Source organism: Plantibacter sp. ME-Dv--P-095, assembly GCF_030209365.1.
Taxonomy (GTDB): Bacteria; Actinomycetota; Actinomycetes; order Actinomycetales; family Microbacteriaceae; genus Plantibacter.
Genome location: NZ_JARVSB010000004.1, coordinates 284,197 through 341,509 on the forward strand (window position 1 = coordinate 284,197; position 57,313 = coordinate 341,509).

Genomic DNA, 57,313 nt, shown 5'->3' on the forward strand with positions numbered 1-57,313 from the left:
ACGAGATCCCCGGTGTCGCGGTCGACGAGGGCGACCTCCCACTCGAGGCCGACGGTCGAACGCTCGGAGCTGGCGAACTCGATGGGCATTGGCGTCGACCTCCCGCAGGGCACGGCCGGGTGCCGTGCGCCAGCCCATCCTTCCACGCGGTACGCCGGTCCTTCCGCCCCCGTGTCGCAGGATTACCCAGATCGGCCGATGTCTGGCAGAATAGAGAGTTGAGTCTGCGCGGAGTTCGACCCTCTATCCGACGCCCGCAGCAACCACAGTTTTCGCGTCGAGCGTGTGGCCCCACCTTTCGGCAGCGAGCACATCAAACATCACATCATTCAGGAGAATCGTGGCTGTCAAAATCCGTCTCAAGCGTCTCGGCAAGATCCGCGCGCCGTTCTACCGCATCGTCGTCGCCGACTCGCGCACGAAGCGCGACGGCCGTGTCATCGAGGAGATCGGCAAGTACCACCCCACCGAGGAGCCCTCGTTCATCGAGGTCGACTCCGAGCGCGCACAGTACTGGCTGAGCGTCGGCGCGCAGCCGACCGAGCAGGTCGCAGCGCTCCTCAAGCTCACGGGCGACTGGGGCAAGTTCAAGGGCGACAAGGACGCGGTCAGCACCGTCCGCGTCAAGGAGCCGAAGGCCGCCTTCGTCGCCGACGAGAAGAAGAAGCCCGTCCTCAAGCCGAAGGCCGAGGCTCCGGCCAAGGCTGCTCCGGCCGAGGCCGAGGCTCCCGCCGCTGACGCCGCCGAAGCAGAGCAGGCGTAGCCTTGCTCGCTCCCGCGCTCGAACACCTCGTCAAGGGGATCGTCGATCACCCGGATGACGTTCGCGTCACGGCACAGAACTCCGCCCGTGGCGAGGTCCTCGAGGTTCGTGTGAACCCCGAGGACCTCGGCCGGGTCATCGGTCGTGCCGGCCGGACGGCCAAGTCCCTCCGCACCCTGGTGGCTGCGTTGGCGGACGGCCGGCGGGTCCGCGTCGACGTGGTCGACACGGACGCCACCGGCGCAAGCGCCTAGGTGGCTGAGGAGACGGAGCCGAAGACCCAACTGCGGGTCGGCCGGCTCACGAAGGCACATGGCCTGAAGGGCGCCCTGAAGGTCGAGCTCTACACGGACGAGCCGGAACACCGGTTCACGCCAGGTGCGAGCTTCACCCTGCAGGTCCCCGCCGGCTCCAAATGGCGCGGTAAGTCACTCGAGCTCATCGAGCTCCGCTGGTACAACAGCCAGCCGGTGGCGTTCTTCGTCGGGATCACCGATCGCAGCGAAGCCGAAACCCTGGTCAAGGCCATCCTGTGGGTCGAACAGGACCCGACGGAGCTGCCGGCCGAGGAAGACGCGTGGTACGACCACCAGCTCGTCGGTCTGGCGGTGCATCGTGATGGTGCGTCGGTCGGAACCGTCGCGCGGGTCGAGCACTTCCCCTCGCAGGACCTCCTGATCGTCAAGACACGAGACGGCGAAGTCATGGTCCCGTTCGTCAAGGCCATCGTCCCGGCTGTGGACGTCGCCGCCGGGATCGTGACGGTCACGCCGCCGACCGGGCTCTTCGAGGAGCTCCCCGAGGCGGACGACGCTCCGGACGCATCGGTCGCCGATGCCCCGGACGCCGACGCCCCGGAGGCAGAAGCATCCGAGGAGTCGGAGACGGCTCCGGAGGAGACCGGGACGCCGAGGCCCGAGTAACACCGTTCCGAGCCGCACTCCGGTTCGCACCGCACGGCGGAGTCGTCAGCTGCATGCAGCAGGCGCCTCCGCCGTCGTCGTTCCCGGGAGCGTCACACGGCGATCGGCTCGCCCTGGTGCTCGCCCGCCGCGACCCGCTCCAACACCGCCGTGATCCGGTCGGTGCACCCGCCGCACCCGGTGCCGGCGCGGGTCGCCTTCCCGATGCAGGAGACCGTCGTGCTGCCGGCCTCCGCAGCCTCCCGGATCCTGCCGACCGTCACACCGTTGCAGGTGCAGACGGTCGTGGTCGGCGCGAAGGCGTCGACTGACGTCGCGCCGACGGCGTCCGGCCCGTCCAGACGGAGCAGCACGGAACGGTCCGCGGGCAGCTCGCCACCGCTCTCGTAGAGCAGGGTCAGCTCGGCGGCGGCCCGAGGCATCCCGACCGCCACGAACGCGCTCAAGACGCCGGCGCGGGTGACCATCTTCACGTACCGGCCGTGGTCGGGGTCCGCCCAGACCGAGACGCTGCGCCTCGCCGAGCCGCGGAGCCCGCACGGGTCCGCAGCCTCAGGGGAGACGTCCCAGGGGTCGACCTGGACGTCCCCGACCGCGACCACGTCGACTCCTGTGGCCTTGAGTGCGACCGGACTCGATCGCTCGACGGGCGGGGGCGTGAGCAGACCTCGCCGGTCGTCGGCCGCCGCACCCGCTCGGAGGAGGTGGGCAGCGAGCCACTCCGCCTGCCGCCACCCTGGACCGATGAGCCCGGAGGGGCCACCGGGCACGACCCGTTCAGTGCGGCGCTCCGGCGTCGGGGTGAGGACGTGCGCGCAGTCCCCGATCGCCGAGATCCGCTCGTCGGACCAGCTGGTGAGCGCTTCATCGACGAGGACGCCCGCGCCCACTCGGAGCCCGGCGAGGACCGCGAGGTCCGACCGGGCGCTCACCCCGCACGACAAGAGGAGCAGGTCTCCCGCGATCCGCTTGCCGTCCGCGGTGATGAGGGCGTCGAACCGACGACCACCGCCAGCGGGGTCGTCCCGGAAGCCCACCGCCTCCGCTCGACTGTTCGCCACGACCTCGACCCCCGCCGCACGCAACGCTGCGGACAGGACGGAGCCGGCGCCGCGATCGAGGTTGCGTGGCATCGGCGTGGGGCCGTGATGGACGACGACCACGTCGGCCCCGGCCCTCGCCGCCGCAAGAGCCGTCTCGAGGCCCAGCACACCCGCGCCGAGGACGACGATCCGTCCGCCAGTCCGTACGACCGCAGCGACGGTGTCGGCGTCGTCGAGGTCGCGCATGGCGCACAACCCGGCCGGGAGGGCGTGATCCGACCCCAGGAGACGCGCACCGTACTTCTCCAGTGCCGCGAGGTCGCGTCTCCACCGATCGACGCCGTCGAGGGTCGGGACGTTCGCCCGTGCTCCGGTCGCGAGGACGAGATGGTCGTAGGGGAGCGCGTCTCCACGGTCGAGTTCCACCGTCCGGCTCGCGCGATCGATCCGGGTCGCGGTTGCGCCGAGGAGCACCCTGATGCCGTCGTCGGCCAAGTCCCGGGCGCTGACAAGGGTCATGTCCGCGAGTTGTGCGGAACCGGTGGCGTGTTCGGCGACGAGGACACGGTTGTAGGCGTCGACCGGTTCCTGGCCGATCACGGTCAGCGCGACGTCGCCTGCCCGGACACCGGGGGCGAGCTCCTCGGCGAACCGCGCGCCCACCGGCCCGAAGCCGATGAGGACGATCCGGAGTGGGCCGCGACGCTGGGCGTTCATGATCGTGCACCGACCCCGGCGGCAGCGGGCACGGGGGATCCGCCGTGGACGGCCGGACGCACGCGGACCGCCGCGCGTTTGAAGTCGGGCATGCCGGAGACCGGGTCCACGGCGTCCTGCGTCAGGAGGTTCGCCGAGGCCGCACCGGCAAAGTGGAACGGAAGGAACACGGTGTCGTGACGGATGTCGAGGTCGATGCTCGCCCGCGCAGTGAGGGTTCCACGACGGTTCGACAACTCGACCATTCCGCCCTCGACGATGCCGAGACGTGCAGCGGTTGCCGGGTGGAGCTGGACGAACACAGCGGGGCGGGCGTCGTCGAGCTCCGGGACGCGGCGTGTCTGGGTCCCGGACTGGTAGTGCTCGAGCAGCCGACCGGTCGTGAGGGTGAGCTCGTGTTCCGCGTCGACGGACTCCGATCCGACGGCGGGACGGACGGGGACGAGACGCGCCAGACCGTCGTCGTGGGCGAACCGTTCGCTGAACAGCCGTGGGGTGCCGGAACCGCCCGCCGGGAACGGCCAATGGGCGGCGATGCCGGTGTCGAGCAGGGCATGGCTGAGACCCGAGTAGTCGGCGACACCACCGGCCGACGCTGCCGCCAGCTCGTCGAAGACCAGGGCCGGGTCCACGTCGAACCGACCGGGGACGTCGAGTCGACGCGCCAGCTCGCGCATGATCCAGAGTTCGCTCCGGACACCCGCCGGAGGATCGACGGCCAGCCGTCGGCGGATGACCCGGCCCTCCAAGGACGTCATGGTGCCCTCCTCTTCAGCCCATTGGGTGGTGGGGAGGACGACGTCGGCGAGCGCGGCGGTCTCGGAGAGGAAGAAGTCGCACACCACCAGGAGTTCGAGACGCTCCAGGCGATCGCGGACCGTCTGCACGTTGGGTGCCGAGACGACGACGTTCGAGCCGTGGACGAGGAGCGCGTGCACGCCGTCGGCATCTCCGAGCGTGTTCAGCAGGGCGACGGCCGGGAGACCGGGGCCGGGGATCGACTCGACGGGGACGCCCCAGACACCCGCGACGTGACGGCGCGCTTCGGGATCGGTGATCTTCCGATACCCCGGCAGCTGATCGCACTTCTGCCCGTGCTCCCGACCGCCCTGGCCGTTGCCCTGACCGGTGAGGGTGCCGTAGCCGGACCCCGGCCGGCCAGGCAGGCCGAGGACGAGCGCGAGGTTGATGGCCGCGGTGGCCGTGTCGGTGCCGTCGACATGCTGCTCGACGCCCCGACCCGTGAGGATGTAGGTGCCCCCGCCGGCCGTGGTGAGTCGATGCGCGACCTCGCGGAGCACCGTGGTGGGCACGCCCGTGACCGACTGGACCCGTTCCGGCCACCAGGCGCTGACGCTGCGCCGAAGCGCACCCAGCCCCGTCGTGCGGCGCTCGAGGTAGTCGAGGTCGGCGAGCCCCTCGGCGAGGACGAGGTGCGTCAGCCCCAGCAGGAAGACGAGGTCGGTGCCCGGGGCGGGTTGCACGTGCATGCCACGCTGCTGCTCGGTCAGTCGGGCGGTCGCCGAACGACGCGGGTCGACGACGATGAGACCGCCGGCGGCTTGCGCACCCGTGAGATGACCGATGAACGGCGGCATGGTCTCCGCGACGTTCGACCCGAGGAGGAGGACGGTCGATGCGCCGTCGAGGTCCTCGAGCGGGAACGGCAGCCCCCGGTCGATCCCGAACGCCCGGTTGCCCGCGGCCGCCGCGGACGACATGCAGAACCGCCCGTTGTAGTCGATCCGACTCGTGCCGATCGCGATCCTCGCGAACTTGCCCAGCTGGTAGGCCTTCTCGTTCGTGAGTCCGCCGCCTCCGAACACCCCGACGGCGTCCGCTCCGCGTGCCTCGCGGATCCGCAGGATGGTCGAGGCGACGAGATCCAACGCGGTGTCCCAGCTCGTCTCGACCAGCGCCCCGGCGGCGTTCCGCACGAGCGGGGCCGTGAGGCGGTCGCCCCGCCCGAGGAGCTCGCCGGACGTCCACCCCTTCTTGCAGAGGCCTCCCCGGTTGGTCGGGAAGTCCCGTCCCGAGACCTCGAGTGGGAGCCGCGGAGCCACGCCGTCCACCGTGGGTGCCCGGGTGAGGGACATCGCGCACTGGAGGGCGCAGTAGGGGCAGTGGGTGTCGGTCGCCGGGGCGGTGGAACGCGGCATGCGGTGTCCTTCGGTCAGACGTGGACGGGACGGTCGCTCACAGCCGTTGACCGGCCAGCGAGGCGTTCCTCCGGAAGTAGACGAGGAAGGTGATCGCGAAGAGGACGACGTACGCCCCGACGAACCCGATGAACGCGGACGAGTAGCTGCCGGTGGCACCGTGCGAGAGGCCGAGGATCTGCGGGATCACGAAGCCGCCGTACGCACCGATCGCGGAGATGAGTCCCAGGGCGGCCGCCGCCTTCCGCTGCGTCGTCACATCGCCACCGCGCTGGTGGGCGTCCTGCAGCCCGGAACGTGCGGCGAACACACTGGGGATCATCCGGTACGTCGAGCCGTTGCCGACGCCGGCGGCCACGAACAGGAGCAGGAAACATCCGAGGAAGAGCCAGAAGTTCGCGAGCGGAAGGGTCCAGAGCACCGCGAGCGCACCGAGCGCCATGACCGCGAACGCGCTCATCGTCACGACCGCACCACCGAAGCGGTCTGCGAGCCGTCCGCCGAAGGGCCGGGCCAGGGAACCGATCAAGGCTCCGAGGAACGCGAGGGAGATCGAGGCGGAACCCACGGCGAACGTCGAGAACGCGGGGAACTGATCCGCGATGAGTTTGGGGAAGACGCTCGCGAAGCCGATGAAGGATCCGAACGTACCGATGTAGAGCACGGCGAGGAGCCAGAGGTGCGGTTCGCGGAGCGCGGCCGCGGACCCGCGGAGATCGGCCTTCGCGGACGACAGGTTGTCCATGGAGCGGTACGCGCCGACCATAGCCACCAGGATGAGCGGCACCCAGATCCAGCCGGCCAGGCTCAGATTGAGGCTGGCCGCCGCACCGATCGTGACCGCGATGGGTACGACGAACTGCGCGACCGCGGCACCGAGGTTGCCGCCGGCCGCATTCAAGCCGAGCGCCCACCCCTTCTCCCGCTGCGGGTAGAAGTAGGTGATGTTGGACATGGAACTGGCGAAGTTGCCGCCGCCGAAGCCGGCGAGTCCGGCGACGACGAGCATGACGCCGAAGGGGGTGTCAGGATTGCCCACGCAGAGCGCGAGGGCGATCGACGGGATGAGGAGCAGCCCGGCGGAGATGATCGTCCAATTGCGTCCGCCGAACTTCGGGACCATGAACGAGTAGGGGAACCGGAGGGTGGCGCCGACGAGACTCGGCATGGAGATCAGCCAGAACGTCTCGGCGGTGGAGAAGGAGAACCCCGCACTCGGCAACATCACGACGACGATGCTCCAGAGCTGCCAGACGACGAAGCCGAGGAACTCGGCGAAGATCGACCACCGCAGGTTCCTCCCGGCGATGCTCCGACCCTCACGCTCCCAGAAGGCCGTGTCCTCAGGGTTCCAGCCGTCGATCCAGCGCCCCGGGCGGTGGATCAGGGCGACCGGGGCTCCGGCCGTCGGGGCGGTGGTCGGCGTCGTGTCTGCTGCGTCGAGGTTCGTGGTCATGACTGCTCCGAGCGTTCGGTGAAGCGGGAGAGGTGCTGTCTCCGACGCTATCGACGCCGTGTTTCGGCGTCCGACCGCCCACGTAACACCTGCGTCACCTCCTGCTCACACCGCTCGTCGACGACCGTGAGGACGCGGACCGTCGGGACGCGGTCGGGCTCGGTCGGACGCGCGCGTCGGCTCGAACGGGTCAGACGTCGAGTCGGTAGCCGCGCTTGACGATGGTGTTGATGAGGCCGGGGACGCCGAGTGCCTGGCGCAGTCGGCTCATCTGCACTTCGAGGGCGTGGTGGTCGGCCGCCGCCGGGAGGGCGTCGGCGAGGGCAGACCGTGAGAGGACCGCGCCGTTGGCGCGCACGAGCGCTCGCAGCAGCGCGAGCGAGTTCGGGGGGAGCCGCACGCGGGACCCGGGGAGTTCGACGATGGCTCCGCGGATGGCGATGGGACCGTGCAGCGTCTCGGCGCGGAGGATCGCGTGCTGTTCGAGGTGTTCGCAGAGGAGTCGGATGAGCGCCCCCATGCGGAACCGTTCGGGGACGATGGGCTCGATGTCCTGCGCCAGCAGCGGTGCGGCCGTGACGGGGCCGACCGCCGCGCAGAGCACGTCGTGGCGGAACGCGTCGACGACGGCGTCCTCGAGTCCGAGGGCCTCGGCGGCGGTGAAGAGGGCGACGACCGATGGTGCACTCGTGAAGGTGACCGCGTCGAGCGATCCGCTCACGATGGCGTCCACGAGCCGGCGCACGCGTTCGTCGGTGGCGTCCGGGTCCGTCCACCGGTACGGGGCGACCGTGTGCACCTCCGGATGCACGGCGCGGAGGCGCTCGAGCTGTCGCTCATCGGTGTACCCGTGCAGTTGGACGGCGACCCGGAGGCCTGCCGGGTACTCGGCCAGGACCTTGTCGACGAGGGAGGCGGTGGTCTCGCGGTCGCTCATACCGACGTCGTTCAGGCCCGCAGCCCGAACGGCCCCACGCGCCTTCGGGCCGCGGACGAGGATGTCCGTGTCGGCGAGCGCGTCGACGAGCTCGTCGCCGAGTCCGGCGGCGTCGGCCACCTCGAACCACCGGCGGACGCCGTACGAGGTCGTGGCGAGGAGCACGTCCGGACGTGCCGCGATGATGTCGCGCGTGTCGTCGATGAGGGGTTCGTCGTGTTGAGCGTGGGCGATCCGGAGCGTCGGGGCGTGCACGACCGTGGCGCCGCGTCGCTCGAAGGCGTCGATGAGGTCCTGCGACCGGCGGTCGCTCGTCACGCCGATCCGGAACCCCTCGAGCTGGTCCGCGCGGAACCCCGGTACCGGCGAGGTGACGTCGGGGCCGGGGTCCGGCGATCCCGCCGTGGCGTCGGTCATGCCGTCGCCGCCAGGCGTTCTGCCCGCTCCAGGAGCTCGGCGGCCTCGGCGTCGCCGTCGAACGCGAAGGAGACGACGTGGCCGATCACGATGACCGCCGGGGATCGCACCCCGGCAGCCGCCGCCACGTGGAGGATCGAACCGAGGTCCGCGATCGTCGTCCGCTGGGTCTCGCTGTAACCGCGCTCGATGATCGCGACCGGGGTGTCGGCGGCGAGTCCCGCGGTGAGCAGTCCCTGGGAGACGGAGGGCAGGGTGCCGATACCCATGAGGACCACGATCGTGCCACCCAGCCCGGCGAGGTGACGGTGTTCGTCGTCGGAGAGCGGCATGTGACCACTCACCACCGTGAAGAGCCGGCTCAGGTTCCGATGGGTGAGGGGGATCCCGGCGGCGGCGGGTACGGCGACGGCGCTCGAGACGCCGGGGATGACGCGGACGGGGACGCCCGCGCGATGGCAGGCGAGCACCTCTTCGCTACCACGGCCGAACACGTACGGGTCGCCGCCCTTCAAGCGGACGACGGCCGCACCGTCCAGGGCGTGCTGGACCATGACGGTCTCGATGCCCTCCTGCCCGATCGGGTGGTGGCCCGGGCGTTTGCCGACGTCGACGAGGAGGGCGTTCGGTGCGAGGGAAGGGAGGGCGTCATGCGGGGCGAGTCGGTCGTAGAGCACGACGTCGGCGTCGCGCAGGGCTTCCACCGCGGCGACGGTCAGCAACGCGGGATCGCCCGGTCCGCCACCGACCAGGGTGACCCTGCCTGCACGCGACATCTACGCCCCTTCTCTCACTGGAATGGTAGGCCCTGCGACGTAGACGGCCTCGCCGCGTTCGACCTCCGCAGCCGTGGCCGGTCGGTACTGGCCGCGTTCGGCCACGCGCGGCAACCCGGGCTCCGCCTCGCCCGGTTCGTTGACGAAGGAACGGAACCGTCGGAGGCGCTCCGGGTCGGCGAGGGTGGCGGCCCACTCGTCCTCGTAGCCCTCGACATGGGCGGCCATCGCCTGTTCGAGATCGGCGGCGAGCCCGAGCGAGTCCTCGACGACGACCTCCCGGACGTGGTCGAGTCCGCCCTCGAGGTCCTCCATCCACCGTGCCGTGCGCTGGAGACGGTCGGCCGTGCGGATGTAGTACATGAGGTACCGGTCGATGTACCGGATGAGCGTCTCGTCGTCGAGGTCACCCGCGAGGAGCTGCGCGTGCGTCGGTTGGAACCCGCCGTTTCCGCCCACATACAGGTTCCACCCCTGTTCGGTCGCGATGATCCCGACGTCCTTCCCACGAGCCTCAGCGCACTCACGGGCACAGCCGGACACGCCGAACTTGAACTTGTGCGGCGCCCGGAGCCCCCGGTAGCGGAGTTCGAGGAAGACCGCCATGGAGACGGAGTCCTGCACCCCGAACCGGCACCAGCTCGACCCAACGCAACTCTTCACGTTGCGGAGGGACTTGCCGTAGGCCTGGCCGGACTCGAACCCGGCGTCGACCAGGATGCGCCAGATCTCCGGCAACTGCTCGAGTCGGGCCCCGAAGAGGTCGATGCGCTGCCCGCCCGTGATCTTCGTGTAGAGCCCGTAGTCGGTGGCGACCTGCGCGATCACCGCGAGCTTCTTGGGCGTGATCTCACCGCCGGGGATCCGCGGGACCACCGAGTAGGTGCCGTCCTTCTGCATGTTCGCGAGCGCACGGTCGTTCGTGTCCTGGAGTGTGCCGCGCCCACCGTCGAGGATGTAGCCGCCCTGCTGACTGGCGAGGATGGAGCCGACCACGGGCTTGCAGACGTCGCAGCCGCGACCGACGCCGAACCGGGCGAGGATGTCGTCGAAGGAGGTGAGGCCGAGCACCCGGATGGACTCGAACAGTTCCTGCCGAGACAGGGCGAAGTGCTCGCAGAGGGCGCGCGACACGGCGATACCGGACTTCGTCAGCTCCGTCTCGAGGATCTTCTTGACGAGTGGGACGCACGAGCCGCACTGGGTGCCGGCCCGTGAACAGGCCTTGAGCGGGCCGAGCTCCGTGCAGGCCTCGCCGTGCACGCCGGCGATCGCCTCGCGGACCGAGCCCGCGGTGACGGCGTTGCACGCACAGACGAGCGCCGCGTCCGGCAGCTCGTCCCCGGCCGGTGCCTCGATCCCGGAGGCGGACAGGTAGGCCGCGGGTTCGCTCGACAGCTCACTCCCGAGGAGCGGGCGCAACGCGACGTAGGGCGAGGCGTCGCCGACGAAGATGCCGCCGAGGAGTGTCTTCGCGTCGTCGGTCATCACGAGCTTCTGGTACAGCCCCCGTGCCGGGTCGGCGTAGACGATCTCGAGGCTGTGCTCCGTCCGGGCGAGGGCGTCGCCGAAGCTCGCGACGTCGACGCCGGAGAGCTTCAGTTTCGTCGCGTCGTCGACCGTCGTGAACTCCGCCTCGCCGCCGAGCAGCCGGTCGGCGACGACCTCCGCCATCGCGTTCGCCGGCGCCACGAGCCCGGTACAGCGTCCCTCGAAGCAGGCGACCTCCCCGATCGCCCAGACCCCGGCCGCCGACGTCCTGCAGTCGGTCCCGATGACCACGCCACCGCGCTCGCCGAGGTTGATCCCGGCGTCGCGCGCGAGTTCGTCCCTCGCCCGGATGCCGATCGCGAAGACCACGATGTCCACCTCGACCTGTTGGCCGCTCGAGAACCTCACCCCCGAGACGGCGCCGTCCTCGTCGAGGAGGATCGAGCGAGGACGGGTCCCCAGATGCAAGGCGATGCCCTGCGCGCCGATGATCCGGCCGAGTGCACGTCCGGCTCCCTCGTCGAGTTGTGCCGACATGAGCCACGAACCGGAGTGCACGACGCTCGCGTCGGCGCCGAGGCGAGCCGCGCCGCCGGCGGCCTCGAGCCCGAGGAGACCACCGCCGGCGACGATCACGCGAGCGGGACGTCCCCGCAGTCTTCCGATGCGCTCGATCTCGGAGACGAGCAGGTCCACGTCGTCGAGCGTGCGGTAGACGAGTGCGTGCTCCGCGCCGTCGATCTCCGGCACCGGCGCCGACGAGCCGGTCGCGAGGATCAGCTCGTCCCACTCCACGAGCCGACCGAGCGAGGTGTGCACCGTCCGTGCGTCACGATCGATGCGCTCCGCACGCTCGCCCAGGAGGAGGGAGACATGGTGTTCGTCCCAGACGGCGGACGGGGTGAGCGTGAGGTCGATCGAGGCGTCGTCGAGTCGCTTGCTCAGCGCGACGCGGTCGTAGGGGCGGTGCAGCTCCTCGCAGATGACGGTGATGTGCGTCCGTTCCCCGCCGTCACGGCTGTGCAGGGCGTCGACCAACCGGTGCGCGGCCGGTCCGCCGCCGACGACGACGATGCGGCGTGGTCCGCCCTGTGGAGTGCGATCGGTCATCGTGGGCCCCCTCGGCTCGTGTTCCAGCGAGCGTACTGAGGCGGCGTTTCCGGACCGTTGCCCGGATGTGTCCCCGACGGGTCGAGGACCGCACAGACGGTGGGACACGATGTGAGGTCGGTTTCACCTCACCGAAACCTCGCGGGTGATCAGCCGAAACACCCCGCCCGTAGCGTCGGTGCTCCGACGCACGACCAGCAGGAGGCCGACGATGAGCGTGACGACACCGGAGCAGACCGCGCGGACGGCGCTCGCCGACTGGCGACGGGTCTGCGCCATCGACGATCTCGAGCTGTCGTGGGGCGAGGTGGCGCTGCTCCGCGCACGCCAGATCGCCGTCTTCCGCATCGGCGCCGAGGAGGTGTACGCGGTCGACCACCGAGACCCCCAGACGGCGGCGCCGGTGATGGCCCGCGGCATCGTCGGCTCACGGGGAGAGCGTCCGACCATCGCCTCGCCGCTGCACAAGCAGGTCTACGACCTCGGAACCGGCGAGTGCTTCACCGACCCGAACCTGTTCCTCAGGACCTTCAGCACCCGCATCGTCGGGGGCTTCGTCGAGATCGAGCTGGGGGAGGAGCGATGACCCTGCTCGCCCCCGGTGTCCGCCGGGCGGAGCCCGCCACCCGCACGACGCCGGCCCTCGTCGCCGTCTCGCACGGCACGAGCTGTCCCATCGGCCAGGCGTCGGTCGCCGCGCTCGTCACCGCCGTCGAGCATGCCAGGGCCGACCTGCACGTCGCCGGTGGTTTCGTGGACGTCCAGCAGCCCGACGTCCCCGCTACGCTCGGCTCCGTGGAATCGGGCCGTCCGGCCGTCGTGGTGCCGCTGCTCCTGTCCGCGGGCTTCCACGTCCACGTCGACCTCGTGGAGGACCTCGAGGCGACGGAGCGATCGACCGCCCTGGCGCGCGCGATGGGGCCAGACGACCGCCTCGTCGCGGTGCTGGCCCGCCGACTCGAGGCGCTGCGCGTGACGCCCGACGACCGCATCGTCCTCGCCGCCGCCGGCTCGACGGATGCGCGTGCCGTCGCGGACTGCTTCGAGATGGGACGGCGCCTGGAGGCACGGTTGCGCGTCCCGGTCGTGACCGCGTTCGTCTCCGCCGCCAGCCCGGCGGTACCCGACGCGGTCGCAGAAGCCCGAGCGAGCCGACCGCGCGGGCGGGTCGTCATCGCGACCTATCTGCTGGCACTCGGATACTTCGCGCGGCTGCTCGAGGAGGCCGGGGCCGACGTGGTGACGTCGCCGCTCCTCCACCCGGGCGAGGCGCCGGATGCAGGCATCGTCGACCTCGTGATCGATCGCTACGAGGAGGCGTCGGCCAGGCTGTCCGACTGATCGACCCGACCGGGAGGCCGCCCCTCGCGCGAATAGACTGCTCCTCATGCGCATCGACATCGTCACGATCTTCCCGACCTTCTTCGATGCCCTGGACCTCTCCCTGCTCGGCAAGGCCAAGCAGAGCGGCCTGATCGAGCTGGACGTCCACGATCTCCGCGACTCGACGCACGACCGTCACCGCACGGTCGACGACACCCCGTACGGCGGAGGGGCCGGGATGGTCATGAAGCCCGAGCCCTGGGGCGAGGCGCTCGACGGCATCCTGGGTGACGACACCGAGGACGAGCCGCTCGTCATCTTCCCCTCGCCGGCGGGTGAGGTCTTCACCCAGGCGATGGCCCGCGAACTCGCCTTCGAGTCGCACCTCGTGTTCGGCTGCGGCCGGTACGAGGGCATCGACCACCGCGTCTTCGAGCACACGGCCAGCCGGGCACGCGTCCGCCTCGTGAGCCTCGGCGATTACGTCCTGAACGGCGGCGAGGTCGCGGTCATGGCGATGATCGAGGCGATCGGTCGGCTGGTCCCCGGCGTGGTGGGCAATCCCGAGAGTCTCGTCGAGGAGTCGCACGAGGACGGTCTGCTCGAATACCCGAGCTACACGAAGCCGTCCGAGTGGCGAGGGCTGCCGGTACCGCCGGTGCTCCTGAGCGGCAACCACGGGGCCATCGCGACGTGGCGGCGCCAGCAGCAGCTCGAGCGGACCCGCGAGGTCCGGCCCGACCTGCTGCCGGACGACGTCACCGGTGGCTGAGCGGTTCGCGCTCGAGCGTCCTGGTCTCAGGGTCGCCGGCGCACCGCGGCCGCGATGCCTGCGACGACGAGGACCGCTCCGGTCGCGATGATCGCACCGGTGATCCAGCCGAGCGGGTCGATACGCACCTCGGTGAGGTTGGTGACCAGCATGGCCCCGGCGAAGACGAGCAGGAGCACACCCCAGAGGATGGTGCCGAACCGGGGCGCCCGACCGCCTCGACCCGTCTGATCGGAGCCGCTCTTCGCCTCGTGGCTCGTCCGCTCTGACGTGGTCGTCTGATCGCTCGCCGGTGGAGTCGACTCCGTCGTCGCGTCGGTCCGGTCGTCCCGCTGGGTCCGGTCGTCCTGCTCGCTCATCGTCCCGCCTGCGCTTCCTCGGTCACGACCGCGCTACCGGCGACCGTCCACACCCGGACCCGCGTCGTGTCCGCCGACGTCGTCTGTCCGTACCTGGCCTCGTCCTGGAAGAGGGCTCCGCCGCGTCGGTCCGTTCCGTCCCGATCACCGCGTCCCGTGTCCAGGGTGCCCGCGATGGCCGAGAACTCGACGATCACCGGCACGTCCTCGGGGATGAGCACGTCGACCTCGCCGGCGACGATCCACACGTCGATCGTCCCACCGCGCAAGGCGTCGTCGTCGGCGAGTTCGCCGAGGTCGAGCGTGGGTTGGCCGGCGATCATGACGTAGCCACGTCGCTCGTCCGCATCCGTCGACGTCACGGTCCAGGTCGCGCGTCCGACCGGCAGGAAGGAGGAGCCGAGCGGGAACACCCCGGTGGCGAGCAACGAGATCACGGCGGCCCACGTGAAGAGCCCGAGCCAACCGCTCTCCCGTCCGCTGATGCCCGCGACGATCGTCGCGACGGCGAGCGCGCCGAGCGCTGCGGCGAGGCCGATGACGACGACGACGGGGATCGAGAACCCGGCGCTCGCTGCGACGACGGCCGCGCCGGCACCGGCGAGCAGCGCCAGCCCGAGGGTGATCGCGACGAAGGCCGCTCCCGGGTGCTGCGCACGCCGCTCTCGAGCCTTGGTCTCGCGCTCGGCCTGTTGCTCGGCGCGCTGGCGGCTCATCTCGTCCCGGAACTCCTGGCTCGTCCAGCCTCGGTGCTGGCTCGGAGCCCCGTCCCAGACGGTGGTGGGAGTGGCGCCAGGGGGCGGCATGGTCGCGCCCTGGTCACCTGGCGAACCGGCGACCTTCGCGAGTGACACCGGGGCCGTGGCGCCGGGGGAGGCCGGCGCCTGACCGGGAGGGCTGGAGGGGGAGAACGTGGCCGACGGTGCCGACGGCTTCGGGATCGAGGCGTCGCTGGTCCACGGGTCACGCTGCGATGGAGTCTCAGGGGGAGTCGCCCGCTCGGAGTCGCGTCGCGAGAACATCACGATCAGCCACACCGTGGCGACGATCAGTGCGATGACCCAGCCGGCGGTCATGGTCGACTCCAGCCAGCCCGGGAGGTTCCAAGCGTGCGGAACGCCGTCCCACCAGAGACCACGCATGAACGGCACGACGGTGAGTACCGCGAGGATGCCAATGGCGACGATCGCGGGGTCGAACACCCCACGGATCGCCCGTTCGAGATGGATCCGACCCTGCTGGTCGGGGATGAGTGCCCAGCCCGCGGCGTAGACGAAGAGGACCGGTCCGCCCAGGATCGCGATGACGATGAGGGCGCCGCGCACGATCATCGGATCGAGGCCGAGCCGAGTCGCGACACCGCCGGCGACACCGCCGAGCCACGAGTCGGCCGAGCGACGGAGACCGGTGGACCGCCACCAGTCGAAGAAGCGGGTCGTCGGATCCTGCGGGGCGGGTGCACCCTGTTCTGCTCCGGCGGGTGGCGTGCTGTGGTTCGTCATGGTCCGATTCTCGCGAAGCGCCCGGGCCCGGCCCATCCGGCATGACCCTGAGCGCACCCTGAACCTGACCTCCCAGGGTGCCGACCGCACCCCGAACTGCTTGGATGGCTCCATGGGAACCGAGGTGATGATCCGTCCGAGGCGCCGCCTGCTCGGCGGCGTCTGCGCCGGCTTCGCCGAGCACACCGGTCTCCCCGCCGCCGCGGTGCGGACGGCGACGGTCATCCTCGCCTGCTGCGGCGGAGCGGGTCTGCTCCTCTACGTGTGGCTGTGGGTCATGACACCCACGCAGGGTGTCGATGCACCGATCGATCCTCGCGAGCACCTGCTGCGGCCTGCCTCGACCGATGGCGCAGCGGACTCCGACATTCCTCGTCGGGCGCCGATCACGGAGGTGCTCCTCGGCATCGCCCTGCTCGCGGCCGGGACCGCGCTGATCGCGACGCGGACCGGGATGGACATCCCGCTCGAGGCCGTCATCCCCGTGATCGTCGTCCTCGCGGGTGCCGCGCTCGCGTGGAGGCAGTTCGGCGAGCGTGGTCGTGGTGAGGGCTCCCGCGCGCTCCTGATCCGCGTGCTCGGAGCGCTCGTCCTCGTCGTCCTCGGCATCCTCCTCTTCTTCGTGACCGGCGATCGCCCGAACATGTGGACGGTCATCGTCGCCGCGCTCGCCGTCCTCCTCGGGGTCGCGGTGGTGATCGCCCCCTGGGCGCTCCAGCTCAACCGCGACCTCGCAGACGAGCGAGCCGCGCGGATGCGGGAGGCCGACCGCGCCGAGATCGCGGCGCACCTGCACGACTCGGTGCTCCAGACGCTCGCGCTCATCCAGCAGCAGGCCGGGCCCGGCAGCGAGGCGTCCCGTCTGGCCAGGGCGCAGGAGCGTGAGCTGCGGAACTGGCTCTTCTCCGGCGGGACCGCTCCGACGGGCGATCTGGCTACCGAGCTGCGGACCATCGCGGCCGCGGTGGAAGCGGACCACGCGGTGCGCGTCGACGTCGTCGCGGTGGGGCGGCCCGTCGACGACGCTCCCGAACCGCTCCTCGCCGCCGCGCGGGAGGCCGTGCTCAACGCGGCGCGTCACGCGGGCGGCGACGTGTCCGTCTACCTCGAGACGGCACCGCAACGGATCGAGGTGTCGATCTCCGACCGCGGTCCCGGCTTCGACCTCGAGCAGGTCCCGCGCGACCGCCTCGGGGTCCGTGAGTCGATCATCGGCCGCATGCAGCGCATCGGTGGTGAAGCGACGATCCGTTCGCGACCCGGCGGCCGCGGCACCGAGGTCCGTCTCGTCCTGCCTGTCCACGACGCCGCGCCGCCCGCGCCGCGGCCCGCACCCGTCCAGACCGTTCCGAGGAGCCGACCATGAGCGAGCGACCACTGACCGTCGTGATCGTCGACGACCACTCGATCTTCCGTTCCGGGCTCCGCAGCGAGCTCGGGCCGGGGATCGACGTCCTCGGCGAGGCGGGAGACGTCGAGGAGGCGATCCGGGTCATCGCGGAGACCCGCCCACAGGTCGTGCTGCTCGACGTCCACCTGCCGGGCGGTTCCGGTGGCGGGGGAGCCGACGTCATCGCCGGCTCGGCCGCGATCGTGCCCGCCACGCGGTTCCTCGCGCTCAGCGTGTCGGATGCCGCCGAAGACGTGGTCCGGGTCATCAGGGCGGGAGCGCGCGGCTACATCACGAAGAGCTCCTCGGGCGCGGAGGTCGCAGAGGCGGCGAGACGCGTCGACGACGGCGACGCCGTCTTCTCACCTCGTCTGGCCGGCTTCGTGCTCGACGCCTTCGGTGCCGTGGCGGGGGAGACGGCCCAGTCCGTCGACGAACTCGACCGCCTCTCCGCCCGCGAGCAGGAGGTCATGCGGCTCATCGCGCGCGGATACGCCTACAAGGAGGCCGCGACCGAGCTGTTCATCTCCGTCAAGACCGTCGAGACCCATGTCTCGAGCGTCCTCCGCAAGCTCCAGCTGTCCTCGCGCCACGAGCTCGCCGCCTGGGCGCTGCAACGCAAGCTGCTCTGACAGGTCCCGTCTGCCGCGGCTCGGCCGTGAGCGAACGCCCAGCGCACGCCAGGGGACCCGACGGTACCCTGGGGAAATGATCATCCGGCGGGCGTTCTTCTACTGGCGATTCATCGCGATCTTCGTCCTGCCCGCCTGGCCGTTCGTCGGATGGGGTCTGTTCGGCGAGAGCGGCTGGAGCCTCGTCGGGCTGTTCATCGCGATGCCGATCCTCGCCATCGCGCTCGCCGCGATCGCCTTCCTCATCTCGGCCCGCGCGAGTGTCCGCACGACACGCCTCGTCTCCTGGACCGATGTCGGGCTGCTCGCCCTCTGGCACGTCACGATCATCTGCTTCGGCTCGTTCAGCTCGGGTGTGGCCCTCTGGGCCGTGCTCGGCGTCGTCGCCGGGCTCGCCGCGTTCTGGGGCGTCATCGCCCAGCTCGTCTCCGAGACGACGCGCCGTGCGCGCGAGACGATGGCGGAGTTCGAGCGGATGGCCGCCGCCGCTCCGGGAACGGTACCCGGATCCTCGATCCCACCCGCGCAGCGGTTCGAACCCGGGCCGATCGACGGCGGCGAGTTCATCGTCATCGAAGAGAAGAAGCCCGACGAACGTCGCTGAGGAGGCGTCGGACGCGCCCGGTTACCCATCCGGAACGCTTTCATGACACAATTGCTGTTTGTGCCTCCGCAGTTCTGCCACAGGGGAACGCCGGCAACGGGCACACCCTTCCTTCCGAACGTATTCAGCGGTCGACCTGTGGCGGTCGCAGAGATGGAATCATCATGCACATTCTCGACTCAGTCGATGCAGCATCCCTCAAGTCGGACATCCCCGACTTCCGCGCCGGCGACAACGTCAAGGTGCACGTGAACATCATCGAGGGCAACAAGTCCCGTATCCAGGTCTTCCAGGGTGTCGTCATCGGCCGCTCCAACGAGGGCGTCCGCGAGACCTTCACCGTCCGCAAGGTGAGCTACCAGGTCGGCGTCGAGCGCACCTTCCCGGTCCACTCCCCGAACATCGACCACATCGAGGTCGTCACCCGCGGTGACGTCCGTCGCGCCAAGCTCTACTACCTGCGCGAACTGCGTGGCAAGAAGGCGAAGATCAAGGAGAAGCGCGACAACTAGTCGTCCTCGCGGTCGCCTGCGCGATCATTCCTGAGCTCCCCACCGGATAAGCTGGTGGGGAGCTCAGGCGGTTAAATGACAGACAATTCCCTGGCGGCAGACGCGTCGCCCGACCACAAGCAGCGCCCACGCGGGAAACGCGGAGCGCTGCTCTTCCTTCGCGACCTCCTCATCATCTTCGTGGTCGCGTTGTTGGTCTCCTTCCTCATCAAGACCTTCCTCGTCCGGTCGTTCTACATCCCGTCCGGGTCGATGGAGAACACCCTGCAGATCCAGGACCGCATCCTGGTGAACGAGCTCGTCCCGGACGTGGTCGCCCTGAACCGCGGCGACGTCGTCGTCTTCCAGGATCCGGGCGGCTGGCTGCCGCAGACGGTCGAGCCCCCGCAGCCGCCGGCCACCGCTGCTGTCGAATGGGTCCTGTCGATCTTCGGTCTCGTCGCCCCCGACAGCGACGACCACCTCATCAAGCGCGTCATCGGGCTCCCGGGCGACCACGTCACGTGCTGTAACCCGCTCGGCCAGATGACGGTCAACGGCGTGCCGCTCAACGAGCCGTACGTGAAGCTCCCCGCGGGCACCGAGAAGGTCTCCGGCGACGCGTTCGACATCGTGGTGCCGGAGGGCTCGCTCTGGGTCATGGGCGACAACCGCTACAACTCGAAGGACTCCCGGTACAACGCCGACACGCCTGGTGGCGGGTTCGTCCCGATCGACAACGTCGTCGGGCGGGCGTTCGTCATCACCTGGCCGTCCAGCAACTGGGCCTGGCTCGACAACTACCCCTCGGTGTTCCAGGGCATCCCCGCTCCAGAGAAGGAGTGATGGCGGTCAGCGAACCGACCCTCGAGGTCGAGCACGGACTGTTCGCCGCGGGGGTCCCGTCGGTCATCGGCATGGACGAGGTCGGCAGGGGCGCCATCGCGGGACCGGTGGCGGTCGGCGCGGCGGTCGTCGCCCCGGCGTGTGGTCCGTTCCCCGTCGGGCTCCGCGACTCCAAGCTGCTGAGTGAGCAGGCACGGACCCGCATGGAGCCGCTCACCCGCGAGTGGGTGCTCTACGGCGCGGTCGGGCTGGCGAGTCCGGCGGAGGTCGACGAACTCGGCATCACGGCCTGCCTCGGCCTGGCCGGGCGCCGTGCGTTGCTCGAGCTCCACGCCGTCGGAGCCGACGTCACGGGGTCGACCGTGCTCCTCGACGGGAACAGTGACTGGCTGAGCCGTTCGCTCCATCGCCCGCTCACGATCACCACCCGCGTGAAGGCGGACCGCGACTGTGCTTCCGTCGCGGCGGCGTCGGTCCTCGCCAAGGTGCATCGGGATCGGCTCATGATCGAGCTGCACGAGACGCTGCCGGAGTACGGCTGGCAGGGGAACAAGGGCTACGGCTCGGTCCACCACCTGGCGGCGCTGACGGAGCACGGTCTGACGCTGCACCACCGGAGCAGCTGGCTGCCGGCCTACACGTAGGATAGAGAGACCATGGACGAAGACGAGTTCGAAGACTACGACCGCGAGGTCGAACTGGCCCTCTACCGCGAATACCGCGACGTCGTGGGGCAGTTCAAGTACGTGATCGAGACCGAGCGCCGGTTCTACCTCGCCAACGAGGTCGAGCTCGTTCGACGCGACACGGCGAACGACTTCTACTTCGAGCTCTCGATGACCGACGTCTGGGTCTGGGACGTGTACCGCTCCGACCGCTTCGTCAAGAGCGTCCGCGTCCTCACCTTCAAGGACGTCAACGTGGAGCAGCTCTCCTCGCGCGACTTCGAGCTGCCCAAGGAGCTCACGCTCGACGAGTAACCGACACTCGCTCGCCGCCGACCCCGCTCCACAGGACGGTCCGTCGCCCCGATCCTCGCTCCCACGTCACCCGGCGCATCCGAACCTCCTCCGTCCCGCTTGGCTGGGTGCCAGGAGGTGCACATGGCACGGAAGGACGAGCTCGGCCGTCGGGGCGAGCAGGTGGCGACGGAACATCTCGAGGCGTGCGGGTTCCGCATCCTGGATCGCAATTGGCGATGCCCGCAGGGCGAGCTCGACGTGGTCGCCGACGACGACGGCACCCTCGTCTTCGTCGAGGTGAAGACCCGTTCCGGTGTCGGGTTCGGAGACCCGACGGAGGCGGTCACCGCTCGCAAGCTCGCGAGGATCGGCCGCCTTGCCGGGGCATGGTGCGCCGAGCACCATCCACGGTCGAGGCGGATGCGCGTCGACGTCGTCGGGATCGTGCTGCCGCCGGAGGGCGGCGTGCGTCTCGAGCACCTCAGAGGGGTGTCCTGATGGCCGTGGCGCGCACCTGGTCCGTCGCCCTCGCCGGGCTCACGGGGTCGATCGTTGAGGTCGAGGCGTCGGCGTCGGCGACGGTCCCCGGCATGGCGATCGTCGGACTCCCCGACAAGTCCCTCGGCGAGGCCGCGCACCGGATCAAGAGCGCGACGGCGAACTCGGGTTGCCCGTTGCCGGGCGGCAAGCTCACGATCAACCTGTCGCCGGCGTCGTTGCCGAAGCAGGGGAGTGCGTTCGACCTCTCCATCGCCATCGCCTGTCTCGCCGTCGGCGGCCTCGTCCGCCGGGAGTCCGCCGAGCGGGTGGTGCATCTCGGTGAGCTCGGACTCGACGGTCGGCTGCGGCCGCTCACGGGTGTGCTCCCCGCGGTGCTCGCCGTGGCTCGCGCGGGCTACGACGCGGTCATGGTGCCGACCGCCAACGTCGCGGAGGCACAGCTCGTCCCCGGGGTCACCGTCATCGGCGCGACGTCGCTGCGCGACGCGGCGATCTGGCACGGCGCCGAACTGACGCCCATCGACCTGGAGCCGGTCCGGCAGCGGGTCGAGAAACTGCCGGAGCCGGACCCGCTCGACCTGGCCGACGTCGTCGGTCAGCCGGACGCGGTCGAGGCGATGGTCGCCGCCGCCGCCGGTGGTCACCACGTCATGATGGTTGGACCACCGGGTGCGGGCAAGACCATGCTCGCCGCCCGGTTGCCGGAGATCCTCCCCGATCTCGGCCCGGACGCCGCCGTCGAGGTCAGCTGTCTCCGGTCCCTGATCGGCCTCCCACCGGACGGATCCCTCGTGCGCAGACCGCCCTGGGAGAGCCCCCATCACTCGTCCTCGGCTGCGGCGATCATCGGCGGAGGTTCTCGGCAGATCCGGCCGGGGGCTGCGGCACGGGCAGCGCACGGGGTGCTCTTCCTCGACGAGGCACCCGAGTTCCGGGCGGACGTCCTCGACTCGCTGCGGCAACCGCTCGAGTCGGGTGTCGTCACCGTCCACCGTGCGCACGGCAGTGCGACCTTCCCGGCCGCCTTCCAGCTCGTCCTCGCCGCCAACCCATGTCCCTGCGGGCAGTACGGCACGGCGGACGGTGTCTGCACCTGTCCGCCGCAGGCCAGGCGGCGGTATCTCGGACGGGTGTCCGGACCGCTCCTCGACCGCATCGACATCCGGGTCCGTGTCTCACGGATCACCTCGGCGCTGTCCGGCCTCTCGCAGGAGGGCGGGCTGTCCACCGCCGAGGCCCGTGCCCGGGTCGAAGCCGTCCGGAGCGCGAGCGCCGAACGATTGGCGGGCACCGGCTGGACGACGAACGCGCAGGCCAGCGGCACCTGGCTCCGGAGCCCGCGGATGCGTCTCGCCAGATCGGTCACGGTGGCGCTCGACCGATCGCTCGAGCGCGGCGGGATCACGATGCGCGGGTACGACCGGATCCTCCGATTGGCGTGGACGCTCGCCGACCTCGACGACGCCGTCAGCCCCACGGCGGAGCACCTCGGCCGGGCGCTCTTCCTCCGGAAGGGCATCTCATGAGCTCCTGGTTCGGGTTGGACAGCACGCTGATCGACAGGCTCGTCCGGCCACTCGGGAACGATCCGGATGCCGACGGGGCAGGCGTCGTCTCCGACGCCGAGGGCGTGCGCGAGGCGTTCGCCAGGGCCGCGTGGACGATGATCGCGGAACCCGGCGACGGTGTCTCCGGGTTCGTGGTCGCCGCACTCGGTCCGGCGGAGGCGCTTTCGGCCGTGATCGAGCGGGCCGGGCCGACGGAGCTGCAGCGCCGGATCCTGGCGAGCGGCTGGCCGGGAGCGGACACCCCGGCGTCATCGGACACCGACGAGCCGGCAGCACCTCCAGCTTCCCGCGTGCTCGGCAACGCACTCGAGCGCTGGCGTCCCAGACTCGTGTCCGCGGACCTCGTCGCCGCCTGTGAGACGGCGATCAGCGTCGGTGCCCGGCTGATCCTGCCCGGCGGCCCCGGCTGGCATTCGGGCTTCGGCGATCTCGACGTGCACGCCCCTCACGCCCTGTGGCTGCGGGGCGATCCCGGAGCACCCGTCTCCGCCCGCTCGATCGCGATGGTCGGTGCGCGGGCCGCGTCCGGCTATGGCGAGCACGTGACCGCTGAGGCCGCGGCAGGGCTCGTCGACCGGGCCTTCACGATCGTCTCCGGTGCCGCGTACGGTATCGACGGTGCGGCCCACCGTGCTGCGCTCGGGAGCGGTGGGATGACCGTGGCGTACCTCGCCGGAGGGGTGGATCGTCCCTATCCGGCGGGTCACGACGCCCTGATCCGTCGGATCCGCGAATCGGGCGGTGCCGTGGTCAGCGAATCGCCGTGTGGTTCGGTGCCCTCGAAATGGCGGTTCCTGCAGCGCAACCGACTCATCGCCGCCGCCTCGTCCGCAACGGTCGTCCTCGAGGCGGGGAGTCGCTCGGGGTCCATCAACACCGCAGGCCACGCGGCGTCGCTCGGACGACCGCTCGGGGCTGTCCCGGGCCCCGTCACGAGTCCTTCTTCCGCAGGCTGTCACCGGCTGATCCGCGAGTATGCCGCCACGTGCGTGACGAACGCCGAACAGATGGCCGAGCTCGCCGGGTGGAGCGCGCTGGACGACACGGGCGAGGCGTACGCCTCCGTCGAGGAGCGCCGCGTCCGTGATGCCATGAGTGTCCGCTCGGCGCGCAGCGTCGACGCGATCGCGAAGGAGAGCGGTCTGAGCCTGCGCGAGGTGACGGGCGTGCTCGGCGCGCTGGACCTCGCCGGGGTCGTCTCGGAGCGCGAACACGGATGGGTGCTCCACGCCGGACGAGCATGACGTGCACGATCGGCGGGGGAGGGACGCGCCGCCGCGCCCGTGCGGCAAGCTGTGGAGGTGGACATCGAGACGAGCGCAGCCGCCTTCTCGGAGCATCTCGTCTCCGAGCGTCGGCTCTCGCCGCAGACCGTTCGCGCCTACGCATCCGATCTCCGGCAGCTCGCCGACTTCGCCAGCGGACGCGACGTCGACGACGTGAGCGGTGTGACCCTCGACCTCCTGCGTGACTGGCTCTGGGTGGCGTCCGAATCGGGCTCATCCAAGGCGACGCTCGCCAGACGGACCGCCACGGCCAAGGCCTGGAGCGCCTGGCTCCTCCGGACGGGCAGGGTCGACGCGGACGTCGCGGCACGCCTCCGGAGTCCGAAGACCGGTCGGACCCTTCCCCGGGTCGTCGGCCGCGGGCCCTTCGACGAGCTGCTCGCCGGGCTCGAGGACCGCGCGGCGTCGGGCGAGCCGAACGCGCTCCGCGACCTCGCCGTCGTCGAGCTCCTGTACGCGTCGGCGCTCCGTGTCTCCGAGCTCTGCGGCCTCGACCGGGACGACCTCGATCTCGACCGACTCACCGTCCGCGTGACCGGGAAGGGTGACAAGGAACGCGTGGTGCCGTTCGGTGTCCCAGCGCAGTCGGCGATCGTCGACTACCTCACGAGCGCTCGACCGCAGCTCGCGGCTCGGGTCCGCTCGAGCGACGGTCGACCGGCCCCCGGCGCGGCCCTGTTCCTCGGCGCCCGCGGTGGCCGGCTCGGCCCGCGCTCCGTGTACACCCTCGTCGCCCGGCTCCTCGACGCCGTGCCCGGCGGCGGCCCGGCGGGACCCCACGCCCTGCGTCACACGGCCGCGACGCACCTCCTCGACGGCGGGGCCGACCTGCGAGCGGTCCAGGAACTCCTGGGGCACGCCAGCCTCGCGACGACGCAGATCTACACGCACGTCTCCGTCGAGCGCATCAAGGAGAGCTACCGCAGCGCCCATCCACGGGCCTGAGCCGCCGCCGTCGCGGTCAGCGGGAGCAGGACCGCCGGTGGGACCTCGCCGAGCAGCAACATCGGGTTGACGTAGACGCCGTCGCGTCGCACCCCGAAGTGCACGCACCGGTCGGCGCAATGTCCGCCACTGCCGACCGTCCCGATCGGCGCTCCACGCGGCACGGAGCTGCCGACCTCCACCGAGCCCACGACCGGTTCGATGCTGGAGACGTGTCCATCGTCGTGCCGGATCACGACCAGCGGCCGGTCCACCACCGTCCCGCTGAAGGTCACGACGCCGGCGGCCGCGGCTGTGACCGGTGCTCCTGGGCTCGCCGCGATGTCGATCCCGCGATGGCCCGCCGAGTACGGATCCGGAGGAGCGACGAAGGGGGCGACGACCGGGTGCGGGGGAACGAGGGGCCAGGACCAGGCCGGCGTCACGGCGGAGCCGTTCGACGGCGTGCCGAGCAGCAGGCAGACGGAGAGCAGGCGGAGCGTGATGGAGATGGTCATCATCCGAGGTTCCCGGAAGCGGGACACCCGGGTTCCACGGGGAATCGGGTGAGCGCAGCGTGCGAGGTGTCGAGGCGGTTGTGGAGCGCGGTCGTCACGGTGTCCGGATGCTATGCTGAACGGAGCACCTCGCTCGTCGGGGTGACTACGCGTGCCATTTCGGCCTCCACTTCCATTCGGTCCTCGCTCTCCGGAGCGCGGCGGACGTGCGCCGGGCACCAGGGACGAGGCCATCCGGTCCGTCAGACAACCGAGGCACTCCCACCCGTCCGCGTCAGCGGTGCGGTGGCGAGCGCAGAACAGGAGAACGGCTCATGGCCGTCGTAACCATCCGCCAGCTGCTCGACAGCGGCGTGCACTTCGGGCACCAGACCCGCCGTTGGAACCCGAAGATGAAGCGGTTCATCTTCACCGAGCGTTCCGGCATCTACATCATCGACCTGCAGCAGTCGCTCGGCTACATCGACCAGGCCTTCGACTTCGTCAAGGAGACGGTCGCCCACGGCGGCACCATCCTCTTCGTCGGTACGAAGAAGCAGGCGCAGGAAGTCATCGCCGAGCAGGCGACGCGCGTCGGCCAGCCCTACGTCAACCAGCGTTGGCTCGGTGGCCTCCTCACCAACTTCCAGACGGTGTCGAAGCGACTCGCCCGGATGAAGGAGCTCGAGGAGCTCGACTTCGAAGACGCCTCGAAGAGCGGCTTCACCAAGAAGGAACTCCTCATCAAGAAGCGCGAGCTGGACAAGCTCCACAAGTCGCTCGGTGGTATCCGCAACCTCTCGAAGACGCCGTCCGCGCTCTGGGTCGTCGACACCAAGAAGGAGCACCTCGCGATCGACGAGGCGCGCAAGCTCGGCATCCCCGTCATCGGCATCCTCGACACCAACTGCGACCCCGACGAGGTCACGTACCCGATCCCGGGTAACGACGACGCGATCCGTTCCGTCGGCCTGCTGACGCGCATCATCGCCGACGCCGCCGCCGAGGGGCTCATCCAGCGCCACCAGAAGCCGACCGAGGGCGACGCCCCGGCCGAGCCGCTCGCCGAGTGGGAGCAGGAGCTGCTCCAGGGTGGCGAGCAGGGTTCCGCCGAGACCGCGAAGGTCGCCGATGAGGCCATCGCCGCGACCGACGCCGTCGAGTCCGCCCCCGCCGTCGAAGACGTCGAGGTCGCCGCAACCGAGTCCGCCGACGACGCCGCGGGTGCAGCTGCAGCCGAGCCCGTCGCCGACGAGAAGTAATCAAGGAGATCACCAGCAATGGCAAACTTTTCTCTTGCTGACCTGAAGGTGCTGCGCGAGCAGCTCGGCACCGGCATGGTCGACACCAAGAACGCACTCGTCGAAGCCGATGGCGACGTCGAGAAGGCGACCGAGATCCTCCGCCTCAAGGGTGCGAAGGGCAACGCGAAGCGTGCCGACCGCTCCACGAGCGAAGGCCTCGTCGCCGCGAAGGAGAACGGCGACACCGCCACCCTCATCGAGCTCGCCTGCGAGACCGACTTCGTCGCGAAGGGTGAGAAGTTCCTCGCCCTCGCCGACCTCGTCCTCGACGCGGTCGTCGCCGCCGGCGCGACCACCGTCGAAGAGGGGAACGCGGCTCCGGCCGACGGCAAGACCGTCGCCGAGGTCATCGCCGACTCCGCAGCGATCATCGGTGAGAAGTTCGAACTCCGCCGCCTCGCGGTGGTCCAGGGCGAGCACTTCGCCGTGTACCTCCACAAGACCAACAAGGACCTGCCAGCGCAGGTCGGCGTGGTCGTCGGCTACACGGGTGACGACGCGGAGACGGCTCGCAGCATCGCGCAGCACATCTCCTTCGCCAACCCGTCCTACCTCAGCCGCGACGACGTCCCGGCCGACGAGGTCGAGAAGGAGCGCGAGATCGTCACCGAGATCTCGAAGAACGAGGGCAAGCCCGAGGCGGCTCTGCCGAAGATCGTCGAAGGCCGAGTGACCTCGTACTTCAAGCAGGTGGCGCTCCTCGAGCAGGACTACGCCAAGGACAACAAGCTGTCCGTGCAGAAGGTGCTCGCTGACGCGGGCCTCACCGTGACCGGGTTCGCCCGCTTCAAGGTCGGCGCGTAGCAGTTGTGACGGGGTCCGGATCGCCAGTGGCGATCCGGACCCCTTTGCGTGCACGGGCATGTCCGTGCACGCCGGATCGGTGATGATCCAGCCGAGGAGTCGCCGGTTGTCGCGGACAGCGCGTGGCTCCGGGCACTAAGTTGTGTGAGGGACGAGGGAGGACAGGCGGATGCCGGAGAAGAAGCGCAGGGTACTGCTCAAGCTGTCAGGTGAGGCGTTCGGAGGCGGCCAGCTGGGCGTCAATCCCGACGTCGTCGGGTCGATCGCCCGAGAGATCGCCGAAGCGACCGCCGAGGTCGAGGTCGCCGTGGTCGTCGGAGGAGGCAACTTCTTCCGTGGTGCCGAGCTCAGCCAGCGCGGGATGGACCGCGGGCGAGCCGACTACATGGGCATGCTCGGAACGGTGATGAACGCCTTGGCGCTCCAGGACTTCCTGGAGCAGGCCGGCGCAGCGACCCGCGTGCAGTCCGCCATCGCCATGACGCAGGTCGCCGAGCCGTACATCCCGCTCCGCGCGGAGCGTCACCTCGAGAAGGGTCGCGTCGTGATCTTCGGTGCCGGCGCAGGGCTGCCCTACTTCTCGACCGACACCGTCTCGGCGCAGCGCGCGCTGGAGATCGGCGCCGTCGAGGTGCTCGTCGCGAAGAACGGTGTCGACGGGGTCTACACCGCCGACCCGCGCGTCGACCAGACCGCGACGAAGATCGACACGATCTCCTACCAGGAGGCCCTCCAGCGCGGCCTGAAGGTCGTCGACTCGACGGCGTTCAGCCTCTGCATGGACAACGGCATGCCGATGCGGGTCTTCGGCATGGAACCCGCCGGGAACGTGACGGCAGCCATCCGTGGCGCTGCGATCGGCACCCTCGTCACCTCCGCGTAGGCGGCAGGGCGGCCAGGTCCTGCGCCGTCGCCCGACTAGACTGAACCCAGTAATGCAATCAAAGGAGTGCTCGTGATCGCGGATGTCCTCTCGGATGTTGGTACCCGGATGTCGAAGGCCGTCGAGGCCGCGAAGGATGACTTCGCCACGGTGCGTACGGGTCGCGCCAACCCCCAGCTGTTCCAGAAGGTGCTGGTGAGCTACTACGGCACGCCGACCCCGCTCGCCCAGCTCGCCTCCCTGCAGAACCAGGAGGCGCGCACCATCGTCGTGACGCCCTACGACAAGACCGCGCTGCGCGACATCGAGCAGGCGATCCGAGACATCCCGAACCTCGGCGCCAACCCGACGAACGACGGCACGGTCATCCGGGTCACGATGCCCGAGCTGACCGCCGAGCGTCGCAAGGAGTACGTGAAGATCGTCCGCGGCAAGGGCGAGGACGCGAAGGTCTCCATCCGGAACATCCGTCGCAAGGGCAAGGACGACCTCGAGGCACTCAAGAGCGAGGTCGGCGATGACGATGTCGCGCGCGGAGAGAAGGAGCTCGAGGCGGTCACCAAGTCGCACATCGACGCCGTCGACGCCGCGCTGAAGGCCAAGGAGACCGAGCTGCTCTCGATCTGAGCCGCTGTCCGTCCGCTGATTCCGTTCGCCGCCCGGTCAATCGATCGACGGCCGGCCCGCTGGAGGTACCTGTGGAAGACGATGTCGCTTCCGGGCGGTCGACTGAGCCGACGACGCCGGAACCCGGCAAAGCCGGCAAGCTCGGACCGCAGGAGCTGCGGTCGCAGCTGAAGGACCGTCGGGCCAAGTTCGAGCGCCAGGTCGAGGTCACCAGGGCCGACATCGAGCGCCAGGTCCAGGCCACGAAGGCGCAGTTCGATGCGACGAACGAGCGCATCGAGGCTCGTGTCGGCCGCAACCTGGTCAACGCCATCCTCATCGGGGTGGCGGCCGGCGGCATCATGCTCGTGAGCCTCATCATCTTCAAGGTGATCTTCGTGGTGCTCGCGTCGGCCGTAGTGGCCTTCGCAGCACTGGAACTGCGGAAGGCCCTCGAGCACACCGGCCGTCGGGTTCCGGCGATCCCGACGGTGATCTCGGCGGTCGCCATGCAACCGGCCGCGTTCTTCCTGCACGACGTGTGGCGCTGGTCGGTCGTCCTCCTCGGCATCCTGCTGGTGATCGTCTGGCGGGTGGCCGAGCAGCTGATCGCCACCAGGCGCACGGATCTCCCGACGCTCGTCCGGGATCTGGCCTCGGGGACCTTCATCCAGGTCTACGTGCCGTTCCTCGCGTCCTTCGCCGTCTACCTCGTCGCCCAACCGGACGGGGAGTGGTGGACGCTCGCCTTCCTGATCCTCGTCATCTGCGTCGACGTCGGCGCCTACGCGAGCGGTCTGTCGTTCGGCAAGCACAAGATGGCGCCCGTGATCAGTCCGAACAAGACGTGGGAGGGCTTCGCCGGGGCCGGCGTCGCGGCGGTCGTGGCCGGCGTCCTCCTGGCGATCCTGATGCTGGGCGTCCCGTGGTGGGTCGGTGTGCTCCTCGGTCTCCTGCTCCTCGGGAGCGCGACGGTCGGCGATCTCGCCGAGTCGCTCATCAAACGCGACATCGGCGTCAAGGACATGAGTTCCTGGCTTCCCGGGCACGGCGGATTCCTGGATCGGCTGGACTCCATCCTGCCGTCGGCCGTCGTCGCCTACGTCGTCTACCTGGTCTTCGGTTCGCTCGCGAGCTGAGTCGCCGGCAAGCTCGGTTTCGCTCGATCAGTCCGTCATGGGGGAGAATGGTCCGGTGAGCACGATCTTCCCCACCTCCAAGCGTTCGAAGCGTGGCTACGATCCAGCCGAGGTCGACGAGTTCCTCGACCGCGCTCGCGCGGCGTACGCACAGGACGCCGAGGCCGACGCCGACACCGTGCTGTCCGCAGAGGACATCCGTCGGGTCGCCTTCCGGCTGGTGCGCGGCGGGTACAGCACCGAGCACGTCGACGCCGCACTGGAGCGCCTCGAGGACGCCTTCTCCCTGCGGGAGCGCGAGCGGTCCGTCGAGGAGCGCGGCGCGAAGGAGTGGCTCCGTGACGCCCGCGGCACCGCCCAGGTCATCCTCAACCGGCTGACCCGTCCCGAGGGCCAACGGTTCAACCGGGTGAGCCTCCTCGCGCGGGGGTACAGCCGGAAGGACGTCGACGCTCTGGCCGACCGCCTCGTCGCCTATTTCCACGACGGGACGCCGCTCAGTGTCGACCGTGTCCGAACCGCCGTCTTCCGCAACGAATGGGCGGGCTATCGAGAGTCGCAGGTCGACGCCCTCCTCGACAGCGTCGTCGACGTCATGCTGGCGGTTCGCTGAGGGTCCTCCTCTCCGGTGGCCTGTTCCGGTGTTCTCGGCTACCATCGATGCATCGTGCCTCAACACTCAACTGACGTGACTCCGTGGAAACCATCAGCCCAGCCGAACTCCGGCAAGGCTGTTCAGTCCTACCGTCGTCCGCGTTCGCGTGGCAAGAAGGTCCTCGGGATCTTCGCGGCCACCGCGGCGTTCGGCTTCGTGGCGGTGACGATGGTCGACCCGACCTCGAGCGTGGTGGCATCCTCCTACGCCGAGAAGCAGGCGCAGTTCGGCGGGAACGCCGCGCAGTCGGTGGTCGCCAGCTCGAACTTCCAGTACACCTTCGCCCGCGACAGCTACGAGGTCGTCGCTCCGCCGCCCCCGCCGCCACCCGTGGCCGCCCCGGCCGCGACGGACAAGGGTTCGTCGTCCGGCAGTGCGCCCGCGGCGGGAACACCCGACCCGGGTACGGCTCAGGCCATCGCGTACGACATGGTCATGGCGAACGGTTGGGGAGAGGGCGAGTACAGCTGCCTCGTATCCCTGTGGAACCGTGAGTCCGGCTGGAACGTGTACGCGTACAACGCGAGCTCCGGCGCGACCGGCATCCCGCAGGCACTGCCCGGCTCGAAGATGGCGTCTGCAGGGGCGGACTGGGCGACCAACCCGGCCACGCAGATCACCTGGGGGCTCGGGTACATCACGAGCCGGTACAGCACGCCGTGCGGTGCGTGGGCTCACTCGGAGTCGAACGGCTGGTACTGACCCGACCCGCGCGCCCGCTCGACGGGTGTCGGGGAGGCTGTGCCTAGACTTGACCCATGCCTCGACATCACCGCCATCGGCCTCGGCCCGGCGACGACGAAGGCAACGGGCTCGACCGGCTGCTCGCCGGGTGGAAGCGCACCGAAGACCACCGGGACGGCTCCTGGAATGTCCAACCGGTGTCCGGTTCCAGCGCACAGAAGACCTACGTCTGCCCGGGCTGCGGGCAGACGATCCCGCCGGGTACCGCGCACGTGGTGACCTGGCGCGCGGACGGCGTGCTGGGCGATCAGGCGGACATCGCCGCTCGACGCCATTGGCATGACCGTTGTTGGCGGATCCGTTGAGGGCGCTCCGGTCGCCCGGAGACGCCGACGATCCGCTCCGAGGAGGAGACATCACATGACCGACACCATCGAGATCCGCGGCGGGACCGAGTTGCCCGCCGTCCGCGAGGACATCGAGCTGCACACCAGCGACGGCCTGACCCTCGTCGGTGAGCTCGCCGTGCCGGCGGACGGCCCGATCGTCGCCACCCTGGTGACCCTGCACCCGCTGCCGACCGCTGGTGGGTTCATGGACTCCCATGTGCTCCGGAAGGCCGCCGCACGCCTGCCGGCCCTGGCGGGGATCGCGGTCCTCCGGTTCAACACGCGGGGGACCTCGTCACCCCGCGGGACGAGCGACGGCGCCTTCGACGGTGGTGTGGGCGAACGGGCGGACGTCGAGGCGGCGTTGGCCTTCGTCGCCGAGCGCGGACTCCCGCATCCGTGGTTGCTCGGGTGGTCCTTCGGAACCGAGCTGGCGTTGAAGTACGGACGCGAAGCGGCCGTCGACGGGGTGATCCTCCTCTCGCCGCCGCTCCACCGCACCACCGACGACGAGTTGCGCGCGTGGGCCGCCGACGAACGCCCGATGATCGTGCTCGTCCCGGAGTTCGACGACTTCCTCCGGCCACCGGAGGCGACGGAGCGTTTCGGCGTCCTCCCGGGGGCGACGCTCGTACCGGTCGACGGTGCGAAGCACCTCTGGGTGGGGGAGAGTCAGACCCGACGCGTCCTCACCGAGATCGTGGCCGCGGTGCACCCTGCGGCACTGCCGCTGCCGACGCACTGGCCGACGCCCGAGCGTTCAGCAGCCGTCTAGCAGCCTCCCAGTCACGTCCGATAGCCTGAACCACCTGCGTCTCGTGCCGGCCCGACCCGCCGGAGCCCGTCGGGCGCATGATCACCCGCGTCGTCCCCGGCGCCAGAGGAGAGTATTCCGTGCGTTTCGTTCTCGCCATCGCCGCGTTCGTCGTGGCTGCCGTCATGATCGTGACCGGCATCGCGCAACGGACCGTGTTCCTCCAACCGGGCACGTTCAGCCTGTCGACGACGGTGGACGACGGAGACCGCTTCATCGTCATCCCCGGGAGTGTGCTGCAGTCGCAGCCGGGGGCGCAGTCGATCGTCGCGAGCGCCGGCGGCGACACACAGGTGTTCATGAGCTACGGTCGCGCGGACGACATCACCGCCTGGCTGGGCGACGAGCCCTACAGCCGGGTCGGGGTCAACAGCGCGGGGACCGCGCTGACGACGACGAGCGTCGTCCCGGACGCCGACGACTCCACGGACGACGGTGACGCGTCACCGAGCGACCAGCCCTCGAGCGCTCCCTCCCCGGAGCCGACCGCAGCCGCCCCGGCCGACGACAAGGGTCCCGACCCGCGCGGGTCGGACCTCTGGCTCGGCGAGTACGACGAGGCGGGCGCCGTCATCGCGACGATGAACCTCCCGAAGGACATCGACGTCCTCGTCGCGACCGATGGCAGCGCCGCCGCCCCGGATTCACTCCGTCTCTCCTGGCCCCTCGACAACGCCACCCCGTGGGCCGGGCCGCTGATCGCCGGCGGCATCGTCGTCCTCCTGGCCGGCATCGTGTTGTACCTGTCGGGCATCCAGCGGATGCGTCGCTCCCGCGGCCCGCGCCGCAAGGGTCCCGGCCAAGGACGGAAGGGCCTCACCAAGATGTCGAGACAGCCGAAGCCGCGTCGCCCCCGAGAACTCGGTGCAGGCAAGACCAAGCGCGGTCCGCTCCGCCGTTCCCTGGTGATCGGTGTGCCCCTCGTCCTCGTCGGGACGCTCGGGCTCAGCGGATGTTCACAGGACTACTGGCCCACGATCGGTGCTCCGTCCCCGACGCCGACGGTGACCGCGACCGATCTCCCGGCCGACAGCCAGGATCAGGACTTCGCTGCTCCCGTCGTCACCGTTCCCCAGGTCGAGCGCATCGTGTCGCGCATCTCGACCGCTGCCTCCGAGGCCGACGCCGCGCTCGACGGCACCGCCGCAGCGGTCCGGTTCGCCGGTCCGGCGCTCGCGGAACGCACCGCCAACTACGCCCTCCGTGCGAAGGTCGCCGACGCCGCCGGTGCGACGCCCATCCCGGCGTCGCCCGTCACCCTCACCCTGCCGCAGGCGACCGACGCCTGGCCCCGCACCGTCATGACCGCGATCCAGGACAAGTCGGACGAGACGGTTTCGCCGACCGTCCTCGTCATGACGCAGGAGGACCCGCGGTCGAACTACCAGGTCGTCTACGCGGAGAAGCTCCTCGAAGGCGCACGGCTCGAGAACGTCGCTCCGGCGACGATCGGCGCCGCGAGTGTGCCGCCGGACTCGAAGCTGCTCGTCATGCCGCCCGAGCAGATCGCGGCGGCGTACGCCGACATCATCACCAACGGTGACGCGAGTTCGTTCGCCGGCCTCTTCGACGCCGACGGCGACGTCTTCCGCACGCAGGTCGCCGCCGACCGGGCGACGAAGGCCGCCGGCTTGCCGACGACCGCGAGCATCGCCTTCTCGGCCGTCGCCGGGACCGGTCCGAACGTCGCGCTGGCGACCAACGACTCGGGTGCGATCGTGGCGGTCAACGTCCAGGAGGGTGAGACGGTCAGCGTCGTCACCGCCGGTGCTACCGTGAAACCTCAGGGTTCCGTCGCCGCGCTCTCCGGGATCACCGAGAGCGCGAAGGGGACGCAGGCCACCTACGGTGACCAGCTCCTGTTCTACGTGCCAGCCGTCAACTCCGGAGAGAAGATCACCTTGCTCGGTTTCACCCAGACCCTCACCGCCGCATCGGAGCTCCCGTGAGCGCCGCGGAGCCGAGCGCGGCGCACCTGCGCGGCGCCGTCGACCTGTCCGGCCTCGCCCGTCGCCACCAGGCACCGCCCGCCGGAGCTCCAGCTCAGCCGGGCCAGTCAGGCGCCCCCGCGGAGGCACCCGGCGCGACCACCGGACAGACCGTCGACGTCCCGTCGTTCGTCTTCGACGCGACGGACGACGGATTCGGCCAGGTCGTCGAACTGTCCTCCGTCGTCCCGGTCGTGATCGACCTGTGGGCGGAATGGTGCGGGCCCTGTAAGCAGCTCTCGCCGGTGCTCGAACGTCTCGCTGAGGAATACGCCGGTCGGTTCGTGCTCGCCAAGGTCGACGTCGATGCGAACCCGCAGCTCTCGCAGGCGTTCCAGGCCCAGTCGATCCCGATGGTCGTCGCGGTCGTCGGTGGCCGTCCCGTGCCGATGTTCAACGGTGCGATCCCCGAGTCCCAGGTGCGTGAGGTCATCGAGCAATTGCTCCAGCTGGCCGCGCAGAACGGCGTCTCCGGCCGCGCTGTCGTCGCCGACGGAGCGACCGCAGCCGAGGAGGCGGAGCCGGTGGAGCCGCCCCTGCCGCCGCTGCACGCGGAGGCGTACGAGGCCATCGAGCGCGCCGACTACCCGACGGCCATCGCCGCGTACGAGAAAGCCATCGCCCAGAACCCGAAGGACGACATGGCCGTGGCCGGCCTCGCCCAGGTACGGCTCCTGCACCGTCTCGGCGGGAAGACGTTGGAGGAGATCCGCAGTCGGGCTGCAGCCGCTCCCGCCGACCTCGACGCTCAGTTGGCGGTCGCCGACCTCGACCTGTCCGGCGGTCACGTCGACGACGCCTTCGACCGACTGCTCACGATGTTCCCCGAGCTCGACCAGGCCGACAAGGACACGGTCCGGACGCGCCTGCTCGAGCTGTTCCAGGTCGCCGGTGTCACCGATCCCCGCGTCATGCGGGCTCGGGCGCGGTTGACCGGCCTGCTCTACTGATCCGTCCCGGTCCAGCGGACGACGAAGGCCCGCCTCCCTCAGGAGGCGGGCCTTCGTGCTGCAGCCGGGACGCGACCGCCCGGCTCAGCCGACGTGCTTCAACCAGATCATGCCGAGCGGGGGGAGGGTGAGTTCCGCGGAGGCCGGCCGGCCGGCCCACGGTGCCGCCGTCGCCTCGATCGATCCGTAGTTCCCGACACCCGATCCGCCGTACTCGACGGCGTCCGTGTTGAGCAGCTCCTCCCATCTGCCGGCGCGCGGGAGGCCGACGCGATAAGGCCCGACCGGCGCTCCGGAGAAGTTGACGAGCGCGGCGATGACGTTGCCCTCGTCGTCGGAGCGGATGAACGACAGCACGCTGTTCTGCGCGTCGCCGCCGTCGAGCCACTCGAAGCCGGCGGGGTCGTGGTCGAGCGCCCAGAGCGCGGGATGCTCGGTGTACACCGCGTTGAGCCGCGCGACGAGCCCGAGCAGGGCGCGGTGGCTCGGCTGATCGAGGATCCACCAGTCCAGCCCGCGTTCCTCCGACCATTCGGACGGCTGGCCGAACTCCTGACCCATGAAGAGGAGCTGCTTGCCCGGGTGGGCCCACATGAACGCGAGGTAGGCGCGCATGTTGGCGAGCTGCTGCCAGTGGTCACCCGGCATCTTCGCCAGCAGCGAGCCCTTCCCGTGGACGACCTCGTCGTGGCTGATCGGCAGGAGGAAGTTCTCGCTGAAGGCGTAGACCATCGAGAACGTGATCTCACCGTGGTGGTGCGAGCGGTACAGCGGGTCGTACTGCATGTACTCGAGCGAGTCGTGCATCCAACCCATGTTCCACTTCAGGCCGAAGCCGAGGCCGCCCTCGCTCGTCGGCGCGGTGACGCCGGGCCAACTGGTCGACTCCTCGGCGATCATCACGATGCCGGGGTTGCGGCGGTACGCGGTCGCGTTCGCTTCCTGGAGCAGGCTGATGGCCTCGAGGTTCTCGCGTCCTCCGTGGACGTTCGGGAGCCACTCGCCGTCCTTCCTCGAGTAGTCGAGGTAGAGCATCGAGGCGACGGCATCCACGCGGAGACCGTCGACGTGGAACTCCTCGAGCCAGTACAGGGCGTTGGCGACGAGGAAGTTCTTGACCTGGGGCTGGCCGAAATCGAACACGAGCGTGCCCCAATCCGGCTGCTCGCCGCGTCGCGGGTCCGGGTGCTCGTACAGGGGCTGGCCGTCGAAGTTCGCGAGGGCCCACTCGTCCTTCGGGAAGTGGCCGGGGACCCAGTCCATCAGGACGCCGATCCCGGCGCCGTGGAGTCGGTCGATCAGGTACTTCAAATCGTCGCTCGAACCGAACCGGCTCGTCGGAGCGTAGTAGCCGGTCACCTGGTAGCCCCAGGAGCCGCCGAAGGGGTGCTCGGCCAGCGGCATGAACTCCACGTGCGTGTACCCGAGCTCGCCGATGTACTCGATGAGCTGGTCGGCGAGGTCGCGGTAGCCGAGGCCGGGACGCCACGACCCGACGTGGAGCTCGTAGACGCTCATCGGGCCGTTGTGCGGGTCGCTCGCGGCCCGACGCTCCATCCAGTCGGCGTCGTTCCAGCGGTGGTCGCTGACACCCGTCACGGATGCGGTCGCGGGGGACCGCTCGGTGAACCGGGCCATGGGGTCGGATCGTCGGACCCAGCGGCCGTCCTGGGCCAGGATCTCGAACCGGTACAGCTCTCCGGGACCGACACCCGGGATGAAGAGCTCCCAGACCCCGGTGGCTCCCATGTTCCGCATCGCGTGCGCGGTGCCGTCCCACGAGTTGAGGTCGCCGATGACGCGGACGGCCCGCGCGTGTGGTGCCCACACGGCGAACGCGGTGCCGGTGACACCCTGCTGCTCGGTCACGTGTGCACCGAGGGCGTCCCAGAGCCGTTCGTGGCGTCCCTCACCGATGAGGTGGAGGTCGAGCTCGCCGATGGACGGGGCGAAGCGGTAGGGGTCGTCGGCGTTCCAGGTCGAGCCGTCCCCATAGCGCGCGTCGAGCGTGTAGTCGAGGATGCCGTCGACGTGGAAACCCTGCCAGATGCCGGAGCGGACGTGGGCGAGCTCCACGCGTGCTCCGTTCGCGAGGACCGCAGTGACCTGCTCGGCCAGGGGGCGACGCGCGCGCACCACGACGAGTGGGTCGCTCACCCCGCCCAAATCGACGAGGTGCTGCCCGAGGATCTGGTGCGGATCGTGGTAGCGGCCCTCCGAGACCGCGTCGAGGATCCAGTCGTCGACGGACGGGAGCGGGAGCTCACGCGGGGGCGGAGCCACCTCGGCGGCCAGGGGAGCGGCAGCCCGGCGACCCGAGCGCTTCGGAGCCGCGGCACCGTCGGCGGATGGGGGGATGGTCGTCATGGTCGGATCCTCACGCTCAGGATGTGCACGGGTTCGGTGAAGGCGTCGAGGCGCACGAAGTTGCTGTCGGACCAGATCCACTCGGCCCCGGTCACGAGGTCGGTGACGTCGAAGGTGCCTCCTGGCACGCCGCCGAAGACCGTCTGGTCGAGGTGCACCATGGTCTGTCGTACGGAGTGCGGGTCGAGGTTGGCGACGACGACGATCGTGTCCGGCTCACCCGTCCCGGTGAACCGCTCGTCGAGGTGCTTGCTGTAGACGAGGATCTGGTCGTCGTCGCTCCAGTGGAAGCTGATGTTGCGCAGCTGCCGGAGCGCGGGGTGCGTCCGCCGGATCTGGTTGAGGAGGGTGAGGTACGGCGACAGCGACGTCCCGGCCTCTTCGGCCGCCGCCCAGTCCCGCGGCCGGTACTCGAACTTCTCGCTGTCGATGTTCTCCTCGGCGCCCGGGCGGGCGACGTTCTCGATGAGCTCGTACCCGGCGTACACCCCCCAGGTGGGCGCTGCCGTCGCCGCGATGGCCGCACGCACCTTGTACGCGGCGCGTCCACCGAACTGGAGGTATTCCGTCAGGATGTCGGGGGTGTTCACGAACAGGTTCGGGCGGAGGAAGTCGGCGGTCTCGGTGGCCGCCGCGCCGAGGAACTCCTCGAGTTCCTCCTTCGTGTTCCGCCAGGTGAAGTACGTGTAGCTCTGCTGGAAGCCAGCCTTCGCGAGCCCCTGCAGGAGCGCCGGACGGGTGAACGCCTCCGCGAGGAAGACGACGTCGGGGTCGGTGCGGTTGACCGTCGCGAGGAGCCACTCCCAGAAGTCGAGCGGCTTGGTGTGCGGGTTGTCGACCCGGAAGATGCGGACACCGAGCGAGATCCAGTGGCGGACGATGCGCAGCACCTCGGTGCGGATGCCCTCCGGGTCGTTGTCGAAGTTCACCGGGTAGATGTCCTGGTACTTCTTCGGCGGGTTCTCCGCGTACGCGATCGTGCCGTCCGGCAGTGTCGTGAACCACTCAGGGTGCTCGGTCACCCAGGGGTGGTCGGGCGAGGCCTGCAGGGCGAGGTCCAGTGCGATCTCCAGGCCGAACTTCTTCGCCTGACGGACGAAGGAGACGAAGTCCTTCTCGGTTCCGAGGTCGGGATGGATCGCGTCGTGGCCGCCGGCGGCACCACCGATGGCCCAGGGGGATCCCGGGTCGTGTTCGCCGGGGGTCAGGGTGTTGTTGGGTCCCTTGCGGAACGTCTCACCGATCGGGTGGATGGGCGGCAGGTACAGGACGTCGAAGCCCATCGCGGCCACGGCGGGGAGGCGCGCTGCGGCCGTCCGGAAGGTGCCGGAGGCCCAGGATCCGTCGGGGCGCTGCTCGGCGCCCTCCGACCGGGGGAAGAACTCGTACCACGAGCCGACGCCGGCGCGTGTGCGTTCGACGCGGATGCGTCGCTGCTCACTGGTGCTGGCGAGCCCGGCGAACGGACGTCGTGCGGCGATGGCGAGCAGTTCCGCATCGTCGAGGACGGCGAACCTCGCGTCCGCATCGGCTTCGGCGTCGCGGAGCAGCTTGGCGGCCGTGGTGAGGAATCGGCGGTCCTTGGCTGGTCGGAGCTTGTCGGTCGTGGCCCGCTCGAGCAGTTCCGCTCCGATGAGGTACATGAGCTCGACGTCGATGCCGGCCTCGATCTTCACCCGGGCGTTGTGCTCCCAGGTGGCGAACTCGTCGGCGAAGGCACGCACCTGGTAGCTCCAGGTCCCCTCGGTGGCGAGCTGGACCTGGACCTCGAAGCGGTCGGTACCGGGAGCGCCCGGCGCCATCCGATGGGCCACCGTCTTCCCGCGGGGGTCGGTGAGCAGGAGCTCGACCCCGATGAGGTCATGGCCTTCTCGGAACGCGGTCGCCCCGAAGGGGACCACCTCTCCCGAGAACGCCTTGGCCGGCCAACGCCCGCCTTCGACGGAGGGGGTCGGATCGAGGATCGGGATGCGCCCGATGTTCGGGGTGAGTGTGAGCGACACCGTTCCGGCGTCGTCGACGGTGGAGGACTGCGGTACTGACTTCGGCATAGTGCGTTCCATCTCCTTCGGTGCCACTCGTCCGACCGTACCGCGAAACGTGGGCCGATGAAGGGCCGCGCGGGGTGTCGCGCGTCATGCTAAGGCGTCCGGTGTGGCGCCGTCGCGGCGGCCGGGCCGGGGGCCGGTCGGACGGCCGGTGGGGGTGCCATAGAGTGAGCGCGTGAAGGCTATCCGCAGGTTTACCGTCCGCGCACTCATCCCGGAGTCCCTGACCTCGCTGACCGCCCTCGCGGCCAATCTCCGCTGGTCCTGGCACGAGCCGACGCAGCGCCTCTTCGACGAGATCGCCCCGGACGTCTGGCGGGAGTCCGGGCACGACCCGATCACGGGCCTCGGCCTCGTCACCCCCGAACGGTTGGCCGAGCTCGCGGCGAATGCCGACTTCGTCGGTCGCGCCGAAGCGCTCCATGCCGACCTCCGCCGGTATCTCGAGGAGCCGCGCTGGTACCAGGGGCTTCCCGACCCGAAGCCGCAGACGATCGCCTACTTCTCTCCCGAGTTCGGCGTCGCCGCCGCGCTCCCGCAGTACTCGGGCGGGCTCGGGATCCTCGCCGGAGACCACCTGAAGAGCGCGTCGGACCTCGGGGTGCCCCTCGTCGGTGTCGGTCTCCTGTACCGCTCGGGGTACTTCGCCCAGTCGATCACGAACGACGGATGGCAGCAGGAGTCCTATCCGGTGCAGGACCCCGACGGGCTCCCACTGACAGTCCTCCGGGAACCGGACGGGACGCCGGTCACCGTCACGCTCGCTCTGCCCGAGGACCGCAGCCTGTCCGCGCGCGTCTGGATCGCCGAGGTCGGCCGTGTCCCACTCCTGTTGCTCGACACTGACATCCCCGAGAACGTCGCGGAGTTGCGTGCGGTCACCGACCGGCTCTACGGCGGCGGCGGCGAGCATCGACTCCACCAGGAGCTCCTGCTCGGCATCGGCGGCGTCCGGGCGATCAAACAGTGGAGCGAGTTGACGGACCACCCGCTCCCGCAGGTGTACCACTCGAACGAAGGCCATGCCGGGTTCCTCGGTCTGGAACGGATCAGCGACCTGGTCGGGAACGGCCTCTCCTTCGACGAGGCGCTGCAGCTCGTTCGCGGCGGCACGGTGTTCACCACCCACACGCCGGTGCCCGCCGGCATCGACCGCTTCGAGAACGACGTGATCGAGCGGTACTTCTCGGGCGACCTGCTCCCCGGCGTGGCCGCACCGGACGTCCTCGCGCTCGGCGACGAGACCGCGAACGGCGGTTCGCCGGAGGTGTTCAACCTGGCGATCATGGGACTCCGTCTGGCGCAGCGCGCGAACGGCGTGAGCCGACTCCACGGGGAGGTCAGCCGTGCGATGTTCCGAGGCCTCTGGCCGGGATTCGACGTCTCTGACGTGCCCATCACCTCGATCACGAACGGCGTGCACGCCCCGAGCTGGACGGACCCGGCTCTCATCGGGTTCGCCGACGAACGGTGGGGAGGGATCGAGCCGGGCCGCGCCGACTGGGCCGGTCCGTCGGTCTCCGATGACGAGCTCTGGGCGCTCAAGCGGGGGATGCGCGAGCGGCTGGTCGCCGACGTGCGCCGTCGGATCGCCGACGGATACCGTGCGCAGAATCCGCTCGCCGTCGTGCCGTCCTGGATCGACGAACTCCTCGACCCGGAGGTCCTGACCATCGGGTTCGCCCGGCGGGTGCCGGGGTACAAGCGCCTCACCCTCATGATGCGCGACCCCGACCGACTGCGCTCGCTGCTCCTGCACCCGGATCGACCGATCCAGATCGTCGTCGCCGGGAAGGCACATCCGGCGGACGACGAGGGGAAGCGCCTCATCCAACGACTCGTGCAGTTCGCCCAGGACCCGCTCCTGCGCGCACGCATCGTCTTCCTGCCGGATTACGGCATCGGGATGGCCAAGACCCTCTACCCGGGGTGCGACGTGTGGTTGAACAACCCACTCCGGCCACTCGAGGCCTGCGGGACGTCGGGCATGAAGGCCGCGCTCAACGGAGCGCTCAACCTGTCGATCCTCGACGGCTGGTGGAACGAGTACGCGGACGGGGAGAACGGGTGGGCGATCCCGTCCGCCGACGGCACGCCGGACGACGACGAGCGCGACGCCCTCGAGGCGGCGTCGCTCTACGACGTCATCGAACACCAGCTCGCGCCCCGGTACTACGACCGCGAGCACGGTGCACCGCCGTGGCGCTGGTTGCAGATGGTGCGGCACACGATCTCCACGCTGTCGGAGCCGCTGAGCGCCGACCGGATGGTGCGCGAGTACACCGAGCGGATGTACCTTCCGGCGGCGGCGATGGAACGTGCGCTGTCCGCGTCCGATCAGCTCGGCGCCCGCGATCTGGCGGCCTACAAACGACGCGTGCGGGACGCCTGGCCGCAGTTGGCCGTCGCCCACGTCGAGAGCGGCGGTGTCGACGAGGTGCCGCAGGTCGGCGACGTGCTGCGATTGCGAGCGTACGTCCAGCTCGGCTCGCTGTCACCGGACGATGTGACCGTCGAGGTGGTCTCCGGGGTCCCCGGAGCCACGGGCGAGTTGCTCGACGTCCGTTCGCAGCCGCTCGATCAGCAGCAGACTCCGTCCACGAGCCGACCGGAGCACACCCTCGAATACGCGGGCACCCTGCCACTCGATCGCGCGGGTGGCTTCGGGTACACGGTCCGCATCGTTCCGAAGCACGAGTTGCTGCTCACGCCGGCGGAGCTCGGACTGGTCGCCCTGGCGGACCAGTAGGGGCGGGGTCAGCGCGCGATCCGGGCCAGGAGGGCGGAGACCGCCGTGCGCAGCCCCTCCGGGGCGAGTTCGAGGTCGAAGCCCCGCCGTCCACCTGACACGAACACCGTCTCGTGGTCCGTCGCGCTCGCGTCGAGGACGGTCGGTAGCGATGCCCGCTGCCCGATCGGGCTGATGCCACCGACCACGTAGCCGGTCTTGCGTTCCGCGACAGCCGGATCGGCCAGACGTGCGCGTTTCCCGCCGACCGCCGTGGCGAGTGCCTTCAGGTCGAGCTGCCCGGAGACCGGGACGACGGCCACGACGAGCGACCCGTCGACCTCGGTCATCAGGGTCTTGAAGACGCGGGACGGGTCCACGCCGAGGGCTGCGGCGGCTTCGAGCCCGAACGCGGTCGTCGACGGGTCGTGCTGGTACGGCCGCGGGGTGAAGGCGATCCCGAGCTCGATCAACGCCAGCGTCGCCGGCGTGCTCGCGCCCTCGGCCTTCCGTCGCGCCACCGTCAGACGGCCTGGAACAGCTGCATGGACGTGGCGGCGACCGAGACCGTGCGTCCGGGGGAGAACTCGTCCTCGCCGGCCACCGGGACGTCGTCCGCGGAGTTCCAGATGCGTCGGTAGGCGGTCACCCCGTCGTGTTCCGGCAACGTGACGTCGACCGGTTGCTCGACCCCGTGCACGATGAGCAGGACGCGGTCGAGCGCCTCGGACTCCGGCGTGCTCGTCGAGAAGAACTGCAGGGTGCGGTTCCGGGGGCTCGTCCAGTCGTCCGTACTCATCGTCCCGCCGGTGGCGTCGAACCAGTCCATGGCGCTCGCGCCTGGCACCGTCGTGCCGGCGGTCGCGAAGTGCTCGGGGCGGAGCGCGGGATGCTCGCGCCGCAGCTCGAGGAGCCTGCGGCTGTGCGCGAGGAGCTGATCCTGCCAGGGTTCCCGCGTCCACCCGACCCAGGTCAGTTCCGAATCGTGACAGTAGGCGTTGTTGTTGCCGCGCTGGCTGCGTCCGAACTCGTCACCCGCGGTGATCATCGGGATGCCGGCCGACAGCAGGAGCGTCCCGAGCAGGTTGCGCATCGCCTTCCGGCGGCCCGCGAGGATCGCCTCGTCGTCTGTCGGACCTTCGGCGCCGTGGTTGAACGACCGGTTGTTGTCCGTCCCGTCCCGGTTCGACTCGCCGTTGCCGACGTTGTGCTTCACGTCGTACGACACGAGGTCGGCGAGCGTGAAGCCGTCGTGGGCCGTGATGAAGTTGACCGACGCGAGCGGCCCGCGCTCGGCCGAGAAGGTGTTGCTCGATCCGGCCAATCGTGTCGCGAAGCCGCCGATACCCACGGGGGCGTCGGCGCGTCTGGCGTAGTCGATGTCGGAGAGCCAGAAGTTGCGCACGCGGTCGCGGTACCGGTCGTTCCACTCATGCCAACCGCTCGGGAAGTTGCCGGTCTGCCAACCGCCCATCCCGACGTCCCAGGGTTCGGCGATCATCTTCGCGTCGACGAGTGCCGGATCGCTGATGATCGCCCCGAGCAGCGGGTGGTCCGGGGTGAACTCGACCGCCTCGTTCCGACCGAGCGTCGCGGCGAGGTCGAAGCGGAACCCGTCGATCTGCACCTCGTCCGCCCAGTAGCGCAGGGAGTCGAGCACCAGGCGTTGGGGGACCGGGTGGCCGAAGTCGACGGTGTTGCCGCACCCGGTCACGTCGATGTACGCGCCGGTGGCATCCTGGCGGTAGTAGCTCGCGTTGTCGATCCCGCGGAGGCTCGTGCGTGGGCCGCCCGGCCCCTCCTCGGCGGTGTGGTTGTAGACGACGTCGAGGATGACCTCGAGCCCCGCCTCGTGGAGCAGTTTGACCATGCCCTTGAACTCACGGAGCACCGCGTCGGCGCCACCCGCCTGGGCGGCCTTCGTGGCGTACGCGGCGTGTGGGCTGAAGAAGTTGAGGGTGTTGTAGCCCCAGTAGTTGACGAGGCCCTGCTTGATGAGGCGCTGCTCCGAGGTGTACGCGTGCACCGGCAGGAGTTCCACGCTCGTCACGCCCAGCTCGTGCAGGTGCGCGATCATCGCGGGATGGGCGAGACCAGCGTAGGTTCCGCGCAGCTCCTCGGGGACGTCGGGGTGCAACTTACTGAGCCCCTTGACGTGCGCCTCGTACACCACGGTGCGGTCGAGCGGGATACGCGGTTTCTGCACACCACCCCAGTCGAACGCGTCGTCGACGACGACGGAGCGCCACTGCTCGGCGGACACCCGCGCGAGACCGCGGGCATACGGATCGAGGAGCAGCAGGTGCGGGTCGAAGGCGTTGTTCGGCGTCGACGGCCCAGATGCACGGACGGCGTAGCGTCGACCGTGCACGAGCTCCTCGGACCGGGCGCTCCACACCGCACCCTCGTCGCGGGTCATCTCGACCGACTGGGTGATCCAGTTCAGATCCTTGTCGTCGAAGATCACGAGTTCGAGTGCATCTGCATGCTCCGACCACACACGGAGCTCACCACCGGACGGGCCGAGGCGGACGCCGAGATCGTGGAGGGGGTCACCAGCGTTCATGGGTTCTACAGTAGTGAGTGCAGCAGTCGCCGAGATCCGCGGACGCGGCGACGAGAGGAGGGGCGGCATGGTGGTGTACCTGGACCACGCCGCCACGACCCCCGTGCGTCCCGAGGTCATCGACGCCTACGCGGCCGCCATGGCCACCGTCGGGAACCCAGCGTCGATCCACGGACCCGGGCAACAGGCTCGCCGGCTCCTCGAGGAGGCTCGGGAGCGGATCGCGCAGACCCTCGGCTGCGATCCGATCGAACTCGTCTTCACCTCGGGCGGTACCGAGTCCATCAACCTCGCGTTGAAGGGGCTCTACTGGCACCGCCAACGGGACCGTCGCCGCACCGCGGTCCTCGCACCCGCCGGCGAGCACCACGCCACCCTGGACACCGTCGAATGGCTCGAACGCCACGAGGCCGCGACGCCGTTGTGGGCCCCGCTCGACCACCTCGGAGCCGTCTCGCTCGAACGCACCGAGGAGCTCTACGCGGAACACGGCGACGACATCGCCGTCGCCACGGCCCTCTGGGCGAACAACGAGGTCGGCACCATCCAGCCCGCCGCACGACTCGCGGCGCTCGCCGCAGCAGCGGGCGTGCCGTTCCACCTGGACGCCGTGTCGGCATACGGACATCTGCCGATCGACTTGGCCGGCCTGCGTGCCGCGTCCGGTTCGACCGGGGCCGGCGGTCTCGTGGCCATCAGCGTGTCCGCGCACAAGATCGGCGGACCGGTGGGCGTCGGCGCTTTGGTGGTCAGCCGGGCGGCGGTCGTGGAGCCCTTGCAGCACGGTGGCGGCCAGCAGCGTGGCCTCCGCTCCGGTACCCAGGACGTCGCAGCCGCGATCGGGTTCGCCGTCGCCGCCGAGGCGACGGAGCGGGAACGGGTTGCCGAGCAGCAGCGGTTGCAGGCGCTCCGGGACCGGCTCATCGCGGGCGTCCGTTCCGCGGTGCCCGAGGCTGAGCTCACCGGCGACCCCGTGGAACGACTGGCCTCGAACGTGCACCTCGTCCTCCCGGGGACCCAGGGCGACTCCATGCTGTTCCTCCTCGACCTCGCTGGGGTCGCGGTGTCCACGGGCTCTGCGTGTCAGGCCGGTGTCCCCGAACCGTCCCACGTCCTGCTCGCCATGGGGCGCTCGGAGTCGGACGCCCGCGCAGCTCTGCGGATCACGCTCGGCAGGACGACGACCGAGGACGACGTCGACCGCTTCCTGCAGGCGCTTCCCTCGGCCTATGCACAGGCGAGCCGGGCCGGCTCCGCGGATCGCGACACGGCGCTCGGCGCGCGGCCCTGAGCCCACGCGCCCGATCACTTGCGGGTGGCTGTCCGGCGACTGGCGCGTAGACTTGCCCGGTGAAGGTTCTGGCAGCGATGAGTGGTGGGGTCGATTCCGCCGTGGCAGCGGCACGCGCCGTCGATGCGGGCCATGAGGTGGTCGGGGTCCACCTGGCCCTCAGCCGGATGCCGGGCACGCTCCGGACCGGCAGCCGGGGGTGCTGCACCATCGAGGATTCGATGGACGCCCAGCGGGCGGCGAACCTCATCGGCATCCCGTACTACGTCTGGGACTTCTCCGAGCGCTTCAAGCTCGACGTCGTCGACGACTTCATCGCGGAGTATCGTGCGGGCCGCACGCCGAACCCATGCATGCGCTGCAACGAGAAGATCAAGTTCGCCGCACTGCTGGAGAAGGCGCTCGACCTCGGGTTCGACGCGGTCGTGACCGGCCACTACGCCACGATCGTCACGAGCCCCGAGGGCGATCGCGAGCTGCACCGCGCGAGCGCCTGGGCGAAGGACCAGTCGTACGTCCTGGGCGTGCTCACCGCCGAGCAGCTCGCGCACTCGATGTTCCCGCTCGGTGCGACGCCGTCGAAGGCCGAGGTACGTGCCGAGGCCGCGGAGCGCGGCTTCACCGTCGCGAACAAGCCCGACAGCCACGACATCTGCTTCATCCCCGACGGCGACACGAAGGGCTGGTTGGGGGAGCGGGTCGGCACCGAGACCGGCCAGGTCCTCGACCGCGACGGCGCGGTCGTCGGTTCGCACGAGGGCGCGCACGCGTTCACCGTCGGACAGCGCAAGGGGCTGCACCTCGGCGTACCGGCCCCGGACGGTCGTCCGCGCTTCGTCCTCGAGGTGCGTCCCAAGGACAACACCGTCGTGGTGGGGCCGAAGGAGGCTCTCGCCATCGGCGAGATCGCCGGCTCCCGGTACACCTGGGCGGGCCGTGCTCCGGCCGTCGGCGTGGACCCGATCCCGTGCGACGTCCAGATCCGTGCCCACGCCGACCCGGTCCCGGCCGCGCTGGCCCTCGTCGACGGCGAACTCGTCGTCCACCCGGAGACGCCGCTCGACGGGGTCGCGCCCGGACAGACCGCGGTGCTCTACAGCGGAACGCGCGTCTTGGGACAGTTCACGATCGACCGCACCGTCAGCGCTGTACCCGCCGGCGTCGGCGCCTGACACCCCGGAACGACCGAACGCCCGGCGAACGATGCTCGCCGGGCGTTCCGCGTCCGATGCTCAGGCTCCGGCGGTCGTCCCCGACTTCGAAGCCTTGGCCTTCTTCGGCTTCTTGACGAACAGCGTCTCGGCCTCTTCGAGGGTGAGCCCGTTCGTCTCCGGGATCTTCGCGAGTACGAACACGAACGAGAGCAGGGCGAAGAACGCGTACATGCCGTACGTCACCGGGAGCGAGAACGCGGCGAGACCCGGGAAGCTCACGGTGATGAGGAAGTTGGCGATCCACTGGGCCATCGCCGCCACACCGAGGGCCTTGGCACGCAGGCGGTTCGGGAAGATCTCGCCGAGGAGGACCCAGACGAGTGGACCCCAGGAGGCGCCGAACGCGACGACGAACACGTTGGCGGCGATCAGTGCGATCGTGCCCCAGGGCTGCGGCAGCGACACCTCGCCCGCGCTGTCGGTGACCGACTGGGTGAAGGCGATCGCCATGGCCCCGAGCGAGACCGTCATCCCGATGGATCCGGCGAGGAGGATCGGCCGGCGACCGATGCGGTCGACGAGCAGGATCGCCACGATCGTGACGGCGACGTTCGTCACCGAGGTGATGACCGAGATGAGCAGCGAGTCGGACTCCTGGAATCCAACCGCCTTCCAGAGGGTCGTCGAGTAGTAGAAGATGACGTTGATGCCGACGAACTGCTGGAAGATCGAGAGGATGACACCGATCCACACGATCGGGAGCAGACCGAACTTCCCGCCCCAGAGCGAGGCCTTCTTCTGCTGCTCGTCGTCCTTCACCGCCTGCTCGGCGAGCTTGACGGCGCGGTCGACCTCCTCCTGCGGCCAGACCGTCGCGAAGATGCGGCGGGCCTCGTCGGCCTTGCCCTTGCGGACGAGGAAGCGTGGCGACTCGGGGAGCCGCATGGCCAGGAGCCCGTAGACGACGGCGGGGATGGCGCAGGCGATGAACATCCAGCGCCAGGCTTCGACGCCGAACCACAGCGGGTTGGACGCACCGCCGGCGACGCCCGCGAGGACGGAGTCGGACAGGAGCGCAGCGAAGATGCCGAGGGTGATGGCGAGCTGCTGCAGGGAGGCGAGGCGTCCGCGGATGGCGCTCGGCGCGATCTCGGCGATGTAGGCCGGAGCCACGACGGATGCGATGCCGATGCCGAGACCGCCGACGACGCGCCACAGGATCAGGTCCCAGGGGGAGAAGGCGAAGCCGGCGCCGAAGGAGGAGACGAAGAAGAGACCGGCACCGAGGAGCATCGTGAAGATGCGTCCGCGGCTGTCCGCGATCCGGCCGGCGAGGTAGGCGCCGAGCGCGCATCCCAGCAGGGCTGAGGCGACGGCGAAGCCGATCAGCCCCTCGCTCAGCTGGAAGTGGTCCTGCATGGCGTCGACCGCGCCGTTGACCACGGAGGAGTCGAAGCCGAAGAGGAAGCCACCGACCGCGGCGGAGACGGAGATACCGATGACGCGCGCGGTGAGCTGCTTACTGGTAGGAGCCGCCCCCGTTCCTGGCCTGCTGGACTGGGACATGGTTCCTCCGATTCCGCGCGCATGGTTCCTGCGGCACTGCGACACCCTACTCCTCGATCAGCGGCTCGCAGACCCGCTTGCCCCGATCGGGGAGGACGTGCGGTGTGTCAAGCGCTCCTGCGTGTCGGGGGCCGCTCATAGACTGACCAGGTGGCGAACAGCAACGAACAGACCCTGCAGCAGGCATCGGCCGAGGCGGAGGAGCTCACCTCTCGGATCCTCGAGCTGCGCGACGCGTACTACGAGCGGGACGAGTCGCTCGCCTCCGATCAGGAGTACGACGCCATGATCAAGCGGCTCGACGAGCTCGAGCGGCTCTTCCCCGAGTTGCAGAGCCAGGACAGCCCGACGCAGACGGTCGGCGGCCGGGCGGAGACGACGCTGTTCGCACCGGTCACCCACCTCGAACGCATGCTGAGCCTCGACAACGTCTTCTCGACCGAGGAGTTCCTCGCCTGGGCGGCGAAGGTCGAGCGCGACGCGGACGGTGCCGTCCAGTACCTGTGCGAGCTGAAGATCGACGGCCTCGCCATCAACCTGCGGTATGAGCGAGGGCGTCTGGTGAGCGCGGCGACCCGCGGCGACGGCGTCGTCGGTGAGGACGTCACGGAGAACGTCCGGTACATCCGCTCCATCCCGAGCGTGCTGACCACCGCCGACACGGACGTCGAGGTCCCCGAGGTCGTGGAGGTGCGCGGCGAGATCTTCTTCCCCGTCGAGGCGTTCCGGGAGCTCAACGCCAACCAGGCGGCCGCCGGTGAACGGGTGTTCGCGAACCCCCGAAACGCGGCGAGCGGATCGCTCCGTCAGAAGGCGGAGAGCAAGAACCCGGCGCAGCTCGCCCTCATGCACGACCGGCTCGGCCGGCTGCAGATGCTCGTCCACGGCATCGGCGCCTGGGAGCGCCCGCCGGTCGCGCGTCAGTCGCAGGTCTACGAGCTCCTCCACCGGTGGGGTCTGCCGACCTCGTCGCACTACCGGGTCCACGACGAAGCGACGGGGGCGGCCGAGTTCATCGAGTACTTCGGAGCACATCGCGACAGCGTCGAGCACGAGATCGACGGGGTCGTCGTCAAGGTCGACGATCTCGCGCTCCACGGGGAACTCGGCGCGACGAGCAGGGCTCCGCGCTGGGCCATCGCCTACAAGTACCCCCCGGAGCAGGTGAACACCAAGCTCCTCGACATCGTGGTCAGCGTCGGCCGCACCGGTCGGGCCACGCCCTTCGCCGTCATGGAGAAGGTCCTGGTCGCCGGCAGCGAAGTGCGCCAGGCCACGTTGCACAACCAGGACGTCGTAAAGGCGAAGGGGGTGCTCATCGGCGACACCGTCGTCCTCCGCAAGGCCGGCGACGTCATCCCCGAGGTCCTCGGTCCCGTGGTCGAACTCCGCGACGGTTCCGAGCGCGAGTTCGTCATGCCGGACGACTGCCCGGAATGCGGCACCCCGCTCGCCCCTGCCAAGGAGGGTGACATCGACCTGCGCTGCCCGAACGCGCGGAGCTGCCCGGCTCAGGTGCGAGGCCGGGTGGAGCACATCGGTTCACGTGGAGCACTCGACGTCGAAGCCCTCGGTGAGGTAGCCGCAGCGGCGCTCACGCAGCCGCTGGAACCCGCGGAGCCGCCGCTGACCACCGAGGCTGGGCTCTTCTCGCTGACGATGGCCGACCTCTTCCCGGTGACGGTGGTCGTGCCCGACAACGAGACCGGCCTGCCGAAGCTCAACGAGGACGGCTCGGAGAAGCGAGTCACGCCGTTCCGCCGCCGTCGGGCGAAGAAGGACGGCGTGCACGACCCGGAGGCGTCCGAGTTCGACGGCGACGAGTCCTCGGTGCCGTCGAAGAACGCGGTCGAGCTGCTCGCCAACCTCGACGCCGCGAAGACGCGCCCGCTCGCACGGTTGCTCGTCGCCCTCAACATCCGCCACGTCGGTCCCGTGGCGGCCAGGTCGCTCGCGGAGTACTTCGGATCGCTCGACGCCATCCGAGCTGCGAGCCGCGAGGAGCTGGCCGAGGTCGACGGTGTCGGCGGGATCATCGCCGACGCCCTCATGGCCTGGTTCGAGATCGACTGGCACCGCGAGATCGTCGAGGAGTGGACGGCTGCCGGCGTGCAGTGGGCGACGCCCGGTCACCCGGGCCCAGGTGCCGCCGTCGCTGCGGGCGGTGTCCTCTCGGGCGTGACCGTCGTCGCGACCGGCTCCCTGGACGGTTTCACCCGCGAGGGCGCGCTGGAGGCCATCGTGCAGGCCGGAGGCAAGGCCGCGTCGAGCGTCTCGAAGAAGACCGACTTCGTCGCCGCCGGCCCGGGCGCGGGGTCGAAGCTCGCGAAGGCGGAGGCGCTCGGTCTGCGGATCATCGACGCGGAGCAGTTCGCGATCCTGGTCTCGGAGGGCCCGGCAGCCCTCGGCGAGCCCGAGGCGCCTGGCGACGAGGCTCCGGCCGACGAGGCTCCGGCGAACGACTGAGCTCAGTGCCCGGCGGCGTCCAGGAGGTCGTCCCTGACCTGGCGTCGCAGGACCTTGCCGATGAGCGACTTCGGGAGTTCGTCCACGACGACCACCCGCTTGGGCACCTTGTAGGGCGTGAGGATCTCGCGAGCCCACGCTCGGAGCGCCTCGGCGTCGACGGTGGTCCCCGGAGCGGCGACGACGGCTGCGACGACCTGCTCGCCGGAGTGCGGGTCGGGGATGCCGACGACGGCGGCGTCCGCGACGGATGCATGGCCGCGGAGGACCTGCTCGACCTCGCTGGGGGAGACGTTGAACCCGCCCGTGATGATGAGCTCTTTGATGCGGTCGACGACCGTCATGAACCCCTCGTCGTCGATCGACACGATGTCGCCGGTGCGGAACCAACCGCCCGGGAGGAGCACGGCCGCGGTCTCCTCCGGCTTGTTGTAGTAGCCGCGGAACACCTGGGGTCCGCGGACGAGGAGTTCGCCCGGCTCTCCGGCCGGCCGGTCCGTCCCCGGATCATCGGGGTCGACGACCCTGACCTCGGTGCTCGGCAGCGGGAGACCGATGGTGCCGGGCTTCCTGGCGGCGGACACCGGGTTCGCGGAGATCACCGGTGAGCACTCGGAGAGCCCGTACCCCTCGACGAGGAACCCGCCGGACGCCGCTTCGAACGGCACGACGAGCTCGTGGGGGAGCGGCATGGCCCCGGAGATCGCGATCTCGGTACCCTGCAGCGAGACGCCCTGCTCCGTCGCCGCCGCCAGGAGACGGTCGGCGATGGGCGGCACCGCCGGCAGGAAGGTCGGCGGGCGCTTCTTCATGACCTTGAGGACGAGCGCCGGGTCGAACTTCGGGAACAGGACGAGTCGCGAGCCCATGCTCATGGCGAACGTGAGGCACAGCGTCAGCCCGTAGGCGTGGAACATCGGGAGCACTGCGTAGACGACGGCGGATCCGCGTGGCACGGTCGGCACCCAGGCGCGCGACTGGGCGGCGTTGGCGAGCAGGTTCGCGTGGGTCAGGGCCGCACCCTTCGGCGAGCCTGTCGTGCCACTGGTGTACTGGATGAGCGCGAGCGCGTCGGTCGCCGGCTTCGGGTGGCTCGGCGGGAGTGACCCGGTGGTGAGGAGCCGCTCCCACGCCACCGTGCCGGAGACCGGGGCGGTCAACTGCGCACGGGAGGCGCGTGCCTTCGCGATCGGGAGCCGCAGCGCCAGGCGCATGTGGATCGGCATCGCACGGGTGACGTCGATCGTGACGAGCGCATCCACCGCCAGGTCGGCCGGGAAGTCCTGCAGGTGACCTGCGACCTTGTCCCAGACGATCGCGAACCGGGCGCGGTGGTCCTCGAACTGGTGGCGGAGCTCCTGCGGCGTGTAGAGGGGGTTGTGCTCGATGACGACGGCGCCGAGTCGGAGGACGGCGTAGAACGCGACGATGTGCTGCGGACAGTTCGGGAGCATGAGGGCGACCGGGTCGCCGGCCCGGACGCCGAGGTCGCGCAGACCGGCCGCAGCCCGCGCGATCAGGGCGTCGAGTTCGGTGTACGTGGTCGTCGAGCCGAAGAACTCGAGCGCCACCGCGTCCGGGTAGCTCACTGCGGAGGCCTCCACGAGATCGCCGAGGCTGCCTGTCTGCTCGGGGATGTCGTCCGGGACGTCGGCGGCGTAGCTCGCCAGCCACGGGCGCTCGTGCGGGGGACGGGGACGGCTGCTCGAGTCGTTCTGGCTCACCGTCCCACTGTAGGGGCGGACGCCGACCGTCGACCACGTCCCTGGCGAATAGACTGGAGCGACCGCCACCGCTACACGTACGGGAGACGCATGTCGGAAATCACCACCGAGCAGGTCGCACATCTCGCGACCCTCGCTCGCATCGCCCTGAGCCAGGACGAGATCGCCCACCTCACCACGGAGCTCGACTCCATCGTGGACAACATCGCGAAGGTGCAGCAGGTGGCCACACCTGACGTCCCGGCGACGAGCCACCCGATCCCGCTCGAGAACGTGTACCGCGACGATGTCGTCGGCAACACGCTCACCCGGGAGCAGGCGCTGCAGAACGCACCGGAGTCGGCCGACGGCCGGTTCAAGGTCTCGGCCATCCTGGGGGAGGAGCAGTGAGCGGCCTGATCGGTCTGACGGCAGCCGAACTGTCGTCCAAGCTCCGCGCCGGCGACGTGTCGAGCGTCGAGGTCACCCAGGCGCACCTCGACCGCATCGCCCAGGTCGACGGCGACGTCCACGCCTTCCTGCACGTCTCGGACCACGCCCTCGACGTCGCCGCCGACATCGATGCGCGTCGTGCAGCGGGTGAGGAGCTCGGCGAACTGGCCGGCGTCCCACTCGCGATCAAGGACGTGCTCGTCACGACCGACATGCCGTCCACCTCGGGGAGCAAGATCCTCGAGGGATACCTGTCGCCCTTCGACGCCACCGTCGTCGCGCGATCGCGGGCGGCCGGCCTGGTGCCGCTCGGCAAGACGAACATGGACGAGTTCGCCATGGGGTCGAGCACGGAGCACTCCGCGTACGGCCCGACCCACAACCCGTGGGACCTCGACCGCATCCCCGGCGGTTCCGGAGGCGGCTCGGCCGCAGCGGTCGCCGCGTTCGAGGCGCCCATCGCGCTCGGCAGCGACACCGGCGGCTCGATCCGTCAGCCGGCGCACGTCACCGGGACGGTCGGTGTGAAGCCCACCTACGGAGCGGTGAGCCGCTACGGTGCCATCGCCCTGGCGTCCTCGCTCGACCAGGTCGGGCCGGTGAGCCGGACCGTCCTCGACTCCGGGCTGCTGCACGACGTCATCGCCGGGCACGACGCGCTCGACTCCACCTCCCTCCGTGACGCCTGGCCATCGATGGCCGCAGCCGCTCGGGAGGGTGCCCGCGGCGACGTACTGCGCGGTCTGCGCGTCGGCGTCGTCAAGGAGCTCAACGGCGAAGGTTTCCAGGCCGGCGTGAAGAGCCGCTTCCAGGAGGCGCTCACGGTGCTCGAGGCGAACGGCGCCGAGATCGTGGAGGTGTCGGCACCCAACTTCGAGTACGCGGTCGCCGCCTACTACCTGATCCTCCCCGCCGAAGCGTCCAGCAACCTCGCGAAGTTCGACTCCGTGCGGTTCGGCATGCGCGTCACCCCTGAGGGTGGCGGCACGGTCGAGCAGGTGATGTCCGCCACTCGCGAGGCCGGGTTCGGTCCTGAGGTGAAGCGTCGCATCATCCTCGGCACCTACGCCCTGAGCGCCGGATACTACGACGCCTACTACGGCAGCGCCCAGAAGGTGCGGACGCTCATCCAGCGCGATTTCGCGGCGGCCTTCGACCAGGTCGACGTCCTCGTGAGCCCGAGCGCGCCCACGACGGCGTTCAAGCTCGGTGAGCGCATCGACGATCCGCTGGCGATGTACCTCAACGACGTCACCACCATCCCGGCCAACCTCGCCGGGGTCCCGGGCATCAGCGTCCCGATCGGGCTCGCCCCGGAGGACGGCCTGCCCGTCGGCATCCAGTTCATGGCGCCAGCACGAGAGGACGCCAGGCTCTACCGGGTCGGCGCCGCTCTCGAGGCGCTCCTCGAATCGACGTGGGGGCACACCCTCATCTCGCAGGCACCCGCTCTCGGAGGTCGGTAACCATGGCCAAGGACAAGCTCCTCTCCTACGAGGAAGCCCTCGAACTGTACGAGCCCGTGCTCGGGTTCGAGGTGCACGTCGAGCTCAACACCAAGACGAAGATGTTCTCCTCGGCGCCGAACGGCTTCGGCGACGCGCCGAACACGAACATCTCGCCGGTGTGTCTCGGTCTGCCCGGCTCGCTCCCGGTCGTGAACGAGCAGGCGGTGCGGTACTCGATCAGCCTCGGGCTCGCCCTCGGCTGCTCGATCGCCCCGTCGAGCCGCTTCGCGCGGAAGAACTACTTCTACCCCGACCTTGCGAAGAACTACCAGATCTCGCAGTTCGACGAGCCCATCGCCTTCGAGGGTTCCGTCGACGTCGAGCTCGCCGACGGCACCATCGTCACCGTGCCGATCGAACGCGCGCACATGGAGGAGGACGCCGGTAAGCTCACGCACATCGGCGGCTCGACCGGGCGCATCCAGGGTGCCGAGTACTCGCTCGTCGACTACAACCGCGCCGGCGTCCCGCTCGTGGAGATCGTCACCAAGCCGATCTACGGCACCGAGCACCGGGCGCCGGAGATCGCGAAGGCCTACGTCTCCGCGATCCGCGACATCGTCGTGGCGCTCGGCATCTCCGATGCGAAGATGGAGCGCGGGAACCTCCGCTGCGACGCGAACATCTCGCTGCGCCCGCGTGGCCAGGAGAAGCTCGGCACGCGGACGGAGACGAAGAACGTCAACTCCCTGCGGTCGGTCGAACGCGCCGTCCGCTACGAGATCCAGCGTCAGGCCGCGATCCTCAAGGACGGCGGATCCATCGTCCAAGAGACGCGTCACTGGCACGAGGACACCGGCGCCACGTCGGCCGGCCGGCCGAAGAGCGACGCCGACGACTACCGCTACTTCCCGGAGCCCGACCTGCTCCCGGTCGTGCCGTCGCCCGAACTCATCGAGGAACTGCGTGCGGCGCTCCCCGAGCAGCCGGCCGTCCGTCGGCGCCGCTTGAAGAGCGAGTGGGGCTTCACGGATCTCGAGTTCCAGGACGTCGTGAACGGTGGCCTCTTGAACGAGATCACGGCCACCGTCGAGGCGGGAGCCGCTCCGGCCGCCGCACGGAAGTGGTGGACGGGCGAGATCTCCCGGATCGCGAACCAGCGCGACGTCGAGGCGACGAGCCTCGTGTCGCCCGAGCACGTCGCCGCCCTCGCTGCGCTCGTCGAGGACGGAACGCTCAACGACAAGCTCGCCCGTCAGGTCCTCGAGGGCGTCATCGAGGGGGAGGGCACTCCTCAGGAGGTCATCGACGCTCGTGGTCTCGCGCTCGTGTCCGACGACGGTCCGCTGATCGCCGCCATCGACGAGGCTCTGGCCGCCCAGCCGGACGTCCTCGCGAAGATCCGCGACGGCAAGGTCCAGGCCGCCGGCGCGGTCATCGGCGCCGTGATGAAGGCGATGCGCGGACAGGCCGATGCGGCGCGTGTGCGGGAACTCGTCCTGGAGCGCGCCGGACAGTAGGTCCCGCACCAGCGACATCGGGTCCGGACGGCAGTCGTGCACTGCCGTCCGGGCCCGTTTCCGTCCCGCCGGGAAGCCCTGGCGCGTGTCCCCGGTGCGGCATACACTTCGGCCATGCTGGTCGAAGGCACCATGCGTTGGCAGGTCACCGAGGACGCCCCGATGGCCCTCATGCTCGCGCTCGCTTTCCGTTCCATGGCCGGTCTCGGGGACCGGTGCGTCGGCCAGCTCCCAGCGGTGGCCCCCGCACCCGATCCGATCGACGTCGCCGACCTCGATCGCGACGCCCTGGCACTCCAGTTCGACGGCTGGTGGACCGGGATCGCCCGGCGTGACAC

52 protein-coding genes (2 of these 52 running past the window's edge) are annotated in these 57,313 nt (G+C 70.0%); 36 read left to right on the plus strand and 16 right to left on the minus strand.

Annotated elements, in window-relative coordinates:
- Nucleotides 1-89, minus strand: the start of a protein-coding gene (locus QRN26_RS06470; protein ID WP_056778085.1) for a glutamate--cysteine ligase. It extends 1,054 nt beyond the left edge of the window; the window shows 89 of its 1,143 coding nt (coding positions 1-89); it begins with the start codon at nt 87-89; its stop codon lies beyond the left edge, outside the window.
- 251 nt (nt 90-340) lie between these two features.
- Between QRN26_RS06470 and rpsP the strand changes: the two genes are divergently transcribed.
- The 3 genes from rpsP to rimM are packed head-to-tail and all read left to right on the plus strand — an operon-like array spanning nt 341 to nt 1,686.
- On the plus strand, nt 341-763 hold the full coding sequence (gene rpsP, locus QRN26_RS06475; protein WP_056006896.1) for a 30S ribosomal protein S16: 423 nt from the start codon (nt 341-343) through the stop codon (nt 761-763).
- A gap of 2 nt (nt 764-765) precedes the next feature.
- Nucleotides 766-1,017 carry an RNA-binding protein gene (locus QRN26_RS06480; RefSeq protein WP_056006893.1) on the plus strand — a complete coding sequence of 84 codons (252 nt, stop codon included), beginning with the start codon at nt 766-768 and terminating at the stop codon, nt 1,015-1,017.
- Nucleotides 1,018-1,686 carry a ribosome maturation factor RimM gene (gene rimM, locus QRN26_RS06485; protein ID WP_056778084.1) on the plus strand — a complete coding sequence of 223 codons (669 nt, stop codon included), beginning with the start codon at nt 1,018-1,020 and terminating at the stop codon, nt 1,684-1,686.
- 92 nt (nt 1,687-1,778) lie between these two features.
- On the opposite strand, the gene QRN26_RS06490 is transcribed toward rimM, so the two are convergent.
- From QRN26_RS06490 to nirB, 6 genes are all read right to left on the minus strand, one after another.
- Entirely contained in the window at nt 1,779-3,446 is a 1,668-nt protein-coding gene (locus QRN26_RS06490) for an FAD-dependent oxidoreductase (protein ID WP_285035926.1), read from the minus strand.
- Nucleotides 3,443-5,605: a molybdopterin oxidoreductase family protein gene (locus tag QRN26_RS06495; RefSeq protein ID WP_285035927.1), complete on the minus strand. Its 2,163-nt coding sequence runs from the start codon at nt 5,603-5,605 to the stop codon at nt 3,443-3,445. Before QRN26_RS06495 ends, QRN26_RS06490 begins: the two co-directional genes overlap by 4 nt.
- A 37-nt stretch (nt 5,606-5,642) precedes the next feature.
- Nucleotides 5,643-7,061 carry an MFS transporter gene (locus QRN26_RS06500; RefSeq protein ID WP_056006881.1) on the minus strand — a complete coding sequence of 473 codons (1,419 nt, stop codon included), beginning with the start codon at nt 7,059-7,061 and terminating at the stop codon, nt 5,643-5,645.
- Between the two features lie 190 nt (nt 7,062-7,251).
- Nucleotides 7,252-8,415 carry a uroporphyrinogen-III synthase gene (locus QRN26_RS06505; RefSeq protein WP_056006878.1) on the minus strand — a complete coding sequence of 388 codons (1,164 nt, stop codon included), beginning with the start codon at nt 8,413-8,415 and terminating at the stop codon, nt 7,252-7,254.
- Nucleotides 8,412-9,191, minus strand: coding sequence for a uroporphyrinogen-III C-methyltransferase (cobA, locus tag QRN26_RS06510; protein WP_056006875.1), 780 nt, complete (start codon nt 9,189-9,191; stop codon nt 8,412-8,414). Before cobA ends, QRN26_RS06505 begins: the two co-directional genes overlap by 4 nt.
- Nucleotides 9,192-11,792 carry a nitrite reductase large subunit NirB gene (nirB, locus tag QRN26_RS06515; RefSeq protein ID WP_285035931.1) on the minus strand — a complete coding sequence of 867 codons (2,601 nt, stop codon included), beginning with the start codon at nt 11,790-11,792 and terminating at the stop codon, nt 9,192-9,194.
- A 211-nt stretch (nt 11,793-12,003) separates the two neighbouring features.
- Here nirB and nirD point away from each other — a divergent pair, with 211 nt between their 5' ends.
- Genes nirD through trmD form a run of 3 tightly spaced genes read left to right on the plus strand, consistent with a single transcriptional unit; the run spans nt 12,004 to nt 13,887 of the window.
- The gene (nirD, locus tag QRN26_RS06520) at nt 12,004-12,378 is read left to right on the plus strand and encodes a nitrite reductase small subunit NirD (protein ID WP_056006869.1); all 375 of its coding nucleotides are present in this window, start codon (nt 12,004-12,006) and stop codon (nt 12,376-12,378) included.
- The gene (locus QRN26_RS06525) at nt 12,375-13,133 is read left to right on the plus strand and encodes a sirohydrochlorin chelatase (RefSeq protein WP_285035933.1); all 759 of its coding nucleotides are present in this window, start codon (nt 12,375-12,377) and stop codon (nt 13,131-13,133) included. The genes nirD and QRN26_RS06525 overlap by 4 nt, the downstream gene beginning before the upstream one ends.
- A gap of 46 nt (nt 13,134-13,179) precedes the next feature.
- Nucleotides 13,180-13,887, plus strand: coding sequence for a tRNA (guanosine(37)-N1)-methyltransferase TrmD (gene trmD, locus QRN26_RS06530; RefSeq protein ID WP_056006863.1), 708 nt, complete (start codon nt 13,180-13,182; stop codon nt 13,885-13,887).
- A 26-nt stretch (nt 13,888-13,913) separates the two neighbouring features.
- Here the strand turns inward: trmD and QRN26_RS06535 are convergent, their stop codons facing one another.
- A complete protein-coding gene (locus QRN26_RS06535) occupies nt 13,914-14,246 on the minus strand; it encodes a hypothetical protein (protein WP_285035935.1) in 333 nt (110 codons plus the stop codon).
- Nucleotides 14,243-15,748 carry a PspC domain-containing protein gene (locus QRN26_RS06540; RefSeq protein WP_285035937.1) on the minus strand — a complete coding sequence of 502 codons (1,506 nt, stop codon included), beginning with the start codon at nt 15,746-15,748 and terminating at the stop codon, nt 14,243-14,245. Before QRN26_RS06540 ends, QRN26_RS06535 begins: the two co-directional genes overlap by 4 nt.
- Nucleotides 15,749-15,860: 112 nt before the next feature.
- Between QRN26_RS06540 and QRN26_RS06545 the strand changes: the two genes are divergently transcribed.
- The 11 genes from QRN26_RS06545 to QRN26_RS06595 all read left to right on the plus strand — a co-directional run bounded on the left by QRN26_RS06545 (nt 15,861) and on the right by QRN26_RS06595 (nt 24,973).
- Entirely contained in the window at nt 15,861-17,114 is a 1,254-nt protein-coding gene (locus QRN26_RS06545) for an ATP-binding protein (protein WP_285035939.1), read from the plus strand.
- A complete protein-coding gene (locus tag QRN26_RS06550; protein WP_285035941.1) occupies nt 17,111-17,770 on the plus strand; it encodes a LuxR C-terminal-related transcriptional regulator in 660 nt (219 codons plus the stop codon). Before QRN26_RS06545 ends, QRN26_RS06550 begins: the two co-directional genes overlap by 4 nt.
- Nucleotides 17,771-17,846: 76 nt before the next feature.
- On the plus strand, nt 17,847-18,374 hold the full coding sequence (locus tag QRN26_RS06555; protein ID WP_285035943.1) for a hypothetical protein: 528 nt from the start codon (nt 17,847-17,849) through the stop codon (nt 18,372-18,374).
- A gap of 164 nt (nt 18,375-18,538) precedes the next feature.
- Nucleotides 18,539-18,886, plus strand: coding sequence for a 50S ribosomal protein L19 (gene rplS, locus QRN26_RS06560; RefSeq protein WP_056006851.1), 348 nt, complete (start codon nt 18,539-18,541; stop codon nt 18,884-18,886).
- A 75-nt stretch (nt 18,887-18,961) separates the two neighbouring features.
- Nucleotides 18,962-19,711, plus strand: coding sequence for a signal peptidase I (gene lepB, locus QRN26_RS06565; protein ID WP_056006848.1), 750 nt, complete (start codon nt 18,962-18,964; stop codon nt 19,709-19,711).
- Nucleotides 19,711-20,355 carry a ribonuclease HII gene (gene rnhB, locus QRN26_RS06570; RefSeq protein WP_056006844.1) on the plus strand — a complete coding sequence of 215 codons (645 nt, stop codon included), beginning with the start codon at nt 19,711-19,713 and terminating at the stop codon, nt 20,353-20,355. The genes lepB and rnhB overlap by 1 nt, the downstream gene beginning before the upstream one ends.
- Before the next feature lie 12 nt (nt 20,356-20,367).
- Nucleotides 20,368-20,691: a DUF2469 domain-containing protein gene (locus QRN26_RS06575; protein ID WP_056006841.1), complete on the plus strand. Its 324-nt coding sequence runs from the start codon at nt 20,368-20,370 to the stop codon at nt 20,689-20,691.
- A gap of 123 nt (nt 20,692-20,814) precedes the next feature.
- On the plus strand, nt 20,815-21,171 hold the full coding sequence (locus QRN26_RS06580) for a YraN family protein (protein WP_056006838.1): 357 nt from the start codon (nt 20,815-20,817) through the stop codon (nt 21,169-21,171).
- Nucleotides 21,171-22,700 carry a YifB family Mg chelatase-like AAA ATPase gene (locus tag QRN26_RS06585; RefSeq protein ID WP_056778058.1) on the plus strand — a complete coding sequence of 510 codons (1,530 nt, stop codon included), beginning with the start codon at nt 21,171-21,173 and terminating at the stop codon, nt 22,698-22,700. The genes QRN26_RS06580 and QRN26_RS06585 overlap by 1 nt, the downstream gene beginning before the upstream one ends.
- Nucleotides 22,697-23,986, plus strand: coding sequence for a DNA-processing protein DprA (gene dprA / locus QRN26_RS06590; RefSeq protein WP_285035947.1), 1,290 nt, complete (start codon nt 22,697-22,699; stop codon nt 23,984-23,986). Before QRN26_RS06585 ends, dprA begins: the two co-directional genes overlap by 4 nt.
- Before the next feature lie 57 nt (nt 23,987-24,043).
- A complete protein-coding gene (locus QRN26_RS06595) occupies nt 24,044-24,973 on the plus strand; it encodes a tyrosine recombinase XerC (RefSeq protein ID WP_285035948.1) in 930 nt (309 codons plus the stop codon).
- Here QRN26_RS06595 and QRN26_RS06600 read toward each other — a convergent pair.
- Nucleotides 24,946-25,470 (minus strand): murein hydrolase activator EnvC family protein, encoded by a 525-nt coding sequence (locus QRN26_RS06600; protein WP_285035949.1) that lies wholly within the window; start codon nt 25,468-25,470, stop codon nt 24,946-24,948. The genes QRN26_RS06595 and QRN26_RS06600 overlap by 28 nt on opposite strands.
- Before the next feature lie 314 nt (nt 25,471-25,784).
- Here QRN26_RS06600 and rpsB point away from each other — a divergent pair, with 314 nt between their 5' ends.
- The 11 genes from rpsB (at nt 25,785) to QRN26_RS06655 (ending at nt 35,665) form a co-directional block, all read left to right on the plus strand.
- Nucleotides 25,785-26,711, plus strand: coding sequence for a 30S ribosomal protein S2 (rpsB, locus tag QRN26_RS06605; protein WP_056006828.1), 927 nt, complete (start codon nt 25,785-25,787; stop codon nt 26,709-26,711).
- Between the two features lie 18 nt (nt 26,712-26,729).
- Complete coding sequence (gene tsf / locus QRN26_RS06610) at nt 26,730-27,557, plus strand: translation elongation factor Ts (protein WP_194669724.1); 828 nt, start codon at nt 26,730-26,732, stop codon at nt 27,555-27,557.
- A gap of 169 nt (nt 27,558-27,726) precedes the next feature.
- Nucleotides 27,727-28,440: a UMP kinase gene (gene pyrH, locus QRN26_RS06615; protein ID WP_285035952.1), complete on the plus strand. Its 714-nt coding sequence runs from the start codon at nt 27,727-27,729 to the stop codon at nt 28,438-28,440.
- 72 nt (nt 28,441-28,512) lie between these two features.
- Nucleotides 28,513-29,067 carry a ribosome recycling factor gene (frr, locus tag QRN26_RS06620; protein ID WP_056006819.1) on the plus strand — a complete coding sequence of 185 codons (555 nt, stop codon included), beginning with the start codon at nt 28,513-28,515 and terminating at the stop codon, nt 29,065-29,067.
- A gap of 71 nt (nt 29,068-29,138) precedes the next feature.
- Nucleotides 29,139-30,185 carry a phosphatidate cytidylyltransferase gene (locus QRN26_RS06625; protein ID WP_235522552.1) on the plus strand — a complete coding sequence of 349 codons (1,047 nt, stop codon included), beginning with the start codon at nt 29,139-29,141 and terminating at the stop codon, nt 30,183-30,185.
- Nucleotides 30,186-30,240: 55 nt separating this feature from the next.
- Entirely contained in the window at nt 30,241-30,798 is a 558-nt protein-coding gene (locus QRN26_RS06630) for a DivIVA domain-containing protein (protein ID WP_235522551.1), read from the plus strand.
- Between the two features lie 75 nt (nt 30,799-30,873).
- Entirely contained in the window at nt 30,874-31,542 is a 669-nt protein-coding gene (locus QRN26_RS06635) for an aggregation-promoting factor C-terminal-like domain-containing protein (RefSeq protein ID WP_200921020.1), read from the plus strand.
- Nucleotides 31,543-31,598: 56 nt separating this feature from the next.
- Nucleotides 31,599-31,889, plus strand: a complete 291-nt coding sequence (locus QRN26_RS06640; RefSeq protein WP_082455836.1) for an Rv1322 family protein — start codon at nt 31,599-31,601, stop codon at nt 31,887-31,889.
- Between the two features lie 55 nt (nt 31,890-31,944).
- The gene (locus tag QRN26_RS06645) at nt 31,945-32,688 is read left to right on the plus strand and encodes an alpha/beta hydrolase (protein WP_056778044.1); all 744 of its coding nucleotides are present in this window, start codon (nt 31,945-31,947) and stop codon (nt 32,686-32,688) included.
- Nucleotides 32,689-32,807: 119 nt separating this feature from the next.
- Nucleotides 32,808-34,676 (plus strand): DUF8094 domain-containing protein, encoded by a 1,869-nt coding sequence (locus QRN26_RS06650; RefSeq protein WP_285035958.1) that lies wholly within the window; start codon nt 32,808-32,810, stop codon nt 34,674-34,676.
- Entirely contained in the window at nt 34,673-35,665 is a 993-nt protein-coding gene (locus tag QRN26_RS06655) for a tetratricopeptide repeat protein (protein ID WP_285035959.1), read from the plus strand. Before QRN26_RS06650 ends, QRN26_RS06655 begins: the two co-directional genes overlap by 4 nt.
- An 84-nt stretch (nt 35,666-35,749) precedes the next feature.
- Here the strand turns inward: QRN26_RS06655 and glgB are convergent, their stop codons facing one another.
- Nucleotides 35,750-38,032 carry a 1,4-alpha-glucan branching protein GlgB gene (glgB, locus tag QRN26_RS06660; protein ID WP_285035960.1) on the minus strand — a complete coding sequence of 761 codons (2,283 nt, stop codon included), beginning with the start codon at nt 38,030-38,032 and terminating at the stop codon, nt 35,750-35,752.
- Nucleotides 38,029-40,083: a maltotransferase domain-containing protein gene (locus tag QRN26_RS06665; protein WP_285035962.1), complete on the minus strand. Its 2,055-nt coding sequence runs from the start codon at nt 40,081-40,083 to the stop codon at nt 38,029-38,031. The genes glgB and QRN26_RS06665 overlap by 4 nt, the downstream gene beginning before the upstream one ends.
- 172 nt (nt 40,084-40,255) lie before the next feature.
- On the opposite strand from QRN26_RS06665, the gene glgP reads away from it, so the two are divergent.
- Nucleotides 40,256-42,829: an alpha-glucan family phosphorylase gene (gene glgP, locus QRN26_RS06670; RefSeq protein ID WP_285035964.1), complete on the plus strand. Its 2,574-nt coding sequence runs from the start codon at nt 40,256-40,258 to the stop codon at nt 42,827-42,829.
- An 8-nt stretch (nt 42,830-42,837) separates the two neighbouring features.
- Here the strand turns inward: glgP and ybaK are convergent, their stop codons facing one another.
- Together ybaK and glgX are read right to left on the minus strand one after the other, a co-directional pair.
- Nucleotides 42,838-43,329, minus strand: a complete 492-nt coding sequence (gene ybaK, locus QRN26_RS06675; RefSeq protein WP_285035966.1) for a Cys-tRNA(Pro) deacylase — start codon at nt 43,327-43,329, stop codon at nt 42,838-42,840.
- Between the two features lie 2 nt (nt 43,330-43,331).
- On the minus strand, nt 43,332-45,374 hold the full coding sequence (gene glgX / locus QRN26_RS06680; RefSeq protein ID WP_285035967.1) for a glycogen debranching protein GlgX: 2,043 nt from the start codon (nt 45,372-45,374) through the stop codon (nt 43,332-43,334).
- Nucleotides 45,375-45,441: 67 nt separating this feature from the next.
- Between glgX and QRN26_RS06685 the strand changes: the two genes are divergently transcribed.
- Nucleotides 45,442-46,665 carry a cysteine desulfurase family protein gene (locus tag QRN26_RS06685; protein WP_056778030.1) on the plus strand — a complete coding sequence of 408 codons (1,224 nt, stop codon included), beginning with the start codon at nt 45,442-45,444 and terminating at the stop codon, nt 46,663-46,665.
- A gap of 59 nt (nt 46,666-46,724) precedes the next feature.
- Nucleotides 46,725-47,837, plus strand: coding sequence for a tRNA 2-thiouridine(34) synthase MnmA (mnmA, locus tag QRN26_RS06690; RefSeq protein ID WP_235526745.1), 1,113 nt, complete (start codon nt 46,725-46,727; stop codon nt 47,835-47,837).
- Nucleotides 47,838-47,897: 60 nt separating this feature from the next.
- Here the strand turns inward: mnmA and QRN26_RS06695 are convergent, their stop codons facing one another.
- The gene (locus QRN26_RS06695) at nt 47,898-49,385 is read right to left on the minus strand and encodes a sugar porter family MFS transporter (RefSeq protein WP_056778026.1); all 1,488 of its coding nucleotides are present in this window, start codon (nt 49,383-49,385) and stop codon (nt 47,898-47,900) included.
- Nucleotides 49,386-49,535: 150 nt separating this feature from the next.
- Here QRN26_RS06695 and ligA point away from each other — a divergent pair, with 150 nt between their 5' ends.
- Entirely contained in the window at nt 49,536-51,851 is a 2,316-nt protein-coding gene (gene ligA / locus QRN26_RS06700; RefSeq protein ID WP_285035970.1) for an NAD-dependent DNA ligase LigA, read from the plus strand.
- Between the two features lie 2 nt (nt 51,852-51,853).
- On the opposite strand, the gene QRN26_RS06705 is transcribed toward ligA, so the two are convergent.
- Nucleotides 51,854-53,575, minus strand: a complete 1,722-nt coding sequence (locus QRN26_RS06705; protein WP_285035972.1) for a long-chain-fatty-acid--CoA ligase — start codon at nt 53,573-53,575, stop codon at nt 51,854-51,856.
- Nucleotides 53,576-53,665: 90 nt separating this feature from the next.
- Here QRN26_RS06705 and gatC point away from each other — a divergent pair, with 90 nt between their 5' ends.
- The 4 genes from gatC to QRN26_RS06725 form a co-directional block, all read left to right on the plus strand.
- Nucleotides 53,666-53,965, plus strand: a complete 300-nt coding sequence (gatC, locus tag QRN26_RS06710) for an Asp-tRNA(Asn)/Glu-tRNA(Gln) amidotransferase subunit GatC (RefSeq protein WP_056006781.1) — start codon at nt 53,666-53,668, stop codon at nt 53,963-53,965.
- Nucleotides 53,962-55,473, plus strand: a complete 1,512-nt coding sequence (gatA, locus tag QRN26_RS06715; protein ID WP_056006778.1) for an Asp-tRNA(Asn)/Glu-tRNA(Gln) amidotransferase subunit GatA — start codon at nt 53,962-53,964, stop codon at nt 55,471-55,473. The genes gatC and gatA overlap by 4 nt, the downstream gene beginning before the upstream one ends.
- A 2-nt stretch (nt 55,474-55,475) precedes the next feature.
- Entirely contained in the window at nt 55,476-56,975 is a 1,500-nt protein-coding gene (gene gatB / locus QRN26_RS06720) for an Asp-tRNA(Asn)/Glu-tRNA(Gln) amidotransferase subunit GatB (RefSeq protein WP_285035975.1), read from the plus strand.
- Nucleotides 56,976-57,089: 114 nt separating this feature from the next.
- A protein-coding gene (locus QRN26_RS06725; RefSeq protein WP_082455830.1) for a hypothetical protein crosses the window boundary here: on the plus strand, nt 57,090-57,313 show its 5' end (the start). The gene runs 373 nt beyond the window's last position; only the first 224 of its 597 coding nucleotides appear in the window; it begins with the start codon at nt 57,090-57,092; its stop codon lies off the right edge, out of view.

What these genes read in the sequence shown, in the direction of transcription:
- QRN26_RS06490 (WP_285035926.1), bottom strand. Translation starts at nt 3,446, where the DNA reads ATGAACGCCCAGCGTCGCGGCCCACTCCGGATCGTCCTCATCGGCTTC.
- QRN26_RS06495 (WP_285035927.1), bottom strand. Translation starts at nt 5,605, where the DNA reads ATGCCGCGTTCCACCGCCCCGGCGACCGACACCCACTGCCCCTACTGC.
- QRN26_RS06500 (WP_056006881.1), bottom strand. Translation starts at nt 7,061, where the DNA reads ATGACCACGAACCTCGACGCAGCAGACACGACGCCGACCACCGCCCCG.
- QRN26_RS06505 (WP_056006878.1), bottom strand. Translation starts at nt 8,415, where the DNA reads ATGACCGACGCCACGGCGGGATCGCCGGACCCCGGCCCCGACGTCACC.
- cobA (WP_056006875.1), bottom strand. Translation starts at nt 9,191, where the DNA reads ATGTCGCGTGCAGGCAGGGTCACCCTGGTCGGTGGCGGACCGGGCGAT.
- nirB (WP_285035931.1), bottom strand. Translation starts at nt 11,792, where the DNA reads ATGACCGATCGCACTCCACAGGGCGGACCACGCCGCATCGTCGTCGTC.
- nirD (WP_056006869.1), top strand. Translation starts at nt 12,004, where the DNA reads ATGAGCGTGACGACACCGGAGCAGACCGCGCGGACGGCGCTCGCCGAC.
- QRN26_RS06525 (WP_285035933.1), top strand. Translation starts at nt 12,375, where the DNA reads ATGACCCTGCTCGCCCCCGGTGTCCGCCGGGCGGAGCCCGCCACCCGC.
- trmD (WP_056006863.1), top strand. Translation starts at nt 13,180, where the DNA reads ATGCGCATCGACATCGTCACGATCTTCCCGACCTTCTTCGATGCCCTG.
- QRN26_RS06535 (WP_285035935.1), bottom strand. Translation starts at nt 14,246, where the DNA reads ATGAGCGAGCAGGACGACCGGACCCAGCGGGACGACCGGACCGACGCG.
- QRN26_RS06540 (WP_285035937.1), bottom strand. Translation starts at nt 15,748, where the DNA reads ATGACGAACCACAGCACGCCACCCGCCGGAGCAGAACAGGGTGCACCC.
- QRN26_RS06545 (WP_285035939.1), top strand. Translation starts at nt 15,861, where the DNA reads ATGGGAACCGAGGTGATGATCCGTCCGAGGCGCCGCCTGCTCGGCGGC.
- QRN26_RS06550 (WP_285035941.1), top strand. Translation starts at nt 17,111, where the DNA reads ATGAGCGAGCGACCACTGACCGTCGTGATCGTCGACGACCACTCGATC.
- QRN26_RS06555 (WP_285035943.1), top strand. Translation starts at nt 17,847, where the DNA reads ATGATCATCCGGCGGGCGTTCTTCTACTGGCGATTCATCGCGATCTTC.
- rplS (WP_056006851.1), top strand. Translation starts at nt 18,539, where the DNA reads ATGCACATTCTCGACTCAGTCGATGCAGCATCCCTCAAGTCGGACATC.
- lepB (WP_056006848.1), top strand. Translation starts at nt 18,962, where the DNA reads ATGACAGACAATTCCCTGGCGGCAGACGCGTCGCCCGACCACAAGCAG.
- rnhB (WP_056006844.1), top strand. Translation starts at nt 19,711, where the DNA reads ATGGCGGTCAGCGAACCGACCCTCGAGGTCGAGCACGGACTGTTCGCC.
- QRN26_RS06575 (WP_056006841.1), top strand. Translation starts at nt 20,368, where the DNA reads ATGGACGAAGACGAGTTCGAAGACTACGACCGCGAGGTCGAACTGGCC.
- QRN26_RS06580 (WP_056006838.1), top strand. Translation starts at nt 20,815, where the DNA reads ATGGCACGGAAGGACGAGCTCGGCCGTCGGGGCGAGCAGGTGGCGACG.
- QRN26_RS06585 (WP_056778058.1), top strand. Translation starts at nt 21,171, where the DNA reads ATGGCCGTGGCGCGCACCTGGTCCGTCGCCCTCGCCGGGCTCACGGGG.
- dprA (WP_285035947.1), top strand. Translation starts at nt 22,697, where the DNA reads ATGAGCTCCTGGTTCGGGTTGGACAGCACGCTGATCGACAGGCTCGTC.
- QRN26_RS06600 (WP_285035949.1), bottom strand. Translation starts at nt 25,470, where the DNA reads ATGACCATCTCCATCACGCTCCGCCTGCTCTCCGTCTGCCTGCTGCTC.
- rpsB (WP_056006828.1), top strand. Translation starts at nt 25,785, where the DNA reads ATGGCCGTCGTAACCATCCGCCAGCTGCTCGACAGCGGCGTGCACTTC.
- tsf (WP_194669724.1), top strand. Translation starts at nt 26,730, where the DNA reads ATGGCAAACTTTTCTCTTGCTGACCTGAAGGTGCTGCGCGAGCAGCTC.
- pyrH (WP_285035952.1), top strand. Translation starts at nt 27,727, where the DNA reads ATGCCGGAGAAGAAGCGCAGGGTACTGCTCAAGCTGTCAGGTGAGGCG.
- QRN26_RS06640 (WP_082455836.1), top strand. Translation starts at nt 31,599, where the DNA reads ATGCCTCGACATCACCGCCATCGGCCTCGGCCCGGCGACGACGAAGGC.
- QRN26_RS06645 (WP_056778044.1), top strand. Translation starts at nt 31,945, where the DNA reads ATGACCGACACCATCGAGATCCGCGGCGGGACCGAGTTGCCCGCCGTC.
- glgB (WP_285035960.1), bottom strand. Translation starts at nt 38,032, where the DNA reads ATGACGACCATCCCCCCATCCGCCGACGGTGCCGCGGCTCCGAAGCGC.
- QRN26_RS06665 (WP_285035962.1), bottom strand. Translation starts at nt 40,083, where the DNA reads ATGCCGAAGTCAGTACCGCAGTCCTCCACCGTCGACGACGCCGGAACG.
- glgX (WP_285035967.1), bottom strand. Translation starts at nt 45,374, where the DNA reads ATGAACGCTGGTGACCCCCTCCACGATCTCGGCGTCCGCCTCGGCCCG.
- QRN26_RS06685 (WP_056778030.1), top strand. Translation starts at nt 45,442, where the DNA reads ATGGTGGTGTACCTGGACCACGCCGCCACGACCCCCGTGCGTCCCGAG.
- QRN26_RS06695 (WP_056778026.1), bottom strand. Translation starts at nt 49,385, where the DNA reads ATGTCCCAGTCCAGCAGGCCAGGAACGGGGGCGGCTCCTACCAGTAAG.
- gatC (WP_056006781.1), top strand. Translation starts at nt 53,666, where the DNA reads ATGTCGGAAATCACCACCGAGCAGGTCGCACATCTCGCGACCCTCGCT.
- gatB (WP_285035975.1), top strand. Translation starts at nt 55,476, where the DNA reads ATGGCCAAGGACAAGCTCCTCTCCTACGAGGAAGCCCTCGAACTGTAC.